General features: G+C 43.6%; 56 protein-coding genes, 1 pseudogene and 1 riboswitch (2 of these 58 running past the window's edge). Of the genes and pseudogenes, 28 read left to right on the forward strand and 29 right to left on the reverse strand.

Going from position 1 to position 57,671, the window contains the following annotated elements; translation table 11 throughout:
• A protein-coding gene (locus tag MAMP_RS12675) for a hypothetical protein (protein WP_007146468.1) crosses the window boundary here: on the forward strand, nt 1-1,426 show its 3' portion. Its footprint begins 53 nt before the window's first position; 1,426 of the gene's 1,479 nt are visible here — the last part of the coding sequence; its start codon lies beyond the left edge, outside the window; it ends in the stop codon at nt 1,424-1,426.
• A gap of 121 nt (nt 1,427-1,547) precedes the next feature.
• Here the strand turns inward: MAMP_RS12675 and MAMP_RS12680 are convergent, their stop codons facing one another.
• Nucleotides 1,548-2,930: a hypothetical protein gene (locus MAMP_RS12680; RefSeq protein WP_007146469.1), complete on the reverse strand. Its 1,383-nt coding sequence runs from the start codon at nt 2,928-2,930 to the stop codon at nt 1,548-1,550.
• Nucleotides 2,931-2,949: 19 nt separating this feature from the next.
• Nucleotides 2,950-3,029: riboswitch (cyclic di-GMP riboswitch) on the reverse strand.
• A gap of 169 nt (nt 3,030-3,198) precedes the next feature.
• On the opposite strand from MAMP_RS12680, the gene MAMP_RS12685 reads away from it, so the two are divergent.
• Nucleotides 3,199-4,035, forward strand: a complete 837-nt coding sequence (locus tag MAMP_RS12685; protein WP_007146470.1) for an alpha/beta hydrolase — start codon at nt 3,199-3,201, stop codon at nt 4,033-4,035.
• Here the strand turns inward: MAMP_RS12685 and MAMP_RS12690 are convergent.
• Entirely contained in the window at nt 4,032-5,006 is a 975-nt protein-coding gene (locus tag MAMP_RS12690) for a helix-turn-helix domain-containing protein (RefSeq protein WP_007146471.1), read from the reverse strand. The genes MAMP_RS12685 and MAMP_RS12690 overlap by 4 nt on opposite strands.
• Nucleotides 5,007-5,170: 164 nt before the next feature.
• On the reverse strand, nt 5,171-5,464 hold the full coding sequence (locus tag MAMP_RS12695; protein ID WP_007146472.1) for an autotransporter outer membrane beta-barrel domain-containing protein: 294 nt from the start codon (nt 5,462-5,464) through the stop codon (nt 5,171-5,173).
• 377 nt (nt 5,465-5,841) lie between these two features.
• Between MAMP_RS12695 and MAMP_RS12700 the strand changes: the two genes are divergently transcribed.
• From MAMP_RS12700 to MAMP_RS12730, 6 genes are all read left to right on the forward strand, one after another.
• Nucleotides 5,842-6,810 carry a bifunctional methionine sulfoxide reductase B/A protein gene (locus tag MAMP_RS12700; protein WP_007146474.1) on the forward strand — a complete coding sequence of 323 codons (969 nt, stop codon included), beginning with the start codon at nt 5,842-5,844 and terminating at the stop codon, nt 6,808-6,810.
• A 558-nt stretch (nt 6,811-7,368) separates the two neighbouring features.
• Nucleotides 7,369-7,683 carry a hypothetical protein gene (locus tag MAMP_RS12705; protein WP_007146477.1) on the forward strand — a complete coding sequence of 105 codons (315 nt, stop codon included), beginning with the start codon at nt 7,369-7,371 and terminating at the stop codon, nt 7,681-7,683.
• 242 nt (nt 7,684-7,925) lie between these two features.
• A complete protein-coding gene (locus MAMP_RS12715; RefSeq protein ID WP_202796143.1) occupies nt 7,926-8,423 on the forward strand; it encodes a phytanoyl-CoA dioxygenase family protein in 498 nt (165 codons plus the stop codon).
• Between the two features lie 44 nt (nt 8,424-8,467).
• Nucleotides 8,468-8,686 carry a hypothetical protein gene (locus MAMP_RS12720; protein ID WP_007146480.1) on the forward strand — a complete coding sequence of 73 codons (219 nt, stop codon included), beginning with the start codon at nt 8,468-8,470 and terminating at the stop codon, nt 8,684-8,686.
• Nucleotides 8,687-8,768: 82 nt separating this feature from the next.
• The gene (locus MAMP_RS12725; protein WP_040576600.1) at nt 8,769-8,975 is read left to right on the forward strand and encodes a hypothetical protein; all 207 of its coding nucleotides are present in this window, start codon (nt 8,769-8,771) and stop codon (nt 8,973-8,975) included.
• A gap of 56 nt (nt 8,976-9,031) precedes the next feature.
• Nucleotides 9,032-10,207: an AI-2E family transporter gene (locus MAMP_RS12730; RefSeq protein WP_007146482.1), complete on the forward strand. Its 1,176-nt coding sequence runs from the start codon at nt 9,032-9,034 to the stop codon at nt 10,205-10,207.
• A 555-nt stretch (nt 10,208-10,762) separates the two neighbouring features.
• Here the strand turns inward: MAMP_RS12730 and MAMP_RS12735 are convergent.
• The 3 genes from MAMP_RS12735 to htpG form a co-directional block, all read right to left on the reverse strand.
• On the reverse strand, nt 10,763-11,245 hold the full coding sequence (locus MAMP_RS12735; protein ID WP_007146483.1) for an Hsp20 family protein: 483 nt from the start codon (nt 11,243-11,245) through the stop codon (nt 10,763-10,765).
• Nucleotides 11,246-11,487: 242 nt separating this feature from the next.
• The gene (hslO, locus tag MAMP_RS12740) at nt 11,488-12,375 is read right to left on the reverse strand and encodes an Hsp33 family molecular chaperone HslO (protein ID WP_040576669.1); all 888 of its coding nucleotides are present in this window, start codon (nt 12,373-12,375) and stop codon (nt 11,488-11,490) included.
• A gap of 141 nt (nt 12,376-12,516) precedes the next feature.
• Nucleotides 12,517-14,424, reverse strand: coding sequence for a molecular chaperone HtpG (gene htpG, locus MAMP_RS12745; protein ID WP_007146485.1), 1,908 nt, complete (start codon nt 14,422-14,424; stop codon nt 12,517-12,519).
• Nucleotides 14,425-14,611: 187 nt separating this feature from the next.
• Between htpG and MAMP_RS12750 the strand changes: the two genes are divergently transcribed.
• The 6 genes from MAMP_RS12750 (at nt 14,612) to MAMP_RS12775 (ending at nt 20,454) form a co-directional block, all read left to right on the forward strand.
• On the forward strand, nt 14,612-15,367 hold the full coding sequence (locus MAMP_RS12750) for an endonuclease/exonuclease/phosphatase family protein (RefSeq protein ID WP_007146486.1): 756 nt from the start codon (nt 14,612-14,614) through the stop codon (nt 15,365-15,367).
• 16 nt (nt 15,368-15,383) lie between these two features.
• Nucleotides 15,384-15,779, forward strand: a complete 396-nt coding sequence (locus MAMP_RS12755) for a YkvA family protein (protein WP_007146488.1) — start codon at nt 15,384-15,386, stop codon at nt 15,777-15,779.
• Nucleotides 15,780-15,887: 108 nt separating this feature from the next.
• Nucleotides 15,888-16,166, forward strand: coding sequence for a YrhK family protein (locus tag MAMP_RS12760; protein ID WP_007146489.1), 279 nt, complete (start codon nt 15,888-15,890; stop codon nt 16,164-16,166).
• A 26-nt stretch (nt 16,167-16,192) separates the two neighbouring features.
• Nucleotides 16,193-17,095 carry a tRNA glutamyl-Q(34) synthetase GluQRS gene (gene gluQRS, locus MAMP_RS12765; RefSeq protein WP_007146490.1) on the forward strand — a complete coding sequence of 301 codons (903 nt, stop codon included), beginning with the start codon at nt 16,193-16,195 and terminating at the stop codon, nt 17,093-17,095.
• 80 nt (nt 17,096-17,175) lie between these two features.
• Nucleotides 17,176-19,050: a methyl-accepting chemotaxis protein gene (locus MAMP_RS12770; RefSeq protein ID WP_007146491.1), complete on the forward strand. Its 1,875-nt coding sequence runs from the start codon at nt 17,176-17,178 to the stop codon at nt 19,048-19,050.
• A 99-nt stretch (nt 19,051-19,149) separates the two neighbouring features.
• On the forward strand, nt 19,150-20,454 hold the full coding sequence (locus MAMP_RS12775; protein WP_007146492.1) for a YbaY family lipoprotein: 1,305 nt from the start codon (nt 19,150-19,152) through the stop codon (nt 20,452-20,454).
• Nucleotides 20,455-20,484: 30 nt separating this feature from the next.
• Here MAMP_RS12775 and MAMP_RS12780 read toward each other — a convergent pair whose 3' ends face one another.
• Both MAMP_RS12780 and MAMP_RS12785 read right to left on the reverse strand, forming a co-directional pair.
• A complete protein-coding gene (locus MAMP_RS12780; protein ID WP_007146493.1) occupies nt 20,485-23,649 on the reverse strand; it encodes an efflux RND transporter permease subunit in 3,165 nt (1,054 codons plus the stop codon).
• A gap of 46 nt (nt 23,650-23,695) precedes the next feature.
• Complete coding sequence (locus MAMP_RS12785) at nt 23,696-24,886, reverse strand: efflux RND transporter periplasmic adaptor subunit (protein WP_007146494.1); 1,191 nt, start codon at nt 24,884-24,886, stop codon at nt 23,696-23,698.
• 283 nt (nt 24,887-25,169) lie between these two features.
• Here MAMP_RS12785 and MAMP_RS12790 point away from each other — a divergent pair, with 283 nt between their 5' ends.
• A complete protein-coding gene (locus tag MAMP_RS12790) occupies nt 25,170-25,817 on the forward strand; it encodes a TetR/AcrR family transcriptional regulator (RefSeq protein WP_007146495.1) in 648 nt (215 codons plus the stop codon).
• Between the two features lie 6 nt (nt 25,818-25,823).
• Here the strand turns inward: MAMP_RS12790 and thpR are convergent, their stop codons facing one another.
• From thpR to MAMP_RS12810, 4 genes are read right to left on the reverse strand one after another with little or no spacing between them, the layout of a single operon-like run.
• Complete coding sequence (gene thpR, locus MAMP_RS12795; RefSeq protein WP_007146496.1) at nt 25,824-26,336, reverse strand: RNA 2',3'-cyclic phosphodiesterase; 513 nt, start codon at nt 26,334-26,336, stop codon at nt 25,824-25,826.
• Between the two features lie 9 nt (nt 26,337-26,345).
• Nucleotides 26,346-27,755: a diguanylate cyclase gene (locus MAMP_RS12800; RefSeq protein ID WP_040576601.1), complete on the reverse strand. Its 1,410-nt coding sequence runs from the start codon at nt 27,753-27,755 to the stop codon at nt 26,346-26,348.
• 36 nt (nt 27,756-27,791) lie between these two features.
• Nucleotides 27,792-28,562 (reverse strand): peroxide stress protein YaaA, encoded by a 771-nt coding sequence (gene yaaA, locus MAMP_RS12805; RefSeq protein ID WP_007146498.1) that lies wholly within the window; start codon nt 28,560-28,562, stop codon nt 27,792-27,794.
• A 43-nt stretch (nt 28,563-28,605) separates the two neighbouring features.
• The gene (locus MAMP_RS12810; protein WP_007146499.1) at nt 28,606-28,926 is read right to left on the reverse strand and encodes a DUF4389 domain-containing protein; all 321 of its coding nucleotides are present in this window, start codon (nt 28,924-28,926) and stop codon (nt 28,606-28,608) included.
• 147 nt (nt 28,927-29,073) lie between these two features.
• On the opposite strand from MAMP_RS12810, the gene MAMP_RS12815 reads away from it, so the two are divergent.
• The 3 genes from MAMP_RS12815 to MAMP_RS12825 all read left to right on the forward strand — a co-directional run bounded on the left by MAMP_RS12815 (nt 29,074) and on the right by MAMP_RS12825 (nt 33,212).
• Nucleotides 29,074-29,598, forward strand: coding sequence for a TRAP transporter small permease subunit (locus MAMP_RS12815; RefSeq protein ID WP_007146500.1), 525 nt, complete (start codon nt 29,074-29,076; stop codon nt 29,596-29,598).
• Complete coding sequence (locus MAMP_RS12820) at nt 29,598-30,905, forward strand: TRAP transporter large permease (protein ID WP_007146501.1); 1,308 nt, start codon at nt 29,598-29,600, stop codon at nt 30,903-30,905. Before MAMP_RS12815 ends, MAMP_RS12820 begins: the two co-directional genes overlap by 1 nt.
• A 165-nt stretch (nt 30,906-31,070) precedes the next feature.
• Nucleotides 31,071-33,212 (forward strand): TonB-dependent siderophore receptor, encoded by a 2,142-nt coding sequence (locus tag MAMP_RS12825; protein WP_139031937.1) that lies wholly within the window; start codon nt 31,071-31,073, stop codon nt 33,210-33,212.
• Between the two features lie 51 nt (nt 33,213-33,263).
• Here the strand turns inward: MAMP_RS12825 and MAMP_RS12830 are convergent, their stop codons facing one another.
• Genes MAMP_RS12830 through efp form a run of 3 tightly spaced genes read right to left on the reverse strand, consistent with a single transcriptional unit; the run spans nt 33,264 to nt 35,821 of the window.
• Nucleotides 33,264-34,202, reverse strand: coding sequence for a GGDEF domain-containing protein (locus tag MAMP_RS12830; RefSeq protein WP_007146503.1), 939 nt, complete (start codon nt 34,200-34,202; stop codon nt 33,264-33,266).
• 60 nt (nt 34,203-34,262) lie between these two features.
• A complete protein-coding gene (epmA, locus tag MAMP_RS12835) occupies nt 34,263-35,243 on the reverse strand; it encodes an EF-P lysine aminoacylase EpmA (RefSeq protein WP_007146504.1) in 981 nt (326 codons plus the stop codon).
• A gap of 8 nt (nt 35,244-35,251) precedes the next feature.
• A complete protein-coding gene (gene efp, locus MAMP_RS12840) occupies nt 35,252-35,821 on the reverse strand; it encodes an elongation factor P (protein WP_007146505.1) in 570 nt (189 codons plus the stop codon).
• Nucleotides 35,822-35,872: 51 nt separating this feature from the next.
• Here efp and epmB point away from each other — a divergent pair, with 51 nt between their 5' ends.
• On the forward strand, nt 35,873-36,880 hold the full coding sequence (gene epmB / locus MAMP_RS12845) for an EF-P beta-lysylation protein EpmB (RefSeq protein WP_007146506.1): 1,008 nt from the start codon (nt 35,873-35,875) through the stop codon (nt 36,878-36,880).
• Nucleotide 36,881: 1 nt separating this feature from the next.
• On the opposite strand, the gene MAMP_RS12850 is transcribed toward epmB, so the two are convergent.
• The 14 genes and pseudogenes from MAMP_RS12850 to MAMP_RS12915 all read right to left on the reverse strand — a co-directional run bounded on the left by MAMP_RS12850 (nt 36,882) and on the right by MAMP_RS12915 (nt 50,596).
• Nucleotides 36,882-38,039, reverse strand: a complete 1,158-nt coding sequence (locus tag MAMP_RS12850) for a citrate synthase (RefSeq protein WP_007146507.1) — start codon at nt 38,037-38,039, stop codon at nt 36,882-36,884.
• Between the two features lie 110 nt (nt 38,040-38,149).
• The gene (locus MAMP_RS12855) at nt 38,150-39,424 is read right to left on the reverse strand and encodes an NAD(P)/FAD-dependent oxidoreductase (RefSeq protein WP_007146509.1); all 1,275 of its coding nucleotides are present in this window, start codon (nt 39,422-39,424) and stop codon (nt 38,150-38,152) included.
• Nucleotides 39,425-39,442: 18 nt separating this feature from the next.
• Nucleotides 39,443-40,399 (reverse strand): lipoyl synthase, encoded by a 957-nt coding sequence (gene lipA, locus MAMP_RS12860; RefSeq protein WP_007146510.1) that lies wholly within the window; start codon nt 40,397-40,399, stop codon nt 39,443-39,445.
• A gap of 3 nt (nt 40,400-40,402) precedes the next feature.
• On the reverse strand, nt 40,403-41,008 hold the full coding sequence (gene lipB, locus MAMP_RS12865; RefSeq protein WP_007146511.1) for a lipoyl(octanoyl) transferase LipB: 606 nt from the start codon (nt 41,006-41,008) through the stop codon (nt 40,403-40,405).
• 5 nt (nt 41,009-41,013) lie between these two features.
• Nucleotides 41,014-41,289 carry an HP0495 family protein gene (locus MAMP_RS12870; RefSeq protein WP_007146512.1) on the reverse strand — a complete coding sequence of 92 codons (276 nt, stop codon included), beginning with the start codon at nt 41,287-41,289 and terminating at the stop codon, nt 41,014-41,016.
• Entirely contained in the window at nt 41,286-42,134 is an 849-nt protein-coding gene (dat, locus tag MAMP_RS12875; protein WP_007146513.1) for a D-amino-acid transaminase, read from the reverse strand. Before dat ends, MAMP_RS12870 begins: the two co-directional genes overlap by 4 nt.
• A 6-nt stretch (nt 42,135-42,140) precedes the next feature.
• On the reverse strand, nt 42,141-43,289 hold the full coding sequence (locus MAMP_RS12880; RefSeq protein ID WP_007146514.1) for a D-alanyl-D-alanine carboxypeptidase family protein: 1,149 nt from the start codon (nt 43,287-43,289) through the stop codon (nt 42,141-42,143).
• A 24-nt stretch (nt 43,290-43,313) separates the two neighbouring features.
• Nucleotides 43,314-44,153, reverse strand: a complete 840-nt coding sequence (locus MAMP_RS12885) for a septal ring lytic transglycosylase RlpA family protein (RefSeq protein ID WP_007146515.1) — start codon at nt 44,151-44,153, stop codon at nt 43,314-43,316.
• Nucleotides 44,150-45,127, reverse strand: coding sequence for a lytic murein transglycosylase B (mltB, locus tag MAMP_RS12890; protein WP_007146516.1), 978 nt, complete (start codon nt 45,125-45,127; stop codon nt 44,150-44,152). Before mltB ends, MAMP_RS12885 begins: the two co-directional genes overlap by 4 nt.
• Nucleotides 45,124-46,254, reverse strand: coding sequence for a rod shape-determining protein RodA (gene rodA, locus MAMP_RS12895; protein ID WP_007146517.1), 1,131 nt, complete (start codon nt 46,252-46,254; stop codon nt 45,124-45,126). The genes mltB and rodA overlap by 4 nt, the downstream gene beginning before the upstream one ends.
• On the reverse strand, nt 46,247-48,100 hold the full coding sequence (gene mrdA, locus MAMP_RS12900; RefSeq protein WP_007146518.1) for a penicillin-binding protein 2: 1,854 nt from the start codon (nt 48,098-48,100) through the stop codon (nt 46,247-46,249). Before mrdA ends, rodA begins: the two co-directional genes overlap by 8 nt.
• Nucleotides 48,101-48,107: 7 nt before the next feature.
• The gene (gene mreD / locus MAMP_RS12905; RefSeq protein WP_007146519.1) at nt 48,108-48,587 is read right to left on the reverse strand and encodes a rod shape-determining protein MreD; all 480 of its coding nucleotides are present in this window, start codon (nt 48,585-48,587) and stop codon (nt 48,108-48,110) included.
• Complete coding sequence (mreC, locus tag MAMP_RS12910) at nt 48,571-49,473, reverse strand: rod shape-determining protein MreC (protein ID WP_272941599.1); 903 nt, start codon at nt 49,471-49,473, stop codon at nt 48,571-48,573. Before mreC ends, mreD begins: the two co-directional genes overlap by 17 nt.
• A gap of 78 nt (nt 49,474-49,551) precedes the next feature.
• Nucleotides 49,552-50,596, reverse strand: a pseudogene (locus MAMP_RS12915) (rod shape-determining protein).
• 121 nt (nt 50,597-50,717) lie between these two features.
• On the opposite strand from MAMP_RS12915, the gene gatC reads away from it, so the two are divergent.
• The 9 genes from gatC to MAMP_RS12960 form a co-directional block, all read left to right on the forward strand.
• Nucleotides 50,718-51,005, forward strand: coding sequence for an Asp-tRNA(Asn)/Glu-tRNA(Gln) amidotransferase subunit GatC (gatC, locus tag MAMP_RS12920; RefSeq protein ID WP_007146523.1), 288 nt, complete (start codon nt 50,718-50,720; stop codon nt 51,003-51,005).
• Nucleotides 51,006-51,023: 18 nt separating this feature from the next.
• Entirely contained in the window at nt 51,024-52,478 is a 1,455-nt protein-coding gene (gatA, locus tag MAMP_RS12925) for an Asp-tRNA(Asn)/Glu-tRNA(Gln) amidotransferase subunit GatA (protein WP_007146524.1), read from the forward strand.
• A gap of 102 nt (nt 52,479-52,580) precedes the next feature.
• Nucleotides 52,581-54,212 (forward strand): acetolactate synthase large subunit, encoded by a 1,632-nt coding sequence (locus MAMP_RS12930; RefSeq protein ID WP_007146525.1) that lies wholly within the window; start codon nt 52,581-52,583, stop codon nt 54,210-54,212.
• Between the two features lie 6 nt (nt 54,213-54,218).
• On the forward strand, nt 54,219-54,716 hold the full coding sequence (locus MAMP_RS12935; protein WP_007146526.1) for a TlpA family protein disulfide reductase: 498 nt from the start codon (nt 54,219-54,221) through the stop codon (nt 54,714-54,716).
• A 125-nt stretch (nt 54,717-54,841) separates the two neighbouring features.
• Complete coding sequence (gene rpmB / locus MAMP_RS12940) at nt 54,842-55,078, forward strand: 50S ribosomal protein L28 (protein WP_007146527.1); 237 nt, start codon at nt 54,842-54,844, stop codon at nt 55,076-55,078.
• A 9-nt stretch (nt 55,079-55,087) separates the two neighbouring features.
• Complete coding sequence (gene rpmG / locus MAMP_RS12945; protein WP_007146528.1) at nt 55,088-55,243, forward strand: 50S ribosomal protein L33; 156 nt, start codon at nt 55,088-55,090, stop codon at nt 55,241-55,243.
• 100 nt (nt 55,244-55,343) lie between these two features.
• Nucleotides 55,344-56,570 carry an EAL and HDOD domain-containing protein gene (locus MAMP_RS12950; RefSeq protein ID WP_007146529.1) on the forward strand — a complete coding sequence of 409 codons (1,227 nt, stop codon included), beginning with the start codon at nt 55,344-55,346 and terminating at the stop codon, nt 56,568-56,570.
• 5 nt (nt 56,571-56,575) lie between these two features.
• Nucleotides 56,576-57,517 carry an ABC transporter ATP-binding protein gene (locus tag MAMP_RS12955; protein WP_007146530.1) on the forward strand — a complete coding sequence of 314 codons (942 nt, stop codon included), beginning with the start codon at nt 56,576-56,578 and terminating at the stop codon, nt 57,515-57,517.
• On the forward strand, nt 57,510-57,671 hold the 5' end (the start) of the coding sequence (locus MAMP_RS12960; RefSeq protein ID WP_007146531.1) for an ABC transporter permease subunit. 582 nt of this gene lie beyond the right edge of the window; only the first 162 of its 744 coding nucleotides appear in the window; it begins with the start codon at nt 57,510-57,512; the stop codon falls past the right edge of the window. The genes MAMP_RS12955 and MAMP_RS12960 overlap by 8 nt, the downstream gene beginning before the upstream one ends.

The raw sequence follows: 57,671 nt of genomic DNA on the forward strand, positions 1-57,671 counted from the left end.
CGCACCCGTGCTGGCAGAAGATTGTGTCGCCGGTGGCACAGCTGACTCCCCTACACTGCTTTGTAATGCAGCAGACAGTAATAACATTAATGACAGCCGTGATAATTTGTCTATCACTGTTGAAAGTGGTGCTCAACTTGTCGATGAAAACGATCGCCCTGTAAAGCTGGACGGTTCAAACCAATCAGTCATTAACTACGGTCTTATTGAAAGTGGCGATGATGATGCTATTCGCGCTAAAGGCACTGACCTGACTATCGATAACTCTGGCACCATTATTGGTGCTGATCGTGGTATACGCCTTCAAGATGATGCCAATAATTTCACCTTGATTAACCGAGAAACTGGAAAAATCTTTGCTGAAAATCAAGCCGTAAGATTAGATGACGACACCGAACTGAAAAATGCACACATTACCAACTATGGTCAGATCGAGAGTGAAAAAGGTCGTGCTATTCAGAGTCGTGGTGCAGGCACAACAGTCATTAACTACGGGACATTACGTGGTAATGAAGAAGTGATTGAAGCACGCGAAGACTTCACCCTGGAAAATCACGGCACCATCGCCCTGAATGGTTTGTCATGGAATGCAGCGACGAAAACCTGGACTAACACTGGTGCCACCGACGATGAAGACGGCGTGCAATTTGCCAGCGGTACCGCAGATAACTACGGTGTGATTTTGGGCACCGATGATGGTATCGATATCGACGAAGGCAAAGTACACAACCATGCTACCGGTGTGATTGTTTCAACAGGTACAGAAAGTGACCCTTTAAATGGGGGTAATGGTATTGATATTGATCCACTTTTCGAACCGAATGTAGGTGATGTTCGCACAGCCGGTCCACTAACCATCATCAACGAAGGTTATATCGAAGGCGTTCATGCGATTGGTTCGGATGACGCAAGTACTTCTGAAGTCACCGTCACCAACAGTGGTACATTGGTCGGTCGTTCAGGCACAGCTATCCATTTTGCGCCCAATCAAGGTAACAGCAGCCTGACACTGACAGGTAACAGTGAAATTATCGGTGATGTGATGTTCGGTAGCGGTGACGATATGGTGATCGTTGACGGACTCACTGCCACAGGTGAGCTGAGTTCAGGTATCTTCGATGGCAGCTTGGGTAATAACAGCATTATCTTCAAGGACTTTGATCTATCAGATATTTTGTCATTTGAAATATCAGATGCACTTGTCTACCTGTCATTAGGCGTCGATAGTGGCGAGCTGTTATCAGGCAAGTTCAAAAACTTCTCATCATGGGGTTTTGGTGATGGCATGTTCTCTACTGAGTATCTTGCCAGCCAGTTCTCTAACCCAAGTGCCGTACCATTACCTGCAGCACTGCCATTGTTTGCTTTTGGTCTGATTGGCATGTGGGCGGGTCGTTCACGTCTTACAGGTTCTAAAGCGGCCTAGTTCAGTTATGGTTAAACACTGACAGCAGCATAAGCAGTATTCAGGGCCAGTTTAAACATCTTTTTTCGTGTTTAAACTGGCCCTGAATTTTATCGGTTTTGCTTAACTTTATATGTGATGTTTATGCAACTAAACTCGCTTTACGACGCAAACCCAAAAAGCCGAATAAGACCGGTGCCAACAAGAAAAACGCGGCAGGAATAGGCACAGCACTCACAGCCTGACTTATCACAAGATTCGCAAAGGTATCGCCAAATACCACTTCAAAATTAAAACCACTTATCGCCGGTAAAATAATGCTGTCAAAACTACCGACAATGCTGGCGAAGGTCAGGAAGTTAAATGTACCTTCTTGCACATCATCACCAATAAACTCAAAGCTTAATAAACCAGCCAGCGAAGCGACATCCGAAATATCCAGCAGATCGGAGTGCGTTTCATCAAACTCCACAACCATCGAACCAAATTCACCTTGCGTGTAATTACCATTAATCGTCATCGTACCGATAGAGTTACCGGCGGTCAGACTGGCATAGTTGTCATACCCGGTACCATTTACCGTCACAAGGCTGTTAATGGTGCCGGTTCCTGACAAATTACCCCCATTAATATTGACGCTGGTTTGGCTCATGACACCATTGTTGATGGTTTGACCTGCGGTTTGAGTGTAATCACCAACCCAGGCACCACTACCGACCAATTTCGCTTTTTCATTATTAATAAACGTGCCAGTGTTAACGAAGGCGTTCTGGTTATATATCGATTTATTATTCGTCATCACACCATTGTTCACCACGGTGTCATTAATAGCATTGGTCAAGACATAGTTATTCGTCATTGAACCCTGATTAATTAAGCGACCTGCGTTAGTGAATGTGCCCTCATTATTCAGCGTGCCATTATTCACTAGGGTAGAAGCAATGTAGTTATTTAATTTACCGGCCCGGCTGTTGGTCAAAATGCCATTATTAGTAACGGTCCCACCTCTGTAACTCGATAAAGTACCGGTATTGGTGAGAATATCGTTATTGCTCAATTGTCCGTTATTGCTAAAGGTGCCCTGATTCAGAAATTCAGCCTGATTATCAATTTGGCCATCATTGATCCATCTGCCACCTTTATTCTCTATATAGCCTGTATTGGTAATCTGACCACTTGCTGCATTATTCAAATCACTGACATGCGTGGTCAGGCTTCCCGTGTTTAGCAAGATGCCAGAATTATTTAAATCACTGTATTTACCATAAAAAGTACCATTATTAATAAAGGTACCCTGATTAGCTAAAACAGGATATACAGAAAAAGGCCAGCCTATCACTGACAACTCACTATCATTTTGAAACTGTGTTCCGGACACAATGCTTGTCGTGGCATCATCATCAATCGTTAAAGGCGAAGTGTTTATTCCAGATAAAACACCATCAGCACTGGCGGCAGCGCTTAATAGGAGTGATGATGTAAATACCGTCGTGAATAAAGAACGTTTTATAAATTGAGTATGCATGTTCTGAGTCTCTCTCGGTCTATGTAACTCAGCCACCTTAAGAGCTTAAGGTCTGTAGCTTTCCGTCCTCAGCTCACGCTGAGTTTGGCAATAATGATATGGGCATCCAACCCAGCCAGGATTGATGATATAGAGACAGCTACAACGGCACTATCCGATTTTCGCAAACGTATAAATTAATGAGAGACGGGCATTAAGGATAATATTTTCTGACTCGTATATGATGTGCTTTCACATACCTAAGACGGAATAATAAGGGATAGCTATTTTGGTTTTTCGTTACTTTATTTGCCTGCTTTTTTTGATATTACAGGCCTGCTCATCCATACCCACCACACAAAACCGCACTGATACGGCAGTTCGTTTAGCTCAGCTCAATGGCTGGCAATCCCAGATCATCACTACAGCCTCATTTAACTTGCAAAGCTTTATCCCTGAAAAAATCTCACCGTCTAAAGAGTTAACCATTTACATAGAAGGTGATGGTTTAGCCTGGTTGAGTCGACGGAAAATGTCTTCAGATCCGACCCCTATCGATCCATTAACACTCAAGCTCGCACTCCTCGATAACCATGCCGTCTATCTGGCCCGCCCATGCCAATATGTGTGGTCTGGAGGCTGTGAACAGCGTCTGTGGACTTCAGCCCGCTTTTCTCCTGAGGTATTACAAGCGATGAATCAAGCCGTGGATAAGTTAAAAGCCCAATATCAGGCTTCTTCTTTACGGCTTATTGGTTACTCTGGGGGGGGTGCTGTCGCGACGTTATTAGCCGCTGAGCGAGACGATGTTTCTCAGTTAGTCACTGTGGCAGGTAATATTGATACTGATTACTGGACGACATTACAGCATATTTCACCGTTAACAGGCTCATTAAATCCAGCAGACCAGTGGCCTTCATTACAGGCCATTCCACAAATTCATTTTGTGGGGAGTGAAGATAAGATCATGCCCGTTGCTGTGGCTAATGCATACCAGCAACATTTTCCTCAATCAAAACGCCCCACTGTAAGAGTAATCACCGGTATGACTCATCATTGCTGCTGGGTTGAGCACTGGCCAGAGCTATTGCAGGAAATATCTGCCGCTAAGAAATCTGCCCCTTAATTAAATGTTCGTCGTAATGTCGCTGACGGTAGCTCGCCGAATAACTGTAGATAATCATTAGAAAACCGCCCTAAATGCCAGAAGTGCCAATCGCTGGCTATTTGCGTCACCGTCATATTAATATCTGTAGGCCTGAGTAATTGGGATCGCACTCGATTTAATCTCAAGCGATAAAGGTAGGCATTAGGGGTGATGCCCATTACTTTTTTAAAGTGATACTGCAAGTTACGCTGACTGATACAGACATCTTTACAAATATCGATAATGGTTGGGCAAATATGACTGTCCAGCTTAGCGTGAATATAGTCGATAGCTAATCTCACTGATTTAGCCGCTCTTCGCCGTGCCACGACATCAGTTTCTTGCCCATCAAAAAGTAAGGATGAATCTAAAGACAGCAGCACATGTTCCATCACAGAAGTATTTAAGTGTTTTTGCTGCTCTGGCTGACGGTCATCCGAAGACATCGCTGATAATTGATATAGGTAATCAGTAAACAGCTCTAACGGTTGTCGATTTACACCATCAAATACTAAAACACTGTCCACAGGCATTTCCCACTGCCGTGGATTCATCGCTCTGGCAGACTCAAGTAAGGCCGATTGTTCGAATCGAAAATAAACCGTTTCAGCATTTCCCTCAGCCTGGATATCGACTTCAACATTAGCTGGCAAGAAAAATAGTGAATTCTCAAACGCATTATATTCAGATACTCGTACCTGATTTTGTGTGGTACGTTCGAAGGAGATGGTACAAAAGTCTTTTTCGATGATGGCGCGTTTATGTACGACCTGATTTTGCTGCTCGAACACCACTCTGAACGCCTCATTACCCACTTCACGGTAGTGCCCATAAAACTGACCTGCGGATAACTGGGTAATCTCAATCGGTAACCAATCTTGCACAAGCTGCTGTTCATAAGCATCAAACAAAGGCTGATCACAATACACAAGCGCTTGTGTCGGTATCATATTAATGTGTTGGCACAGGTATATAAATTAAGCATTCGAAGAAAAAACCATAAAAGAAGATAGGCAATGAATATACCTTAATTCAATTACTTATGGCATATAAAACAAAAAAACGCCTCAACAGAGCACTGCTGAGGCGTTTCTTATTTCAGACAAAAATTAGCTTAGAACGACAAACGTAATTTCACTGATGCCGTTTGATTTAAAAAGTCTTCACGACCTTCGACATCATATTGAGCGGTGATATCGGTATAGTCGTTTATGTTAACGGTGGCACCAACACCGGCTCTGGCTAACCACGGTGAAGGGTCAATACCTTCTGTTGTGAAGGCAGTGCCACCACCGGTATAGGATGCCGTCATACTGGTATCGTCATTGATGAGGTCATAACCGATGCCCATATTCGCTAGTAAGGTGGTCTTATCATTTAACTGGTGGTCGATATCGGTTTGTGCCATAAGCTGACATCAATACCCTTAGGAAGCAGTAAAAAGAAAGAAGCAATGGCAGAAATAAACAATGTAATAACCAGAACAAGGATGATAGTACGAAGATCAGGTAACAAAACACACTCACTGTTTAAAACTGACATAGATGATATGTCAGCGAACTCAATCGATATACGATGGTAGAAGGATATAAAGCAAATACAAATTATGGCAAATCTTGACGCTGAAATGAAAAAAGCGATCAGAATCAAACCGCATTTCAAATAAAATCATAAGGGCCTGCCCAAAAAGATGACGCTTTATTCTTGGTTATTTCTGTTTATTTATGCCACTTTCACAGCCATTATGTGTCAATACACCTACAGCAAAATAATCAAAGGACGAATATGACGAAGATATATCATAAAAACGACGCGGCCATTTCTGAGCTTGATGAACTGCAATATCACGTCACTCAGCAATGTGGCACTGAACCTCCGTTTAACAATGCCTACTGGGATAATAAAGAACCGGGCCTCTATGTCGATGTGGTCTCTGGCGAGCCCTTATTTACCTCATTAGATAAATACGACTCGATGTCTGGCTGGCCCAGCTTTACACGTCCACTCGACGCCAATAATATCACTGAGCATAGTGATAACACACTAGGAATGGTCAGAACCGAAGTGCGTTCAAAATTCGGTGACTCGCACCTGGGTCATGTATTCCCTGATGGCCCTGAAGAACAGGGTGGTTTACGTTACTGTATTAACTCGGCCAGCTTACGTTTTATTCCAAAAGACCAGTTAGCCGCTGAAGGTTATGCTGACTACCTGCCCTTGTTTGATAATGACGAATCAACGGATACCGACACCATTGAAACCGCCATCTTAGCCGGTGGCTGCTTCTGGGGAATGGAAGAATTATTCCGTCATCAACCCGGCGTGATTAATACCCGCGTTGGCTACACCGGCGGCCATGTGCCTGATGTCACCTATAAAGATGTCAAACAAGGCGACACCGGACATGCTGAGGCGATTGAAGTGATGTTTGATTCTTCACAAACCAGCTATCGTGACATCCTCGAGTTTTTCTTTATGGTGCATGACTCCACCACCAAAAACCGCCAGGGGAATGATATCGGTGACAGCTATCGCTCGGCTATTTTTGTGGAAAATAGTGAACAAGCCAAAGTCGCCGATGAATTAATAAAAGAACTCGATGCCAGCGGCATTCTTCCCGGCCCAATCACCACCGAAGTCACCAAAGCCGGTCCATTTTACGAAGCCGAACCCGAACACCAGGACTATTTACAACATTATCCGAATGGCTATACCTGCCATTGGATTCGTAAAGACTGGAAATTGAAAAAGTAATGCTTAGATAAATCACACACTCGGGCATCCAACTGGATGCCCTTTTGTATGCCTATCTATTTTCCAGACCTTAAGCATCACAACTAAGAGCTAGTCCGCTAGCATTTGACCAAAAAATAAATTTGCTTAAAAACGTAGGTTGGGTTGAACCTGTGAAACCCAACATATCCTATACCTGAATACATGTTGGGTTTCGTACCTCAACCCAACCTACAGTGCTAGATGCCCTTTTTTTACCCAACAATAAAGCACCTCGCTTACCTTTGTTTGGCTTCACAAAAAACGCTAGTGAGTTTGTATTTAAGCTATTGCCAGAAAACACAAAATAAGTCAGAGTTAAACTTAATTCAGAAAATATGGAAGGTTTCATGAATACTAAAAAGTTGGCTTTATTTTTCCAGCCAGGCTCACCATTCCGGCTCTATTTCCCCAAAAAATTAATCGCGTTTTTATTAATAAACAGATACTTAAGAAATCTAAACCAGTATTACAGAGCGACTTCTTTAATATTTATTGTGAAGCCAGAGGCTTCATAAAAGATACTGTTAGGCTTCACTAATGAAAACAGAGCGAGCTAGTATTAAAAACCAATTTAAAGGGCTTTATTCAGAAGTAGAAAGAATTCTATTTAGGCTTGATCCTATGGGGATTAATTTCGAAGACAATACTGACGAATATGATCCAGAAGTAGACATCATTCTACCGAGATTGAAAACGGCAAATACAGAACTTGAGGTATTGGATATCATTCATGAAGAGTTTTGTCGTTGGTTCGATTCGGAGTTGGTTGGCAATAAAAACAATCCAATTTATAGAGAAATAGCAAAAGAGGTTTGGTCGGCATGGATAAAATTCTCTCGGCCATTAGCCTAACAACCACAGGCAGTCGACGCAAAAAGACCACGCAACTGCTGCAAGCGTTAAAGGCTTTGAGAGTGGAGTTAAATTTGGGCATCGAAGAAAATGGATTTGAGATTCACTCTGGCTTTCTAGATAACGATTCTATCAGTGAAATAATTACTTAGATTGAAACGTTAGATTCAGACTTCCCGACACATGGAATTCGTAACGCTGAGAAGAAACTCAGCTCTGTTAAAAATCTCGTCGAGTCAGACTTGCTTCTAGAAAAGGCCAGGATTTATATCACAGGAAAACCTGAAGTAGTGCGAGTTATTGTCTTTGATAAAACGGCCGATAAGAACTGGCTTGTTGCTTGGCATCAAGATAAGACAATTTCAGTTAGTGACAAGAAAGAGATTGATGGTTGGGGGCCTTGGACTTTGAAAGATGGGGTTCACCATGTTCAACCTAAGCTAAATGTCTTGGAGGAAATGGTAACTTTCCGCATCCATCTAGATGATGCAAATGAGAGCAATGGCTGCTTAAAAGTCATACCAAAAAGTCATAGATTGGGCATTCTCAGCAAAAATGAACAAGATCGTGTTGTTGCTGAATCAGAAGCATATATCTGCTCAGCTAAATCGGGAGACTTATTAGTAATGCGGCCACATTTACTGCATTCATCAAGCAAAGGCACAGAGCCAAATCACCGTCGTATTGTTCATATAGAGTACAGTAGCTTTCAGTTACCAATCGGGCTAGCATGGGCTTAACACTGGCATGCTCCAAAATGGACACAGTCCTGATAAGGAATTAGATGAAATCATTAGAAAAGCTCAAATTTTGGTCCACTGTCGTTGCGATTATCTCAATCATTTTGGTGGCAGTTTCTGTAATCGGTGCGGTTTGGACAGCTATGCCACTATCTGATGTATTCGTCAGGGTTGGGGCATCATTTTTTGTTATTTTTCTACTTTCTCTATCCATACAAAATTTAGCTAAAGGACTTTGTTCTGAAAATCAAAGTGACGATTAATTTTGAGTCTGAAAAAAGTTATAGGCATAAACAAGTGCCGTATTGATGAAGGAAGTGAACATAATGCATAACAAGGAATCAAATGAAATCTGCACAAAAATTTAGATTTTGGTCTGCTATATCTGCGATTGTTTCTATCGTATTGGTGGCAGTTTGCGTCATTGGAGCAATTTGGGCATCTCCACCCGTGTTTGTCATCTTGAGCAAAATGGGAGCAACCTTTTTTGTAATTTTTCTTCTGTCTTTATTTATTCAGAATGTAGCAAAAGGTTATTGTTCTGATGATTAATAATCAAACATTCAAACACTATAAACCAATTGATTTCGACCCGAGGCAAGGCTGACATGTCAGACGATATACAAAATAACCACGCCATGCCAGCAGATGCCAACCCCGAGTTAGTGTCAAACGATATGCCTGCCAACACCATATTTAAGTCAAGTTCGCACTGGGCAGTAGTCGGTATATTTTTACTGCTCTTACTGGCCAGTATTGCTCACGCTCGTGATTTTCTCGTGCCGGTAGCGCTTGGCGTGTTATTGGCACTGGTATTTAGTCCGGTGCGACGCTTCCTTGAGCGCCGTCGGCTACCACCAGCTATCTCCGCGTTTATTATTGTCAGTGGACTGATGACGCTAATAGGCTTGGGCTTAAGCACGCTCGCCGATCCCGTACAGCGTTGGATTAAAGAAGCCCCCACCATCGGCTATAAAATAGAACAGAAATTGCGTGGTGCCAACCAGTCAGCAAAAGAGGTCATTGATGCCGGTAAGCAGATTGAGCAGATCGCCTCGCTGGAAAACGAGACAGAGCAAGTACAGAAGGTCTCACCACGCGAACCTGGCGTACTTGTGAAACTGGCCACTTCGGTGCCTGAAATTCTGGCACAAGTGGTATTTACCTTAGTATTGCTGTTCTTTCTGCTGGCCTCAGGTGATATGTTTTACGAGAAGCTAGTTCACATCATGCCGACGTTTAAAGATAAGCGTAATGCGATCAAAATTAGCTATGACATTGAGCGTAAGTTGTCGAATTACTTATTCACTATCACCCTTATTAATGCTGTGCTTGGTATAGCGGTTGGAGTATCAATGTGGCTACTGGGCATGCCAAATGCCATCTTATTCGGAGTGTTAGCGTTCGCCTTTAATTTTGTACCTTACCTTGGTGCTATTGTCGGCGTTGTGATCGCGGCTCTCGTGGGATTGCTTACCTTTGACCATACCGGTACCGCACTGCTTCCGGCCCTCACTTATTTGATCTTAACTATTTTTGAAGGACAGATTGCCACACCATATTTCGTTGGTCGGCGTTTAGAAATGAACCCCGTCGTGATTTTCCTCTCGGTCGCATTATGGGCCTGGCTGTGGTCGATTGTGGGTATGTTAGTAGCAGTGCCATTATTGGTTGCTGTTCGCACCTTTTGCGAACATATCCCCAGCTTGCAAGCATTTGGTACTTTTCTCTCGGCACGCGGTAGTGAAAACTTTCATCCAGAAAATACCGACATAGAAACCTGATGTGATACTAGAGGAAAAATAGAGATGGCGCTGGGGAAATAGAAAGGCGAAATCAAGAAACAAAATACTTCTGACGCTAAAAAAAAGCATTAGCATTAAGTTGAGAACTTATCAGCACAAATCGGAAATTTGAAAAGCTCCTAACCCCCCGTCTATTGCCGCCAAAAATTAGGGTTGATTGATGGACTAAGTGGTCGAGTGTCTGACCGAAGGGAGTTATCGACCACGCCATCAAGCAAAGTTAATTTTTGGATGAAAGGCAATATCGGGTGCCCTTTTGTTTGGTTCGTTTATTTTGGGCATGCACAAATTCGTCTGGAACGAATTTGGACGCCAGAGGCGCCCGTAGGGTGAGTGACATGGATGTCACGAATCAAATTAAATGAACGCCTTGCGGCAGCGTGTGATTTAACAAAAGAAACTATCCGTTGGGTTTCGTTCCTCTACCCAACCTACATACCCCATAGTTTTTATTATAAAAATCAAACCATTATACAGATTAACATATTCTCTTATAGTTTAAAGAAGGGTGCGCTTGCGCGCACCCCGGTTGAGTTAGGCTGCTTTAAAAGTGTCAGCGTTTTGATCTTCCATATCATGTTCCAAAGCTTTGTTAACCGTTTGATTAATCGGAATCGATTTAGGCTTCATCGCTTCAGGAATTTCTTTCACAAGGCTGATAGTCAGTAAGCCATTGGAAAGATCGGCGCCAGTCACTTCGACGTAGTCCGCAAGGTTGAACTTACGTTCAAATGAACGATAAGCAATGCCTTGATGGAGGTATTTACGCTCTTCTTTAGTCGCTTTTTCACTTCGTACTGTCAGCACACCATTTTCAACCTGAATATCAAGCTCCTCTTGAGTAAAACCGGCAACGGCTAGTGTGATGGCATAGCGGTTGTCCTCGATGAGCTCGATATTGTAAGGAGGGTATCCACTGGAAGTGGAGTCTGCAGTGAGTGCATGGTTAATCAGTGATCCCAAACGATCAAAGCCAACACTACTACGATAAAGAGGGGTTAGGTCAATTGCATTCATGGTATATCCTCCGTTAGAAGCAATATAAAACAAAAACAATCAATGGTGAGTGCCCCTTAATGGCAGCCTCTCACGCTATGTTTAATAAGGTTTGACTCAGCAGATTTCAAGTCGTTTTATGAAATTTTTTATCTAACCATAATGCATAACGACGGTACATTTTTGATCAATCTTGGCTCAATACCAAAGGGAATCAGCACCAGCTAACTCCCCCTCTTTCATACTCAGATATTTGTTTTGGATTAATGCAATGTATTTGGATCACTTGCTGAAGCGACGGTGTTATTAAATAACTTGGCGACATCGACTTTATCAAAGGTGTAATGCTGATTACAGAATTCACAGGCGACTTCGATCTCACCTTCGGTGGCGATAATATCATCAGCCTCTTCCTGCCCTAACATGGCAATGGTTTCTTCTACGCGCTGACGTGAGCAGGTGCAGGAGAAACGTAAATCAGTTGGTTCGAACAGTCTGACTTGTTCCTCATGGAATAAACGATGTAACAAAGTTTCTGATTCTAATGTCAGCAATTCTTCATCGGTAATCGTGCTTGCCAGTTGGCTGATACGGAACCAGTCTTCCTGAGCATCTTCACGTTGATTTTCTTCGCTGGGTAGTTGCTGTAAGAATAAGCCAGCGACATTATGTTCATTAGCTGACAGCCAGATTTTAGTGGCTAATTGCTCAGAGTTTTCAAAGTAGTTTTCCAGAGTTTCAGCTAAGTTAACTCCTTGCAGACTGACTACGCCCTGATAAGGTTGTTTGGCCCCTTCCTGCTCAATGGTAATTGCTAAGGTACCACCGCCCATCATATCAGTCAGGCTGGCATCGTCGGCGATCTCCCCATCCCACTGAGCCAGAGCACGTAAGGTATCTTTACTGGTACATTCCACCATCATCAATGAAACCGGACCTTCAGAACGCACTTGTAATACCAGTCGGCCAGTGATTTTGACTGTGGCGGCTAACAGTGCTGCTGCCCCCATCATTTCACCTAAGACATTGCGTAAGGCTTGAGGGTAGTCACGGCGATTTAACACTTCCTGCCAACTTTCCTGCAAGTTGACCCACTCACCGCGAATCGCTGCATTGTCAAAAATAAAACGTTGTAAACAATCTGATTTCACTGCTGTGATACCTATTTCTTTAAGTTTGGGAATGGGTGTCATACGACAAATGGCTAAAACGAAATAATGACATTTCGCTCATCCAATAAAAAAGCCGGACAAATGTTTGCCCGGCTATTCTATCGCATCTGCGGTGTTTAACTAAGCAATCTTCAACAAAATCTCGTTGATACGTTTGACATAGGTGGCTGGATCTTCCAGTTGCCCACCTTCTGCCAATAATGCCTGGTCAAACAGAATCGATGTCCAGTCGGTAAAGCGACTTTCATCTGATTCATCTTTCAGTTTCACGACCATCGGATGCTCAGGGTTCAGTTCCATAATCGGTTTTGTGCCTGCCACATCCTGACCGGCTGCTTTTAACATACGCTCGAGATTCATACTCATATCGTAGTTATCAGCGACTAAACAGGCTGGAGAGTCTGTTAAACGATGCGTGATACGTACATCTTTGACTTTGTCTTCCAGTGATTTTTTCACTCTTTCCACTAAGTCTTCGAAGTTTTTATCGGTTTCTTCGTGCGCTTTTTTCTCTTCTTCGTCTTCCAGCTCACCTAAGTCCAGGTCACCTTTAGCGACTGATTGCAGGTGTTTATCATCAAACTCCGTCAGCGAATTCACTAACCATTCATCCACACGATCTGTCAGCAATAAGACTTCAATACCTTTCTTACGGAAAACTTCCAGATGCGGGCTGTTTTTCGCTGCCGCGTAGCTTTCTGCAGTGATGTAGTAAATCTTCTCTTGCTTGTCTTTCATCCGGCTGACGTAGTCTTCCAGAGAAACCGTTTGGTCTGACGAGCCAGATTCGGTAGTGGCAAAGCGGAACAATTTCGCCAATGTTTCTTTATTAGCAAAGTCTTCGCCCGGACCTTCTTTTAACACCTGACCAAATTCTTTCCAGAACTCAGCATATTGCTCCGGTTCGTTTTTCGCCAGTTTGCTCAATTCGCTCAGGACTTTTTTCACTGACGCAGCACGGATGGTATCGATGGTTTTACTGCTTTGCAGAATTTCACGTGACACATTCAATGGCAAGTCGTTAGTATCCACCACACCACGAATAAAGCGCAGGTAACGTGGCATCAATTGTTCGCTGTCTTCCATGATAAAGACGCGTTTTACATACAGCTTGATGCCGTGCATGCGGTCACGGTCCCACAAATCAAATGGGGCTTTTGACGGAATGTAGAGCAGTGAGGTGTATTCGATATTGCCTTCGACTTTGTTATGACTCCACAGCATGGGGTCCTGATAGTCGTGAGCGATTTGTTTATAGAATTCTTTGTACTGATCGTCGGTGATGTCATTTTTCGACAGAGACCATAAGGCTGTCGCTTTGTTGATGGTTTCATCACCTTTATCGGCTTCATCAATTTCGCCATCTTCGTTCGGTAATGGCTCTTTTGCCATCACAATCGGCAGGTTGATGTGGTCTGAGTACTTGGTGATGATATTACGCAGACGCCAGCCGTTAGCGAACTCTTCTTCACCTTCACGAAGATGTAGCACGATTTCTGTACCGCGTTGTGGTTTTTCGATGGTTTCAATGGTGAACTCACCTTCACCGGCAGATTCCCATTGCACACCATGCTCAGCCGTCAGACCAGCACGGCGTGTTCGTAATGTCACTTTGTCAGCCACGATAAAGGCAGAATAGAAACCGACACCGAACTGACCAATTAATTGTGAATCTTTACTTTGATCGCCTGTGAGCTTTTCAAAAAACTTACGAGTACCACTGCGAGCAATGGTGCCGATATTTTCAATCACTTCTTCACGCGTCATACCAATACCGTTATCACTGATAGTGACGGTATTTTTATCTTTATCAAACTCGACACGAATTTTTAATTCCGCATCATCTTCATAAAGTGCATCGTCTGATAACGCTTCAAAACGCAATTTATCAGCTGCATCGGCCGCGTTTGAAACTAATTCACGTAAAAAGATCTCTTTATTGGAGTACAAAGAGTGAATCATCAGATTCAATAGTTGTTTGACTTCAGTTTGAAAACCTAGCGTTTCCTTATGTGCATCAACACTCATTGAAAAAATGCCTCCGTATGGCTATTTGTTTGGACATGGGAAGCAGATGGGGTCGGCTTTTTTAAAATCAAGAGCAAATGATGAATATCTGTCACTTGGATTTTTCTTCCCAGCCAACCATAATAGTGAATAATTTTCTAAAGCCGGATAGTGCTCGGTTGACACAAGTACATTGGATTCTACATACATGTCGAAAAACCAGCTCCGCATTCTGACCTACAATTTGCATAAAGGCTTTAACACCAGTAACCGCCAATTCACGTTGCATCCGATCCGAGATGCCTTGGTGGAAACCAATGCCGATATCATGCTGCTGCAGGAGATTCAGGGCGAGCACAGTAAACATGGTTTAACTCATGACGCTTGGCCGGAAGGTTTACACTCTGAGTTTTTGGCAAAAGATGTTTGGCCTCATCATGCTTACGGCAAGAATGCCATTTATGAAGTCGGTCATCATGGCAATGCTATTCTCAGCAAATACCCACTTGTCAGCTGGGAAAATATCAATGTCTCCCCTTTCAGTTGGGCCAGCCGTAGTCTGTTACATGGCGAAATTCAATTGCCCTGGTCAGATGAGATTTTGCATATCATTTGTATTCACCTGGGTTTAACCGGTATAGAACGTCGCAAGCAATTTGGCTTGTTATGTGATCGTATACAGGCGCATGTACCGGATAGCGCACCACTCATTGTCGCCGGTGATTTTAATGACTGGACTGGTCAGGCTGAAAAGCGTCTGGCACAGCGTCTGGATTTAAAAGAAGCTTACCGTACCCTGCATAATCGCTATGCGCGAACCTGGCCCTCATGGATGCCAATGTTGAAAATGGATCGTATTTATTATCGGGGTATGGAGCCGACATTATGTGGCAGACCACCGCATTCGGCATGGAACCAATTATCCGATCACGCGCCACTTATCGCCGCTTTTGACTTACCCTGAGTCGATAGCTTTAAGGATGAAAATCATCGAACAGCTCAGAAAATGGGCAACTGCATTAAAAACCCAAATTACCGCATTGTATATCGCCTATCAGCGTCCAGATGTACCGTTGCTGAGTAAAATCATTATTAGTCTTGTCATCGCTTATGCCGTCAGCCCGATTGATCTGATTCCCGATTTTATTCCCATCTTGGGCTGGTTGGATGAACTTCTGCTGTTACCTCTCGGCTGTTGGCTGGCTATTCGATTAATGCCTTCCGCCATCTGGCTCGATTGTCAGGAAAAAGCACAACATCGTTCTATCCAACTGCCGCTTAACCGATGGATCGTGTGGGGTATTATCATCATTTGGTGTTTGCTGGCTGTTTGGCTACTCTCTTTAGCCTGGCCCTACTTTGAACAGTATTTTTAAGGCAGCATGAACTTGCAGAGATAAGGTAATTTTCATTTAATGATTCGGTTTATAACTCTATCAACGATTACTTTTCTTTGAAAAAAACCGTCTTTATCTGAGGTGCCAATGTCTGAGTCAACAAAACTCGATAATCCGATTACCTTCACTATAGGCCACGAACAATTACAGATTCGTCGACGCTATGAAGTGGTTAGTATTCTCAATGATTTTCTGATTGCTATCTGGTTTTTGATCGGCAGTATTCTCTTTCTGTATCCCGAGTACGAAAATACCGCAGTATGGCTTTTCATTATTGGTAGTTTTCAGTTTTTATTACGGCCCACTTTACGTTTAGCTTCTCATATTCACCTGCAGCGTATTCCTGAGTCTGAGTGGCAAAAATAGTGGTTAACGAACAATAAGATTCTACGATGACCGATTATATCGGGCGATATGCCCCCTCTCCCACTGGACCACTACACTTTGGTTCACTGGTCACTGCTGTTGCCAGCTATCTTGAGGCTAAAACCCAGTCAGGCAAATGGCTATTGCGAATGGAGGATCTGGATAAACCCAGAGAAATGCCTGGCGCCGCAGATGAGATATTACGTACGCTGGAAAGTTATGGCTTTGAATGGGATGGAGAGGTTGTTTATCAAAGCCAACGTAGTGACTTATATCAATCTTATCTTGACCAACTCATTGATAAACAACGTGTCTATCCCTGTAATTGTAGCCGCCGCGAAATTGCCGACATTGCCCATGCAGGAATAGAAGGTCCTATCTACCCAGGCTCATGTAGACATGGTCTGTCATCACACCGGCAACAGATAGCCTGGCGACTTCGAGTAGATAGCGACAGACTGGTTTTTAGTGATCGGGTCTATGGTAACTTCCAGCATCATCTAAAGAATGATTTTGGTGACTTTATATTAAAACGCGCTGACGGGCTCTTTGCCTATCAGTTAGCTGTGGTAGTGGATGATGCCGAGCAAGGTATCACTCATGTTGTTCGAGGTGCAGATTTATTAAATTCGACCAGTCGCCAGATTTATCTACAGCAGCAATTAGGTGTTTCGACACCAAGCTATACCCATATTCCTCTAGTAAAAAATGCTCAAGGTGAAAAGCTGAGTAAACAAACCGCTGCACCAGCAATCAAAGACAAGGAGGCAGCTGCACAGTTAATTAACGCCCTCTGTTTTTTGGGGCTTGATGTAACAGCTCTGTCTTCAGCGATGCCGGTTTCAACTTTATGGCAGTGGGCATTGCCCCATTGGCAACTCTCAGGAGTTCAGAAAAAAATCATCCAAAAAAACAGTGAAAAAAGCTAAGGAAAGTAAGCGCCTGTCCGCTAAGGTGAATAGTATTATCAATCAACATGACAACTTCATGTTTTTTTAAGGAAAACCGCATGCTTAATCAACTCACTGTGAAAAAGAAACTCTTCATTTTGTCAGTATTGGTCGGTGTGACAATATTAGTGATGATTATTCTCGGGCAGATATTCCTATCCAAAATTATTCACTTAGAAAATGCCGCTCATCAAGCTGTTAAGTTAGAAACGAATATGTTGATGTTACGTCGACATGAAAAAGACTTTCTCAAACGACTTGATTTGAAATATCAAGATGAGTTTCATCAAACACAACAGATTTTTCTCAGTAATCTTGAACAACTTTCTCAGTCACTGGATCAGCTGGGTCAGTCACACGAGTCACTCAATGCACTTCATGATGTGCTGATTGAATACGGCACAAAATTTGATGAAATTGCAGCCGTTGAACAAACCATAGGATTAACCCCTACCGATGGTTTATATGGCAACCTTCGAAAAGCAGTGCATCAGGTTGAGGAGACCATCAACACATTTAATGACGATACTTTACTTGCCGCCATGCTGATGCTGAGACGTCATGAAAAAGACTTTATGCTGCGTTCAGACATCAAATATGTCAGTAAATTTGAAGAATCCTATACTGATTTTAATCGCCGCCTGGATGACAGCTATATTTCCACGGATATGAAAAAACAGATTGGCAATGAAATAGAAAAGTATCGTGCTGATTTTTTATCTTTAGTGAAAGGTTATGAAACACGTGGGATGAATTCTGAATCAGGATTGCTGGGAGAATTACGTAGCACGATCCATCGAAGTGAAGGTGAACTTGATACGCTTGAACAACATATCAGTAATGAAATCCCAAAAGCGATACAAAATGCAAAGATCACTGTTTTTGTTATCGCATTGACACTGGCAGCACTGATTTTATGGCTTATCAGGCTATTAAGCCAAAGTATTATCATTCCACTTCATAAGCTGTCTGAAACCATGCAAGAAGTCGAAAAAAATCGCGATTTAAGCTTGCGTGTTGATGATAGTGGTAAAGATGAAATTGCCGAAATGGCACACTCCTTTAACCTAATGACGGCCTCATTTCAAAAGCTGATTCAACAGGTCATGACCTCTGCTCTCACCGTCAGTGCCGCAGCTGAGGAACTCTCTGTAGTGGCTGAACAAACCAAAAAAGGTGTTATCAACCAACAAAGCAGTAGTGAGCAAGTTGCTACAGCCATGAATGAAATGACCGCGACTGTGCAGGAAGTCGCACGTTATGCGGCTGAAGCAGCGAGTTTATCTAAAAGTTCTGATAGCGAGACCAGTCAGGGACAATTATTGGTCAAAGACACCATTGATTCCATCAAACAATTGGCTGTTCAGAGTTCAAGTAACGCAGATGCCATTAAAAACCTGCAGTCAGAAAGTGAAAACATTGGCACCGTATTAACCGTCATCCAAAGTATTGCCGAACAAACCAACTTACTAGCATTAAATGCAGCGATTGAAGCGGCACGTGCTGGCGAGTCTGGTCGAGGTTTTGCTGTTGTCGCAGATGAAGTCAGAACATTGGCACAACGCAGCAAAGAGTCAACAGAAGAAATTAAAACGATTATCGAGCGTTTGCAAAATGAAGCCAATCAATGTGTGACAGCTACAATGAAAGGCAAAGAATATGTAGAAGCCACCGTGACTAAAGTTGGCGCAGCTGGCGAAAGTCTCAGTATGATTTCAGAACGTGTCAGATCGATTATGGATATGAACACACATATTGCAAGTGCCGCCGAAGAACAGAGTGCCGTGGCTGAAGACATTAACCGTAATGTAAATCACATTGCACAAGTAGCCGAAGAAAATGCTGAAAGCACATCACAAACAACGGAAACCAGTCAGGGCCTTGCTGGACTAGCCGCAGACTTGCAAAAACTGATTACTCAGTTCAAAGTCTGACATAACAGAGCGTCATGGATGACGACTATCAGTGGTGGCAAGACAGTGCTGATTCACATTATGATGCATACTCAGGACTTATATTCAGGATGACATGTTATGCCTTTGTACCGTTTCTTCATATTTGTGTTAATCAGTCTGACGGTGGCTGTATGTGATTCTGACTCGGCGCAACGAACTCTTAAGCAACAACAACTGAATATCAGTGGTCAAATCAGTTATCGCGAACGTATTGCACTTCCCAAAAAATCCCAACTCATCATTAAACTGGAAAATATCACCAGCGCACAAAAAAATGGCGAAATCATCGCCGAAAAAACGATATCACTCGGCAACCGCCAAGTGCCCATCGATTTTCAGCTACAGGTGTTTAAAGATCAGCTGAACAAAGATGAAAATTATGCACTGCGTGCCTCTATTCAGGATAAAAGTGGGGAATTACTCTGGACCACCGATGAACTGAATCTGGTTCCTACAGATACCGATAAGGTTTCGCTCGGCCTACTTAATCTGGTGAAATTTCAACAGCCTGAGAATGATAATAGTCACACGGTACTGTTTCAATGTGGTGAACAACAGATCATAACCGTCATCAAAAATGAGTCTATGCAGCTCAAGATGAACGATGATTTGTATATGCTATTTCAGGTGCCAACCGCTTCCGGTGCCAAATATCAGTCTAAAGATAAATTAGTCAGTTTCTGGAGTAAAGGTCATCAGGGGATTCTGACCATTGCTGATATGAGTTGGAGTCATTGTACTGCTGTTAATCAGGATCAACTGGAACAACTGCCTTTCCGAGCTCAAGGCCACGAGCCAGAATGGTCGCTTTCTGCAACGTATGACCAGGTGATTATGACGTGGGATAAAGGACAGAAACAGAGCGTGCTGGCTGAGACAGAACTGAATATTTACCACACCGGTTTTGAACTCAAAGCCTACTCTGACACCCGCTATATCAAAGTAGAAACCTTAGCTACTTTATGCCGTGATGATATGTCGGGATTACCCTACCCTTATCAGGTTAGCGTGCGATTGGACAATCTCGATTTTCAGGGCTGCGGGGGCCATAGTCGTGATTTACTCGTAGGTCAGGAATGGATAGTTCAGGACTTAAATCAACAAGGTGTGATTGATTTTTCGCGTCTGACGATGACCTTTGATGATCAGGGGCGTTTATCAGGATTTACTTCATGTAACCAGTACAGTACGGCTTATGAATTTAATGAACGACTGGATATCGCTTCAGCGATTACCACACAAAAAGTGTGTCCGGTGGCTATTATGAATCAGGAAAAATTATTTTTGTCGATACTGACGGATGTGGAATCGCTGGATATCAGCATCAACGGCGCTTTGATTTTGAAAACAGCAGACGGGCGGACGATTACCGCCCGTCGCTGATAAAGCCGGGCTTTATTTCAAAGCCGGGCTTTATTTCATTACCACATGATTGTGACTATGGTAACGGCGATTACCTTCCAGCTTCCGTAACATCACATAGAAAACTGGGGTAAAGAACAAGCCGAAGAATGTGACCCCGAGCATGCCTGAGAAAACGGTGACACCAATATCATTACGCATTTCTGAACCTGCACCGGTCGATAGCACCATCGGTACAACCCCCATAATAAACGCAAAGGATGTCATCAAAATCGGTCTTAAACGCATACGACTGGCTTTGATTGCCGCTTTTACTGTTTCCATGCCATCAATCTCAAGCTCGCGAGCGAACTCAACAATCAAAATGGCATTTTTACTGGCCAGTCCCGCCAGCACAAAGAAACTTATCTGCGTGAAGATATTGCTATCGCCATCGGTTAACCATACACCCGTCACTGCTGCCAGAATCGATAGCGGCACAATGGTAATCACCACCAGCGGCAAGATAAGACTTTCATATTGTGCAGCTAACACTAAGAAAACCAATAACAAACATAAAGGGAAAATGAATAACGCAGTATTCCCGCTAATCACTTGTTGATAGGTTAAATCAGTCCATTCAAATTCCATTCCCGAAGGCAAGGTTTTTTCCAGGATCTCACTAATCGCATCTTGGGCCTGGCCACTTGAGTAACCCGGTGCGGCATTACCATTCAAGTCAGCTGCCAGATACCCGTTGTAGTGAGCCGCACTTTCCGGACCATAGCTTTCTTGCATTTGTAATACGCTGCCTAATGGCACCATATCGCCATTGCTATTCCGTACTTTTAGATTCAACGCATCATCCGGTGCATTACGATAATCAGAGTCAGCCTGAGCAATCACCTGATAGGTACGACCAAACTGATTGAAATCATTGATGTAGAGTGAACCGAGATAAATCTGCATGGTGTCAAAAATATCTTTGATGTTCAGTCCAAGCTGTTTGGCTTTTGTCCGATCTAAATCAGCATAAAGCTGAGGCACATTAATTTTATAGTTCGAGTAAACGCTGGTAAGTGCTGGACTCTGCCATGCCTGACCTTGCACCTGAGAGACTACTTCAGCAAGTTTTTCATAACCCAGATCTGCGCGGTCCTCAATCTGCAATTTAAAACCACCTGTCGTTCCCAAACCACGCACGGGTGGTGGCGGAAAAATGGCGATGAAGGCTTCTTCTACCTGAGCAAATTTCGCTTGCAAACGACCTGCAATAGCCGCAGCAGACAGGTCAGGTGACTTACGTTTATCAAATGAATCCAAAGTAACAAACACAATACCGGCGCTTGGGCTATTTGTGAAACCGTTGACGGATAATCCCGGGAACTGCACAGCACTCTGAACACCTGGTTCATTCAGTGCAATACGCCCCATTTCTTTGATAACGTCCTGTGTCCGCGCCAGCGATGCACCATCTGGTAATTGGGCAAAACTGATCAGGTATTGTTTATCCTGTGCTGGTACAAAGCCCTTTGGCAATATATTCAAACCATAGACCGTCATCCCTAATAAGATGATGTACACAAAAGACATGATGACTTTGTGTTTTAACAAACCACCGACTGAACCAGAATAACCATTTGATGCTTTCTTAAACGTCTTGTTGAAGATGTTAAAGAACCAGCCAAACAGAAAATCAATGATTCTGGTGAGTCTGTCTTTAGGCGCATCATGCCCTTTCAACAACAGCGCCGATAATGCTGGACTCAAGGTCAAGGAGTTAACGGCTGAAATCACTGTAGAGATAGCAATCGTCAACGCAAATTGTTGGTAGAACTGCCCGGTTAAACCACTCACAAAAGCGATAGGTACAAACACGGCAACCAGCGTTAACGAAATCGCGACGATAGGCCCACTGACCTCTCGCATGGCTTGGTAACTTGCTTCAAGCGGAGATAAACCATTCTCAATATTACGTTCGACGTTTTCCACGACCACAATCGCATCATCCACCACGATGCCAATGGCCAGCACCAAACCGAATAAGGACAAGGTATTGATGGAAAAGCCAAACACATGCATCAACGCAAAGGTACCGATAATTGAAACCGGCACGGCTAATAATGGAATTAATGAGGCACGCCATGTTTGCAAGAACACGACCACGACGATAACGACTAAGACAAGCGCTTCCAGTAAGGTTTTAATGACCGCATGAATGGAGTCACGAACGAATACGGTCGGGTCATACACCACGCTGTAATCGACGCCCTCAGGGAAATTCTTTTTCAGCTTGGCCATGGTGCTGCGAATATTGTCGGAAATCTCGATGGCATTCGCACCCGGTGACTGGAAGATAGGAATCGCTACCGCAGGCTGATTATTTAACATTGAGTTCAAGCTGAACTCAGCCGCTTGTAATTCAACTCTGGCAACATCTTTCAGACGTGTCACCTGACCATCACTACCAGCTCTGATAATGATGTTTTCAAACTCTTCCGGTGATTCCAGACGACCTTTTGCATTGATCGGTAATTGCACATCAACCGGTTCGGTCATCGGCGCGCCGCCGATAATACCGGCAGCTACCTGAACATTTTGCTCTCTGATCGCGTTGACCACATCCATCGCCGTCAATTGTCGTTCGGCTACTTTTTCAGGGTTGAGCCAAATACGCATGGCATAGTCACCTGAACCAAATAAACGAACTTGGCCCACGCCTTCAACTTTGGCTAACTCATCTTTAACATGCAAAACAGCATAGTTACGCAGATATAACTCATCATAACGTTTATCAGGAGAGGTTAAATGCACAACCATGGTCAGATCAGGGGAGCTTTTCACCACTGTTACGCCCAGTTGGCGAGTCACTTCTGGCAGTCTAGGGGTTGCCTGAGTGACACGGTTTTGCACCATCTGTTGAGCTAAATCCGGATCGGTGCCTATTTTAAAAGTCACAGTCAGTGTCATGCGACCATCTGAGGTAGCTTGTGAAAACATATAGATCATGTTTTCTACACCACTCAGCTGCTCTTCCAGTGGTCTGGCTACCGTCTCAGCAATGACTTTAGGGTTGGCACCCGGAAACTGAGCGTTGACGACAACTGAGGGTGGCGATACCTCAGGATATTCCGATATCGGCAGCTGAAACATCGACAGTAAGCCGGCAATAAAAATAAGAATGGATAAAACACCCGCAAATATGGGTCTGTCCACAAAAAACTTGGAAATATTCATTGCGTTCCTTCGTTACGCTATTTAGCGACTTAACTTATTGTCAAAGCTATTTTTCTGACACCGGAGCATCTGTTTCAGCCACAGCTTTCGGTGAAACAACCATATTTGGTCTAATGTGAGACAGGCCATTTACAACGACTTTATCACCGGCTTTTAAGCCCGATAACACGATACGCTTGTCTTGGTGATGTCCACCTAACACAACTTCCTGATAAACCGCCTGATTCTCATCATTGATCACAAACACAAACTTCTTGTTTTGATTGGTGCCAATCGCTCTGCTAGGGATGAGCAATGCATCTTGTTTATCAGGTGAACCGACTTTTACATTGGCATACATACCCGGCGTCAACGCACCATCTTTATTATCAAAAATAGCGCGGGCACGTATGGTGCCGCTGGCAATATCCAAACGATTATCTAAAGAATAAATATCACCGTGATACACAACGCTTTCATCTGCCGCCAGAGTCATATCAACAGGCATTGTGTGTTCTTTTTCCGTATTTCTCATCATCTTTATATATGTTTGCTCATCGACATCAAACTCAGCATAAAAACGATCATTGGCCACAATGGTGGTTAATACGGGCGCACTCGGTGTCGTTTCGATGATATTGCCTACCGTCAATTCAGCGCGGCTGAGACGACCAGCAAATGGCGCACGGATATAGCAATAATTCAGATTCAGTTTTGCTTGTGAGACAGCACTTTCTGCTTCGCGAATAGCCGCAATGGCAACCTGATTTTCATTTTTAGCGGCATCAAACACACTATCAGACACCAATTTATCTCTGACCAGTTTTTCTGTACGAGCGAGCTCATCTTTGGCCAGAGTCGCTTTCGATTTAGCAGATGCCAATTGCGCTTCGGCACTGGCTAAAGCCGCTTTGTAAGGACGTGGGTCGATAACAAAAAGTAGCTCATTTTTCTCCACTAACTGGCCATCAGTGAACAATACCTGTTGAAGTTCGCCGCCAACGAGCGGTTTGATATCCGCTCTATCAACTGCACTCAATCGACCAGAAAAGCTTGTCCAGATGCGAACTTTCTCTGGTTGTATGGTAATCACCTCAGCGACAGGTGGCGGCGGCGTATTTGGCGCTGCGGCTTGTGCAGATTTCTCACCCTGCTTTGCAAACATCACATAGGCAACTCCCGCTGCGATGCACACAAGAATAAAAATAAGTAGCTTTAATCCACCGCGATTTTGACGGTTTGATGATACTTCAGACATGGAAATCTCCGTGAGCCAGATAAGCCTAGCAGGTCCTTGATAAAACTATCCTGTTCAGGATAAACTGCAATAGAAGACATACCGACCGGTATGTTAGTCAATATGACCGAGAAAATAGTCAACTTTTCTACAAGATTCATATAAAACAACGATCTAATTCACCATCACGGTAACTCATCTTATTTAAAGTATGCTTTCATTTTGGATAGTTTCTTGTAAGAAACTTGTCACACAAACCGAGCGGTATCTATACTGTATTATTAGAATGAATGGTTTATAAAATATGTCTGTCACAGAAACTCGTGAAAAGCTATTGTCAACAGCACTGGAGCTGATCTGGCAAAGCAACTACAACTGCGTTGGCGTCAATGATATTTGTCGGCAGGCTGGCGTGACCAAAGGCGCGTTTTATCATCACTTTGATTCTAAAGCATCATTATTTTGTGAAGCCGCAAGCTATTACTGGCAAGTTATAAAAACCGACCTAGATGCTGTTTTTTCACCTATCAACTCGCCTCTGCAACAACTTGAGAATCTCATCGAGTTTGTTTTTAAATCGAAAATAAGTACACGTAATAAACCGATACCAGGCTGTCCCTTCTTTAACGCCGGAGCACAAATTGGTACGGATGATGAACAGGTATTGGAAGCCTTACGATCGCTGTCACAAACAGCCATTAATTATGATATTGCTCTGGTTAAAGCGCTGGCATCAGCTGGCTATCTCAATTACAAGGCCGATCCAGAAAGTTTAGGCCGAATGATGTACACCTATATTCACGGTGTAATGAGCTTTGCTCACCTTCAGACTGATATTTCAACCGTAAGAAAAGATCTGCCTGAAGGCTTATACCGGCTTCTGGGTATCAAAGAAGAATATTGGTTTACGGAATCAGCTACCTGGAATAAGCAACCACTGCTAGCAAAATAGTGATGCTTATGCTTGTAGCTCCCAACTTTCTATTAGCCTGTATTCCACCCCTGATGCTAAAGAAACTGACTCAACCAAAGCAAATTTTTTTGCCCGCATTGAAATCGCGTTAAAGCAGATCTGAGGTCGATATTTTGCTTTTCTGGCCAACGTCATATGAGCACGAAATGGACGGCTTTCTTTATGGACAGGTAAATCCCGTATCAGCTGGTTTAAAGCATTGACCAATTGATATAAGGATAATGGCTGTTTCTGACAGGTTAAGCAGACTATTCGAGGTCTTGACCAGTAATCAATTTCATCAAATTGAAGTGTGACTGAAGATGACCTCAGTGTTCTTGCCCTCTGTCTTAATGTCAGAATAACGTCCTCTTCAACATTCCCTAAAAAAGCTAATGTAACGTGTAAATTGGTCGACTTTAATTTTCTTAAACCCGGTTGTTCGAGACGCTCAGATAACTGACTCACCTCAGTGCGTATCGTATCATCAGGCCAAAGTGCAAAAAACACACGTCGCATATTAGATCGCTAAAACACAATCGTTGTATTGCGACCAAGTTCTTTGGCTCGGTATAGCGCCATATCGGCCCTTTTTATGCAGTCATCAACTGCTTCATCTTCATTGTACTCAGTCACACCAAAGCTTGCCGTCACTTGCAGATCATCTAAGCCAAAATCAGTGTCCTCGATCAATCGTCTCATATGCTCGGCCACAGCCTTAGCTCCATGATTGTTGGTCTCAGGACAGACGATTAAAAATTCTTCGCCACCCCAACGGCCAACGATGTCTGTGTCTCTCAAATTCTCAGACAACATATCAGCAATTTTTTTTATAACCTTGTCACCAATGACATGACCATAGGTATCATTCACTTTCTTAAAATGGTCAATGTCCATAATGATGACCGAAAATTGATGTTGATATCGATGGTAAGTCTGCAATGCTTCCTGAAATGCCTCATGCAGATAGTAACGGTTGGGTAATCCGGTTAACTGGTCATTTTGTGACATATACACCAGTTTTTTATTAACCGCTTTCAACTCCCTATTATGTCGATGAACAACGCGATAACGATAAAGAGACAAGAGGAGAATGATGAATAAACCAGCAAGTAATTTCCATAACAAACTATAGTCAGCATCATATTCCAATTTGACCGATAGCCAATTATTCAAAATCTGTTGGCGTTGGGCTTCACTAGTTGCATTGATTGCTTTGTTATAAATCGACAATAACAAAGGAAGGTCTTTACGAATACCAACAGACATATTGTATTGTTCATTAAGCACACCACTGATTTTCAGATGAGAAATACCGTGTGCCAGCATTTGATAATTGATACTCGGCACGGTATCAATAAATGCGAACGCCATCCCGCGTTCTACCAGTTTCAGGCCCTCAACAGCACTACCGGCTTCAATAATATTCAATCCAGGATAATTGTCCCTGATAAGTTTTATGGCAGCGTAGTCTCTAACCATGACAAATTTTTTATCTTTCACTTGAGACAAGTTAATAATAAATGGAATATCAGGGTGAGTCGCCAACGCAAGTGAATAGGTTATATAGGGTTTAGTAACGGTCAGATAATCGCGTCTTTCAGGGATATCCTGGGCACTGGATAACACATCACATTTTTTTTGTTGAATAAATTCGAGTGATTGATCCCAGCTGACCGTTTCCACCAGCACTACCGGCTTACCAATCATGCTTGACCATAATTGGTGAAAACTCGACATGATGCCAGTGTAATGGCCGCTTTTATCAATCCCTTCGTATGGCATCCAATCTGGATCGGTACAAAGATGAATCTCGTCGATTTTATCAAGGAAAGCTTGTTCTGATACTGTCAGATTAAGTGTTTGTTGAGCAAACGAGGGAGCTTGAACCGAGATATAAACACAAAGTAACAGTAAAAACCGTAAGCTCAACTTCATCTTCCTTGATAGCCTCATATCACTTATAGCATCGAATCATTCATGGTCACGAATAAAAACCCACTCATCTTTTTTCGACATTTCGGCGCTGTAACGATAACCATCCGTGTCAAAATTCTTAATTCTATCAGGATCTTGTATCTGATGTTCAATGATATATCGGCTCATCATGCCCCGTGCTTTTTTGGCATAAAAACTGATCATTTTGTATTGGCCATTTTTCCAATCTTTAAATACGGGGGTAATAATTCGAGCAGTCAGCTTTTTTGCTTCAACAGCTTTGAAATATTCATTTGAGGCCAGGTTAATCAGCACTTCATCCTGCAGCGACTCTTCGGCCTGTAGTGATTCACGAATATCACTGCCCCAGAAGGAATAAAGATCTTTACCTTGTGCATTCTCCAGCTTGGTGCCCATTTCAAGACGATATGGCTGAATCAGATCTAACGGTTTTAATACGCCATAAAGACCAGACAGAATTCTGAGATGCTTTTGAGCAAATGCCAGTTGTTTTTCGTCAAGTGTCTCAGCCTCTAAACCTATGTAAACATCACCTTTGAACGCTAAAACGGCTTGTTTAGCATTATCCAAATCAAAAGGGGTATGCCACGACTCGTATCTCGCTACATTCAGTCCGGCTAATTTATCACTGAGTTTCATCAGACTGGCAATATCCGCCACATTTAACTTGCGCAATGTATCAATGAGTTGTTTTGACTGCGTCAAAAATCGCGGTTGAGAGTAAGTTTGTGTGATTGGCGGCGTATCAAAATCAAGAGTTTTCGCCGGTGAAATAACAATCAGCATAAATTTTCCTGCATAAATTCAAAGAATAAAAACGTTAAAGGCTTCAATTAACATCGCTATCATTGCGTGTCACATCTCTTAAAAAGCCATCACTCTTCCAGTCACTAAAGGGAAAGGGACGATACTCACTGGTATAAGTTAAAAACGCCACAATCCGATAGACATATTGACTCAAATCCGCTGCAAAATCAGCAATATCATGATGTGGTTTACCTGTTATTAGTGCAAACAGTAATTGAACCAATACCACCAGCCAGACCACCATCATGCTCAAATAAAGAATGATCGCAAACAGAACCATATACAGGATCCGTGTCCATTGATTTTTATCACTCATATTTTGTTTAATTTGCTCGTTATCCATGCTCCCTCTCCTGAAATTATTCCAGAGACAACTTTATCACTTCCCTCTTTATATGAGTAAGAACATTGAAGGTCTATGACAGAAACTAGAGCTTAACTGTGATTTATGGGAAACTTGTTCGATTGTAGAGCACATAGACATATCGACATGAAAACACGCTTTGAGCCATTCATTTCCGTCATTGAAAATTTTATCGACCTGACTGGTCGAGCAGTATCATGGCTGATACTGGCCATGGTGTTACTCATTTGTTATGACGTAGCTATGCGCTATTTATTCAACTATGGTTCTGTCGCCTTGCAGGAACTGGAATGGCATTTATTTGCGCTGGTTTTTCTGCTCGGTGGAGCTTATACCCTTCGGCATGACGCACATGTCCGAGTTGATATTTTCTATCAAAGCCGGTTCGTTTCTGATTTAGGACGCGCCTGGATCTCTCTGTTAGGCACGCTCTTCTTTTTATTCCCGTTTTGCATGATGATTGTATTAACTGCCTGGCCATTTGCTGAAAATGCATTTTATTACAATGAAGGCTCACCTGACCCCGGCGGTCTGCCTTATCGCTTCATTCTCAAAGGAGCGATTTTAGTCGCCTTTGCACTTATTATGCTGCAAGGTATAGCTGACATACTTAAGAATCTGAAAATTATCTGCAATAAGGAGTCCAAATAATGGAGTATTTGGCTCTGGCCATGTTTCTGGTGTTGTTTTTACTGCTGTTAATCGGTTATCCCGTCGCCTTTACATTAGGTGCTATCGCGCTTGGTTTTGGCAGTATATTTTTAGGTTTCGAGTTTTTTAGTCTGTTACCGCTGCGTATTTGGGGGGTGATGACAAACTTCACTTTGCTTGCCGTGCCGCTTTTTGTGTTTATGGGAGTAATTCTCGAAAAGTCTGGGATAGCAGAAGAACTGCTTGATACCATGGGTCGCTTGTTTGGCAATCTGCGAGGCGGGCTGGCTATTTCAGTGGTTGTTGTGGGTGCGCTTCTCGCTGCAACAACCGGTGTGGTTGGTGCTTCTGTAGTCACAATGACGGTGATTGCCTTACCGTCTATGCTAAAACGTGGCTATTCACCTGCTTTAGCCAGTGGCACCATTGCCGCTTCTGGCACATTAGGCCAAATCATTCCACCTAGTATTATTCTGATTTTATTAGGTGATGTAGTCGGTGTACCTGAAGGCGAATTGTTTATGGCAGCCGCGGTACCAGGCACCTTATTAATTCTTGCCTATATTCTTTATGTCATCTGGACCGCCTGGCGACATCCGGAAGCCGCACCAGCAATCACTAATTCGGCCGATGATTCTACGCATTTAGTTTTTAGTGTCATTAAAAGTCTCGTACCACCGATGTTATTAATTCTCGCGGTATTAGGTTCTATTTTCTTTGGTATCGCGTCTCCAACAGAGTCAGCTGCTGTTGGCGCTCTGGGTGCGATTCTACTTGCTGCTATTCACCGACGGATGAACCTAGCGAATTTACGTGAAGCACTTCAACGTACAACCCGATTAACCAGTATGGTATTTATTATCTTTATCGGCGCCACCGCATTCGGCCTGGTTTTTGTTGGTATGGGTGGTGATAAACTGATTCTGGATTTATTTACAGGCTTACCGGGAGGAAAGTGGACATTTCTGGTACTCAGTATGTTACTGATTTTCTTCTTAGGCTTTTTCCTGGATTTCATCGAAATTTGTTTCATTGTTGTACCAGTGATTGCTCCGGTAGCCATTCATATGGGTATCGATCCATTATGGTTTGCTTTATTGATAGCCTTAAACCTGCAAACCTCATTTTTAACGCCACCTTTTGGCTTTTCACTATTTTATCTAAAAGCCAGTGCGCCTCCTTCCTTAAAACTGGAGTCAATCTACCGAGGCATTGTGCCTTTTGTAGCAATACAAATTGTGGTTTTGGGTTTAATCATCGCTTTTCCACAAATTAGCCTCTGGTTGCCCGAGCTCATGTCCAAATAAGAGGCCTGTTGCAGAGCTGGAGTTTTCATCTCCATCTCTGCACCGGCTTACGTTAACGGACTAAATCTTACTCAACAGCCACTGGATATCGTGATTTAAATTGTAAAGTTTCATTAAAAAACCTATTCTATATCGTTAATGATAACCATTAACATTTAGATTAAAATGAAACCAATTACTCCCTTTCTTTGCTTGAGCTGTAGCTTATTATCTTTTCAATCGGTGATGGCCGAAGATAATTCAGCCTCTTTATCCACCCTCGTCGTCACCGGTCAACAAACACCCTATATCCGACTCTCCGAAACAGCGACCAAAACCGATCAGGATTTATTAGACACACCGTTTAGCGTAAATATTGTTAACCAGAACTTTATTCAGGATTTGCAAGCTGAAACGCTAGCTGATGTCTATCCCTATATTGTCGGACTAAGTCAATCAGGCACCAATGCCAATAGTTTTACCTTACGAGGTTTATCTTCGAGCTTACAGAATGTGCAGATTGATGGCTTACCGGGCCTTGCCTCACGCTTCGGTTCTCCCTCTACAGCCAATATTGAACGCGTCGAAGTACTTAAGGGACCGGCTTCTGTACTTTATGGTTTGATGGAACCGGGTGGCCTTGTCAATATCGTCACTAAAAAACCACAGGCAGAGGCACAAACCAGCCTTAGCTTTAGTGGTCGCAGTTATGCATCAAGTGACTCAGGGTTTGGTTCTGATGTCGGCGGCACGTTTACCTATGACTCTACTGGTGCACTCACTGAGGATAAAGATTTACTCTACCGTTTTATTGGCAGTGTCGAAAATATAGATTCCTTCCGTGATGGCGTCAATGATAATAATCTCTATCTCTACCCCACTCTTTCTTATCAGATTAATCCGGATATGAATGCCACTATTGGCATGGAATATATTCGTGAACGTCGTGATGCCGATGATGGCCTGGTCGCCGTCAATAACGATATTACTCAAACGGCTTCATTGTCGACTCGCTATCAAAGAGACGGTGATTCGGATAATGATGACGGATTAACGTTATTTGGTCGACTGGAAAACCAGATTAATGACAGCACCGTATTCCGCCTGAATCTGAGAAGTGTTTATCACGAAGATGAGCGCGAACTCTATGAAAATAATGCCGTGATAGATGCCACGAACATTGTGGACTCAACCTTGAGAAGACGTGACCGTTATCAGGTTAATAAACGCCAATATCATTTCTTTGATGCCAACTTATCTCATAAGTTTGAAACTGGTGAGTTATTCCATAACACCCTTATTGGTATCAATGGCGGTTTTGAACGTGCTGATTTTGACAGAAAACGTTTTGGTCCAACAAACCGTATTACACCTAACTTGAATGTGTTTAATCCCACATCAGACAGTGGAACCCCTCTCGCACAAGATTCCGGCAATCACCGGATTACCGATAATTACAATCTGGGTTTGTACGCTCAGGATACGGTAGATCTGAATGATTATATCTCTGTGATGCTTGGTGGACGCTTTGATACACAGCGAACACGTTTTGTGGAGAAAAATGTCGGTAAGGACGATGAATTTCAGAAACAAAATACCAAAAAATTCTTGCCTCAAGCTGCCCTTGTTTTCAGAGCAACAGATGAAATCTCGCTCTACTTAAGTCATTCTGAATCATTTAATCCCAACAGCATTGAAAGTAGAAATGCCGATGGTAAAAGCTTTGATCCAGAGTTAGGTAAACAAAATGAGTTTGGTATTAAAGCGGCTTTATTCGATGACAAACTCAACTTCACCGCATCCAGTTTTAAAATCATCAAAACCAATATTACGGAAAAAGATAGCGTTACTGATGAAAACCGATTAGTAGGTGAACTGGAAAGCAAAGGCACAGAATTTGAAATACAAGCACTGCCCATCGAAAACTGGCAGATTCGTGTCGGTTACGCCAATGTTGACTCGTTCATCTCTCATAGCCTTGATAGCGAGACAGTAGGTAACAGAAATGCGTTTGCTCCCAAACATAATGGCTTTATCTGGACGCGCTATAACGTCCCGCAACCTGTCTGGGGTGGAAAAGTCGGCACCTCATTGGGACTAAACTATCAATCCTCGCAGTACACCAGCTCGGATAAAGAAAAACGCGTTGAACTGCCAAGCCATACACGCGTCGATCTCGGCTTTTATTACGATATCAAACAGTATCGTTTTGCACTGAATATCGAAAACCTGTTTGATGAAACCTATTACACGGGTGGCTCTAACGATAGTAAAATTTATCCAGGTGATCCGCGCTTAATCACCATGTCATTTAAAACTACTTTATAAAGATAATCCTGAACGGCCTAAACAGGTTTGAGTTAAAGACTCCAAATCTGTTTAGGCTGCCTTGATACAATTACGGCCTGACTCTTTCGCACGATATAAGGCCTGGTCCACTTGTTCGACAAAATCGACAAGCTGATCGTGAGGACCTGGAACAATCGTACCGATGCCGATACTGATGGTCAGCAGCTGTGAAACCTCAGATTGCTGATGGCTAATTTGTAATTTCATCATTAATTGCTGGCAGCGCTCAGCGATTTTTACTGCAGCAGGATTATCAGTCTCCGGCAATAACATCACAAATTCCTCACCACCAAATCGGGCAAAAAAATCTCTGGATCGCGTAGCAGCTGAAGTGAGCGTCTGGGCAACCTGTTTTAAACAATCATCGCCCTGAATATGGCCATAACAATCGTTATATTGTTTGAAAAAATCAATATCCATTACCAGCAGAGACAGGGGTTGCTGGTGACGTTTAGCCGTCATCCATTCTTCTTCTAACACTTTGTCCAACATTCGTCGGTTAGGTATACCGGTCAGACCATCTTTAAAGGACAGTTCTTCCAGCTCTTTTTGCAAATCCAGCAATTTTTGTTCGGTTTCTTTTCGTTCAGTAATATCAAACATAAAACCAATCAAAGCTTCGACTTCACCCTGCTCATCTCTGACCACATGAACAACATCACGAATCCACACATAATGCCCATCTTTGGTCATTGCCCGATAATCGGCTTCATGATCAACACCGGCTTTTGACTGTGCAACACAGAAATCGACCACCCATTGTTGATCTTCAGGATGCATTCTTTCAGCCCACTCATTGACCGTTTGCCAGCTTTCTGGCGACCAGCCTAATAACTTCTCTATTTGTGGTCCGATGTAGGAAAAACGCATAGTTTTCCAGTCAATACGCCAGGGAATAGCTTTTGTAGATTCCAATAATGTTTTATAAACATCATTATTCTGGGTAATAGAAGTATCCATATCGCCCATAGGTATGATCCTTTTATCAAAACTCACTAATAAACTCATCACCCAAGAAAATGTCGGGCATTAACTCTGCTCAAACCTAAAGCTGCTGACGGCATTTATATCATTTACACCGAGATTTAACATCAATAGTCTATCGACACCGATAGCCACACCAGTACAAGCAGGTAACCCTGCATTGACGGCCGCAATTAAATGCTGATCCATTGGCATCATAGCTTTACCTTGTCGCTGACGGATAAGATTATCTTTGGCAAACCGCTGACTCAGTTCGTTAGCATCCAGGCATTCGTCATAGCCATTCGCCAGTTCAAGTCCTCGCGCATAGACTTCAAATCTGGCGGCCACTACTGCTCCATCATCTGACCGATGTAACTTTGCTAATTGTGCCTGTGAGGCAGGAAAATCATAAATAATATAGGGCTGACCCGACAAGGCTAATTGTGGTTCGATCAGTTCACTCATCAACAGTTCCAGCCAACCATCTTTGTCAGCTTGCCAGTCATCAGGCAGACTCGTTATTTTGCATATAGCAAACTGTTTGAGTTGCTGTTCACTCACATCACTCACGTCAATAGCGAGATACTGAGAAAACACCTGTTGGTAGCTCAATTTAACCGCAGCCGGTAAGCCCACGACACTTTGTAATAAATCATCGACTTCAGCCATCAGCTGGTGATAATTCAGACTAGGACGATACCATTCCAGCATCGTAAATTCTGGAGAGTGGTGTCGGCCCTGTTCACCATTACGGAACACTTTTGCTATTTGATAGATATCCCCCAAACCAGCAGCTAACAGCCGTTTCATCGCAAATTCAGGTGAAGTATGTAAATAACATGAGGTTTTCTGTCCACCAGCGGCAATATATTCCGTAGTGAAACTATCAAGGTACGGTGCGGTAGGCGCCGCATGAGACAGAATGGGCGTATCGACTTCCAGCACATCTCGCTGATAAAAAAAACGACGGATCTCAGTCAGAAACTGAGCCCGTCGCTTTAAATGATCCAGACTTGCAGAAGGTTGCCAGTCTTTATCGTACATATGAGGATTTAGTCTTTTGCGCGTTCAACATAGGATGAAGAGCGAGTATCGACTCTGAGGACTTCACCAATTTCAATAAATAATGGCACACGAACAACCGCACCTGTTTCCAGTGTAGCGGGTTTACCACCACCGCCTGAAGTATCGCCACGTACACCTGGATCGGTTTCAACCACAGCGAGATTAACGAAGTTAGGCGGTGTCACTAACAAAGGCGTGCCGTTCCATAATGTCACGGTGTAAACATATTGTTCTTTCAGCCAGTCTTTACTTTCACTGATGGCGTTGGCGTCGGCACCATATTGTTCAAATGAGGTTGGATCCATGAAATACCAAAACTCACCATCGGTGTATGAATATTCCAAATCGACTTCAATAACGTCAGCGCTTTCTACTGTATCGCCAGACTTGAACGTCCGCTCATTCACTCGGCCAGTTTTCAAGTTACGGAACTTAACACGATTAAATGCTTGGCCTTTACCCGGTTTAACAAATTCGTTTTCAATGATGCTGCATGGATCACCATCAAGCATAAACTTCAGGCCGGATTTGAATTCATTTGTACTATAACTTGCCATCTTAACCTCTTTTAGGGGACGATCTTCGCTTGCTTCAAAATAAAAGCCACTATGATACCGCAAACCACCACCGTAAAGACAAAACAAAACTGGCAGCACTCACTTGCTAACGCCGTAAACAATGCCGACCAGTTATTAGCGCTATTAGGGCTTAGCGGCCAACTATCGGCGATTGATAAAGATAAAATACGCCAGTTTCCTATTCGCGTTCCGCTCAGTTACATTAAAAAGATGCGCTACGGTGATGTGAACGATCCCCTACTTCGTCAGGTATTTCCTTTGCTTGATGAAGCTTATGAAATCGATGGATTTTATAGCGATCCGGTGGGTGATCATTTGGCGGTTAAGTCCCCTGGTATTTTGCAAAAATATCAGGGACGCGCTTTATTATTGATGACAGGTGCTTGTGCCATCCATTGTCGGTATTGTTTTCGTCGTCACTTTCCCTATTCAGAAAGCAATCCGCTGGCTGGTCAATGGCAGCAATCGCTGGATGTATTAAAAGCCGATACGTCAATTACTGAAGTTATCCTCAGTGGTGGCGATCCGCTCTCACTGAATGATGAAAAACTAAATAAGGCGATAAGCGATCTGAATAAAATCCCGCATTTAAAACGGCTTCGAATTCATACCCGGCTACCCGTAGTATTGCCAGAACGTATCACAGACTCGCTGTTGGACTGTCTGCAAAATACCCATCTGAAAGTGGTGATGGTGATTCATGCGAATCACGCCAATGAAATTGATGAGGAAGCGGCACAGGTGCTGTATGCCCTAAGGCAAGCTGATGTGCAATTACTGAATCAAACAGTGTTATTAAAAGGGATTAACGATTCTGTAGAGGCACTTGGAGACTTGAGTGAACGTTTAAATGAAGTCGATGTGCAGCCTTATTACCTGCATTTGCTGGATAAAGTAGCCGGTGCCCATCATTTTGATGTGGAAGAAGAAATAGCGGTTAATTTGATTGAGGCTTTGAGAAAACAATTGCCTGGCTACCTTGTGCCCCGTCTGGTACGTGAGCAACAAGGTGAAGCCAGTAAAACCGTGATTAGCTAGACTAACGCTTGTCTATTGGTGTGTAATCACGCATATCACTACCCACATAAATTTGTGTCGGTCTGTAAATGCGATTATCACAGATTTGTTCACGCCAGTGAGCCAACCAACCTGCAGAGCGAGCGACAGCAAATAAAGCGGTGAATTCGTCTTCAGGAATGCCCATTTCGCTATAAAGAATGCCTGAATAGAAATCGACATTAGGGTAAACACCTTTATGCCCTAAACGATCAGCACAGACTTCTTCCAGTTTTAATGCGGTATCAAACATATCGTCCAGATGACCACCACGTTCAGCCACTAACTGCTCAACCAGTTTATGCAAAATGGTGGCACGCGGGTCTTTGACCTTGTACTCACGGTGGCCCATTCCCCAGATAACTTCTTTGTTTTTCAGCTTCTGATCAACCCAGCTTTCGACATTCTTCGGTGAGCCTATCTCCTGCAACATGCCAACGACACGTTGATTGGCACCGCCATGTAATGGTCCAGATAAGGTACCAATAGCAGCTGAAATAACACTATATGGTGTAGCAAGTGTCGAACCTGCGACTAATGCCGCAAAAGTGGAAGCATTCAAGGTATGTTCTGCATGCAAAATCAAACACACATCCATAATTTTTGCCATTAATGGATCCGGTTCTTCACCGTTAAACATATATAACAAGTTTTCTGCGACGGAGAGATCGTGCTTTGGATTAACCGGGTCCCAGCCATTACGGATGTGTTCCCACATCGCCACCAGTGGTGCCATTTGAGCGATGATATTCACCGTCATATTACGTACGTAATCCAGATCTTCACAGCTGTTAGCATCTGTCAGACATTCCGTGCCTGGATAGAACATTCCCAGACTGGATACAGCCGTTTGCAACATATCCATGGGATGACCGGTATGGGGAAAATGCCGCATCATCTGACGAATGTGATATTTGATGCGGTAATTATCTTTTAACTGTTGGGAAAAATCGTTTAATGCTTTTTTAGTAGGTAACTCGCCATCTAATAAAAGCAGGGTGGTCTCTTCAAATGTACTGTTTTCAGCAAGAGTTTCGAGTGGATAACCACGATAACTCAGTATGCCTTTTTCACCATCAATAAATGAAATGGCTGACTTTGTTGCGGGTACACCTTCCAGGCCTGGTAAAAAATCACTCATCTACAACCTCATAATTATCTTGATGGTGGAGATTATCGGAAAAGCTGGCATTATACTGCATTGCAGATACAGCAGCATCACCGATGTTCTTAACTACTGATTTTACGGGGTTATCTAAGAATATCTGACCAGATATTATGTGCCCACGCATCGGCAAACTCGCCTTCTAACAACGTAGGTGTTGGTGTTATCCCCCCACCTGGCATCACCGCCATTTTTTCCGTCTTTGGATCATATCTGAACACAGCCGCGACATGGCCTGCTTTTTCTCCGTCAGTAAAACTATAGCAGGTATTACCAAATACCGGTTCAGGTTCAACATCCTGCTCATCCAATAATGCAATGACCGCCGCTGCACATACCTTTGCCTGCACATTCGCAATATGACCAGATTTGGGTAAGGTAGATGCTACTGCATCTCCTATCACATGAACATCCTTAACAGCGGTTGACTCATATGTTCTGAAATCAACCTCGCACCAGCGTTTATCCACATTAATCACGCCTGCCAGCTCAGCGACCTTACCCGCCCTTTGTGGGGGTATCACATTCAAAACATCCGCCTGAACACTATCAAAAACGCTTTCAACCCTCAGTGAATCAACATCGATATTTTCAACTGCATTGCTGGGCTGATACTCAATGATATCAGCATATAAATCATCCCATACCCCTTTGAATAAGGCTTTTTTTGAGATGATGTCACCATTAGCATCCAGAATAATTAATTTTGCCGTAGGATTGTGATGTTTCAAAAATAAAGCTATTTGGCAGGCACGTTCATAGGGGCCGGGAGGGCAGCGAAATGGCGCTTGTGGAATGGTCATCACCACTTTTCCACCTTTAGGCATCGCTTTTAATTGTTCATGCAATAACTGGGTTTGTGGTCCGGCTTTCCAGGCATGAGGGATTTTGGTCTCAACAATCTCCGGCGTCAGCATACTCAGTTGGTCATAGATAAAATCAACGCCAGGCGCAACAATCAGACGATCATAGTCAACGACTGAACCATCGCTGAGCCGAACATTTTTCTTATCGACATCAACCGCATTTACTGTGGCCTGAATCATTTTAACGCCATAGTGAGAAGTCAGCGTGTGATAATCAAAGGTTAATTGTTGTAGGGTTCGGTGACCGCTTAGCACTAAATTACTCTGCGGGCAGGAGACAAAAGCGCTTTTCTTTTCGATCAGAATCACTTCCAGATCCGGTGACCACATGCGTAAATATTTGGCGGCAGTGGCACCCGCAAACCCGCCACCAATGATCACAACACGTTGAGGCTTTCTAGACGGAGTCATCATGGCTGAGCTTATATTCGGAAATGCGGCTAACGCAGATACCGTTATAGCTCTTTTCATCACTTGCCGGCGATTAATGGCCATAATAACTCCCCTACTTAATCAAGAAACGTGCTCACCCTGTGCCTGTAAATCGGCATGATAAGAAGAACGCACCATCGGACCACTGGCAACATGCTCAAAGCCCATTTGTTTACCTGTCACGGCAAGTTCATCAAACTCGGCTGGCGTAATAAAGCGCTCAACGGCTAAATGATGTCTGCTGGGTTGCAGGTATTGTCCCAAAGTCAGCATGCGACAACCATGGTCACGTAAGTCCTGCATGACCTGTTTAACTTCATCGATGGTTTCACCCAAGCCCAGCATCAAACCAGATTTGGTCGGCACATCGGGATGCATTTCCTGGAAACGTTTGATTAAATCCAAGGACCACTGATAGTCAGAACCTGGTCTGACGGCCTTATACAATCGTGGAATACTTTCCAGATTATGATTAAAGATATCCGGCGGACTTTGTTTCAGAATATCGAGCGCCACATCCATACGACCGCGAAAGTCTGGCACCAGTACTTCAATATTGGTTTGCGGTGACTGTTGACGAATTTCATCGATACAACGAACAAAATGGGCCGCTCCACCATCACGTAGATCATCACGATCGACTGAGGTCACCACAACATGCTTCAGTTGCATAGCAGCAATGGTTTTTGCCAGATGTGCTGGTTCGTTCTCATCTAATGGATCAGGACGACCATGCGCCACATCACAAAACGGGCAGCGTCGGGTACAGATATTGCCCATAATCAGAAACGTCGCTGTGCCATGCGAAAAACATTCCCCTAAATTAGGACATGCAGCCTCTTCGCAGACGGTATGCAGCTTGTGCTCACGTAACATATCTTTGATATGTTTTACTTTCGGATCACCGTGCGATTTGGCCCGAATCCACTCTGGTTTTCGTTTTGGCTCGCTCGGTTCAATTTTTATGGGAATACGGGAAACCTTTGATTCGCCCTTCAGAGCGCGAACATCTCGTCTTCCGTCAAGTATTTCAGTCATGTTTTATCCTAATTGCGTCTGCTGCTGAAAAGCAGACACAAATTGTTGTTTCGCTTCTGTCATTGTTATATCAATGCCCAGCGATCTAATATCAATTACTTCCATGCCAGCATAACCGCATGGATTAATGTAGCTAAAGGGTGTCAAATCCATATCAATATTCAGACTGACGCCGTGATAGCAGGCCCCTCGTTTCACTCGTAAACCCAGCGAAGCGATTTTTCGCTCATCAACATAGACACCAGGCGCATCCTGTCTAGCATAGGCATCAACACCGTATTGCGCGAGCAGATTCACGACTGTCTGCTCAATATTCGTCACCATTTGTCTTACGCCAATCCCAGCTCGGCGCAAGTCAATTAAGGTATACACAACCAGTTGTCCGGGACCATGATAGGTCACCTGGCCACCACGATCTGTGGATACAACGGGAATCGCAGAATCCATCAAAATATGGGCAGCATCACCATTTGCCCCTTGGGTAAATACGGGACTGTGTTCCAGTAACCATAACTGATCTTCTGTGTCAGCCTGTCGTTTGAGCGTAAAAGACTGCATGGCATCAACTGTTGGCAGATAATCAACCAGCCCCAGATCTTTAATCTGCATGAACGTTAAAGTACGTACTTAATCGCGTCGTGATCACTCAAATCCTGATAAATGGCATCGAGCTGAGGTTTACTTGTCGCTCTTATTGTTACTGTGACCGAGGTAAACTTGCCACCAGAGCTTTGTTTCTGGCTGACAGCTCCTTCAGCAATATCATCAACATGACGCCTGACAATTTCCACCACGATGCTATCAAGTTCTTCACTCGACTCCCCCATGGCTTTAATAGCAAAGTCACAAGGAAACTCTAATAATGTGTCTTGTTGTTCTTGTTCACTCATTGATTCGCCTCCAACTTATCACGTTGGTATAGTGCATCCAGTTTCTGCCAGAGGGGTCCAGGAATTCCATGCCCTACGGGCTTATCATCCAACGTCGTCACCGCTAATAACTCCCGCGTTGAGCTACTAATCCAAATCTCATCAGCTTGGGTAAGCCTGTCTGCTGTCACCGATTCTTCCTTGTATGGAATATTGGCTTTAGCAGCCAGCTCTAACACGAAGTCACGGGTGATACCGGGTAAAACCGTATTATCTTTTGCTGCCGTATAGATCACACCATCAAAAACAGCATAGCTATTACTGGCTGAGCCTTCAGTCATCACACCATCGCGAATCAAAATGGCTTCTCCAGCTCCTTTCTCGTGCGCCTGCTGTCTTAGCATCGTGTTTGGTAACAAAGTAATAGCTTTGATATCGCAGCGCTGCCAACGAATATCGTCGACAGTGATCGCTTTGATCCCCTGTTCTTTGTATGACTCAGGTACCGAATTAAGCGGATTACTCATCATAAAGACAGTCGGCTTAACCCCTTCCGGAAAGACATGTTCACGTGGAGCCACGCCCCGTGTTACCTGCAAATAAACCGCCTGATTATCACTGTCATTCTGCTCAATCAGCTGCGTGATTAATTGTGTCCAACGCTCATCATCAAACGGATTTGTTAGATGGATGCCATCCAGACTGCTTTGTAGTCGGGATAAATGTGCCTTTAAACGAAAAGGTTGGCGACCATAGACAGGGATCACTTCGTAGACACCATCCCCAAATAAAAACCCCCGGTCATAAACAGATACCTTTGCCTGCTCAGCAGGCAAAAAGGTATCGTTTAAGAAAACCGTTGCCATGGACTGTTAACCCCAGATCCACAGCATGATTTCATCAATCAGGCGACGCCACCAACTACCTTGCTCAACATCATTTAATGCAACTAATGGTTGTTTTGCTACCACTTCATCACCAAGACGAATATCGACTTCACCTAATACTGTACCGGCTTTAACAGGCGCAATAACCGGTTGCTGAATATTTGTCGTCGCTTGAAGCTGATCATACTGACCACGAGGTACGGTGACCGATAATGGCTTAGCCAGGCCCAGTGATAATTGATCCGTCGCGCCTTTCCATACTTTGGTATCGATAATGCCGGTGTTGGCTTTGTATAACTGATGTGTTTCAAAGAAACGGAAACCGTAGTTCAGTAATTTTTGTGTTTCCTGTGCACGCGCGTTTTCACTGCGAGTGCCAAGTACCACAGAAATTAAACGCATATCACCACGCTTTGCAGAGGCAGCGAGACAAAAACCGGCTTCTTCTGTATGACCTGTTTTTAAGCCATCCACACTATTATCACGCCATAACAGTTTGTTACGGTTATGCTGAGTAATGCCATTGTAGGTATATTCTTTTTCTGAATACCATTCGTAATGTTCGGGGAAATCACGAATCAAAGCGGCTGATAAAATCGCAATATCATGAGCTGTTGTGTAGTGATCAGGGTCAGGCAAACCCGTGGCATTCATATAGTTGGTGTTGTACATGCCGAGTTGCTGAGCATACTGATTCATCATCTGAGCAAAGGTTTCTTCACTACCGGCAATATGCTCAGCTAAAGCGACAGCGGCATCATTACCTGACTGCACAATCATACCGCGCATTAAAGATTCCAGACTGACCTTAGTATTAACCTCCATAAAGCTGCGTGAACCTTGCATACGCCAGGCTTTTTCACTAATCAACACTTCATCATCCAGATGAATATTGCCTGCATGCAGTTCATGAGACACGACATAAGAAGTCATCAGTTTGGTGATACTTGCCGGTGGTAATTTTTCATCGGCATTTTCTTCAGCAAGAATTCGACCGCTATCGTAATCCATCAAAATATAGGATTTTGCCGCGACACTCGGCGCAGACGGCTGAGGTGTGATTGCACCTGCAAAAACCTGGGTAAATGCAAATAAAAAGGACAGAAATAAAACAACTTTCGTGGTTTTCAGCATATTGAACTCTCTGAATCTAAATGTTTAATCGATAACGATGTGCGAATTGGGAAAGCCAAGACCAGCGACTTTCGTTGCAAGGCTATCACCTTGTTCAACGCTGCTTAATGGCCCTATACGCACACGATATAGGGTTCCCTGCGAACTTTTAAAAGGCGTGATCGTAATCACACCTGTAATTTCATGCTGTAATTTCCGTTTAACTTGCTCAGCACGGCTAAGGCTACTGAAGGCCCCCACTTGCAGGAACATTTCTGCTGAGCTTATTGACTTTACCGAAGCAGTCACCTCAGATGCTGGCTCCTTTACTACTGGAGTCACCGTATTGGCTTTGCCCGGTGTTGTCAGTGCACGGATTTCCACAAGTCCAGTACCTTTCGCAATGATACCGAGTTTGGTCGCTGCACTATATGATAAATCAATCAGACGGTTTTCGTGAAATGGACCGCGATCGTTGACCTTCACAATCGCTTTTTTACCATTTTCCAGATTAGTCACTTCGACATAAGTTGGCAGCGGCAAAGTCTTGTGCGCAGCCGTCATTTTGTACATATCGTAAATTTCACCACTCGATGTTCTGCGTCCATGGAATTTGGTGCCATACCATGAAGCAATACCTTTCTCATGGTACCCCTCTGCACTACTTAGGGTGTAATAATTTTTACCTAATACTTTGTACTGACGTGGATTGCCATATTTACTTAAGGGTTCATTTTTAGGAACGGCATCAGGCACATTACTGAGATCCGGAACACGAGTCGGTGCACTATCCTGATCCTGTTTGACAACACCAACACCTCCACCGCAAGAAGTTAAAAAGCCGATCAGCAATAATATTGCTGACCGGTGTACCACTAACCTCATTTTGTATTATCCATTTTTTCTCGAATAGCTTGTGCTAATTGATACACAGCCATGGCATACATTCGGCTGTGATTGTAGCGGGTAATCGCATAAAAATTTTGACGTCCTAACCAATACTCTTCACCGTCTTGTTGAGTTAAACCAACGACGGATAAAACATCTTGGCCAGCTGGCAATTGTGACAGTGAGAAGCCTGCTTCCTGCAGCTGTTGTCGTGTGAACGCTGGCTTAAGATCATTCGCTAACATCGCTTGTGGAAGCGATTTACTGGCCTGAGTGCGATGTACAATCGACTGACCGGGCACCCAACCATGTAACTTCAAATAATTGGCAATACTGCCAATGGCATCTGTTGGGTTCGTCCAGATATCACGATGTCCATCACCATCAAAATCAACAGCATAGGCAAGATAACTACTTGGCATAAACTGTCCAAGCCCCATGGCACCGGCATATGAACCTACAGGTTCAAGCTCTGATATTTTCTCTTCATGCGTCAAAACCAGAAACTTTTCCAGCTCACTACGGAAGAAAGGACTGCGTGGAGGATAACGGAAAGCCAAGGTCGATAAGGCATCAATTACTCTGTATCCCCCCATATGCTGACCATAGCGGGTTTCAACACCTAATATCGCGATAATGATTTCTGCAGGCACGCCATATTGTTTTTCAGCCGCTTCCAGGGCTTCTTTATGCTGTTGCCAGAATTCATACCCGCCATTAATACGCGAGTCAGTGATAAAAATATTCCGGTACTCATACCAGGGTTTACTTTTTTCTGCCGGTCTGGAAATAGCTTTAAGAATGGCATCCTTCACTTCGACCTGATCAAAGACATTTTCTAACTCAGCACGATCAAGACCGTGTTTGACGACCATTTCATCGATAAATTGCTCGACATCTGGCAATTGGTCATTGGCTTGCAAATTAAGACTGGCAAGCAGCAGCAAAGAACTGAATAGCTTTTTTTTCACGGTGACATCATCCTTCGGTGAGTATGAATAGACATCAGGATACCGAAGCCTGCCAGCAGGGTCACCATAGACGTTCCCCCATAACTGATTAAGGGCAACGGCACCCCTACAACGGGTAACAATCCTGTTACCATCCCAACATTAACGAACACATAGACAAGGAAAGTAATAGAAATACTTCCTGCTAATAATCTGGCAAAGCTGCTTTGAGCCTGGCTGGCAATATACAGCCCTCTGCTGGCAACCAATAAATAAATGAATAGTAAAATGGCCACCCCTACCAGGCCGAACTCTTCAGAGATGACCGCAAAGATGAAGTCGGTGGATCGTTCAGGCAAAAATTCCAGATGCGATTGTGTTCCCTGCAACCAGCCCTGACCAAATAAACCACCTGAACCAATCGCAATTTTAGACTGAATGATATGGTAGCCGGCACCCAGAGGATCATTTTCCGGATTTAAAAAAGTCAGAACACGACGCCGCTGATAATCGTGCATGAAATACCATAAAACCGGCGCAGCTGATGCACATGCCACTAAAAAACTAATGATAATCTTCCAGCTGATTCCAGCTAGAAACAACACAATCAGTCCCGAACTGGCAATCAGAATGGCTGTCCCCAAATCAGGCTGCTTGGCAATTAAGAATGATGGTAAACCGATCAGTATCAAGCCAGAAAGAATGCGCCAGGCTGATGGCGGCAAAGGCCGTTCAGCAATATAGGCTGCTATTAAAATAGGTACCGCTAACTTGATAATTTCAGAAGGCTGAAAACGGAAGAATCCCAGATTAAGCCAACGTTGAGCACCTTTACCTTCATGACCGAATAGTAAAACCGCAATCAACAAAATCAAACCAAACCCATACAACCAATAAGCATTATCGCGCAGCCGATCCGGATCAATCTGTGCAATCACTATCATTACTGTTAAGGCCATACCTATCCTGACCAGCTGCCGCAGAATGATGCCAAAGTCCTGGCCTCCGGCACTAAACAACATCATCAAACCAGCCCCTATCAGAACCAGCAAGCCAAGCGATAATAACGGGTCGATATGAAAACGTCTCAGCATCGAAGACAGTTGCCACTGTTGTGATTTTCTACTGTCTGTTAGCAGGCTACTCATCGACTTTAAGTCCAAAATATTGTTGAATTAATTTTCTGGCAATCGGTGCGGCCACTTTACTACCACTACCACCATTTTCGACTACAACAGCGACCGCAAACTCGGGTTTATCTGCAGGTGCGAAGGCAATAAATAAGGCATGATCATGCAGTTTTCGCTCCAACGTTTCAGCGTCGTATTCTTCATCCTGAGCAATACCGAAGACTTGAGCGGTGCCCGTTTTACCAGCCACTTTGAACGGCATATCTTTTCCTACCGATCTGGCTGTGCCCCGCGCGCCATGAATCACTTCTACCATCGCCTGCACCACATTTTCCCAGTTCTGACTATTTTGCATCGGCAAATTGTTCATGATCTCGCTATTTCTGAGATTCATATCGGTTTGCCCGGCAGGACGGGTTGCCCTGACTACCTGTGGCTGCATCGAAATCCCACGCATAGCCAGCGTCGCAGTGGCATGAGCCAATTGTACGGGTGTGGTTTGATTAAAGCCTTGTCCAATTCCTGAAATCAAGGTTTCGCCAGGGAACCAGGCTTGATTACGACTGGCTCGTTTCCACTCACTGGAAGGTGACAAGCCTTCACTTTCATTAGGTAAATCAATCCCACTGCGATGCCCGAAGCCAAAATAGTCTAAAAAGTTGTGTAAGCGATCAATGCCTAATGTATGCGCCAGATCATAAAAATAGACATCACAGGACTGAGCAACAGCGTCTTTCATATCCACCATGCCATGGCCATAACTTTTCCAACAGCGATAGCGATGGCTACTGCCAGGCAAACTATACCAGCCGGGACAATAGGTTTTGGAATGCTCATCCACAACGCCAAGTTCCAAGCCAGCAAGTGCAACAAATGGTTTCAGTGTTGAACCAGGGGGGTAATGCCCACGAAGTGCCCTGTCAAATAAAGGACGGTCAGGCGAATCTCTCAATTCACCATATTCCTTGCTACTGATACCTGAAACAAACGAATTTGGATTGTAGTCAGGCTTGCTGACCAAGGCTAAAACCCCACCATTTCGCGGATCAATAGCGACAATGGAGCCGTTGTAATCCCCCAGAGAATCAGCAGCCACTCGCTGCAAATTAATATCCAGATTCAGAAATAAATCATCACCCGATTGCGAAGGTACCGACATTAATTCTCGAACAATACGGCCCTGCACATTCGTTTCAACTTGACGATAACCAACGCTGCCATGCAAGGTATCTTCGTATTGTTTCTCAATACCTGTCTTACCTATTTGAGAAGTACCTTTGTAATCTTTCTGATCAATGAGTTCCATATCACGTTCATTGATACGGCCCACATAACCAACAGCATGGGCAAACAGATTATTTTGCGGATAGTGACGAATCAACCGGCCTTCGATGTCCACACCGGGAAATCGATAACGGTTAGCAGAAAATCTAGCGACTTCCTCTTCTGTCAATCGCTGCCGAATAACCACGTGATGAAAACGGCGTTGACGTTTCATCCGGTCTTTAAAGGCATCAATATCCTCTTCAGATAAAGCTAAAAGCTGACTTAACTCTTTCAGTGTCTGGTCAATATCTGGGACTTTTTCCGGCACCATTTCCAGGCTGAACGTTGGAATATTCTCGGCAAGCAGTACACCGTTACGATCATAAATCAGTCCGCGCTGTGGTGGCAGCGGTTCGATATCAACACGATTGCGGTTTGATAAAGAATCAAAGTGTTCATATTCAAACACTTGCAGATAAACCAAACGAAAGATAACGATGCCAAAAATAATGACCGAGAGTAGGCCGGAAAATAATAAACGTCCGTTTACCAGGCGACTTTCACGAAAATGATCTTTGAGGGTGAACTTTGATGCCATATCAAGTTCACGTCACCTGAAATGTGCGACGAATTTTACGTAACACCGCATACATTAATGGCCACAGAAGTGTACTGGTTAACACTGGCATCCAGCTTTCCCAATGTAATGTTGCCCGCGCTACCGCCACATCAATAAATTCAACCAAAAATACAACAGATAGAATGGTCAAAGCCTGTTGCCATAGCGGATATTGACGTAATTGAAGATGGAAACGGGCTATTAAATAGATGGCCAATGCATAACTAAAAGCCATCACACCCAATATGCCGCCCATGGTCACATCCATTATAAATCCAGTACACCAGGCAACACCGATACTGACACGATGAGGTAAAGCCATTGCCCAGTAAATTAATGTCATGACGACCCATTCCGGACGAAAAAAACGGGCATAATCCGGTAGAGGTACCAGCATCATCAAAATAGCGATAATGAGTGTAATGACGATCACAAACCCGTTACGCGTTTTAATTGTCGTCGCCATGCTCTATCTCCGCTTTTGACGACTCAACATCCGCTTGTTTAGCTGGTAAACGCTCTGTTTGAATTTTTTCTCCTGGGAGCACCAACATCACCTCACGACTGGTAGACAGCTTCGCCGCAGGTTCAACTTTAATATCCGCAAAAGGTTTACCTTGGGGAAATTCGACTGACACCACTTTACCCACTGGATAACCGACCGGAAAGCGTCCACCCAGGCCAGATGTCACTAATAAATCACCTTCACGGACATCCGCATTGTGAGGCAAAAAGTCCATCTGCAGATATTCACCTAATCCACGCCCCGTTACGACAGCTCGTAAACCATTACGGTTAATCTGTACAGGTATGCTGTGGCTGGGATCAGTTAACAGCACCACTCGACTCGACACTTCTGATGTTTCCGTCACCTGTCCCATCACGCCCGTGGCATCTAATACCGGTTGACCAACATAGACACCATAATTCCTACCCTTATCAATCACCACCTGTTGAGAAAAGGGATCAAGGTCAATCGTCAACAATTCAGCAACCTGAACTCTCTCTTGGAGACGAAATGAAGAGCCTAACAACTCTTTCAATCGCATATTTTCTCGTTCTAAGGACTGTAGTTTCTGTAAACGAATACTCTGCAACATGTTATTCGCTTCCATCACGGTAATTTTTTCACGCAGTTGCTTACGATCCAGAAAAAAGTCATTAACCCAATCCGTTAAATCTGTGGGTAAAGAGGCAGCCGCCTGCATTGGATAAACAGCCGTCGACAAAGCCGAACGAACTGGCTTGAAATAATCCAGACGTGTGTCGAGAAAAAACACCAGAATTGATGCGATAACAGCCAGCATCATCCGGGTATTTAAAGAAGGTGTATGGGCGAATAAAGGTTTAATAACTCAAAGTCCAAAAACTAAAAGACCTTCGCAAATGAATAACACTTGCAAAGGTCTTGCTACTCAATCTAGTCACAATTACTCAAAGGTAAATACGTCAGTACCTTTTTCATCAATCATCTCAAGTGCACGACCACCGCCACGAGCGACACAAGTAAGTGGATCTTCTGCAATTATTGCTGGTAAACCAGTTTCTTCGATAAGCAGTCTGTCTAAGTCGCGCAATAATGCACCACCACCGGTTAACACGATACCACGCTCAGCGACATCAGCACCTAATTCTGGTGGCGTTTGTTCAAGCGCTGTCTTAACTGCTGCGACAATACCTGAAAGCGGATCTTGCAACGCTTCCAGAATTTCATTGCTATTCAATGTGAAGCTTCTCGGCACACCTTCAGCCAAGTTACGTCCACGCACTTCCATTTCACGAACTTCGTTACCTGGATAGGCTGAACCAATTTCTTTTTAATTTTTCTGCGGTGGATTCACCAATCAGCGTGCCGTAATTACGACGAACGTAATTAACAATGGCTTCGTCAAATAAATCACCACCAATGCGTACAGAGGCTGAATAAACGATACCGTTTAATGAGATAACAGCGACTTCTGTAGTACCACCACCAATGTCTAATACCATTGAACCACTGGCTTCATCTACCGGCATGCCCGCACCAATCGCTGCGGCCATCGGTTCTTCAATCAAAAAGACATCTCGTGCCCCTGCACCTGCGGCAGATTCACGAATTGCGCGACGCTCAACCTGAGTTGAACCACAGGTTACACAAACTAAAACGCGCGGACTTGGTTTTAAGAAACGCCCTTCATGCACTTTACGGATAAAATGCTGCAACATTTTTTCCGTTACCGTGAAATCAGCGATAACACCATCTTTTAATGGCCTGATTGCGGTGATATTACCCGGCGTTCGTCCCAGCATGCGTTTGGCTTCGACACCGACCGCAGCTATAGAACGAGGGCCTCCCGGACCTTTATCCTGACGAATAGCAACAACAGAAGGTTCGTCTAGTACGATACCTTTGCCGCGCACATAAATCAGCGTATTCGCTGTTCCAAGATCGATCGACAGATCGTTGGAGAAAATTCCACGTAAACGTTCAAACATTGAAGAAACCACACCTGAAAGGGGTAAAATAGATACTTTAGCAATGCTCTGGGCTGTTGGGCAAGCAACTAATCATTTAAACTTACTGCTTTGTTGAAGCAATTAACCTTTGGAACTGTCGATGAGTTTAGATAAACACGATGTAGAAAAAATCGCGCACCTCGCACGCCTGTCGATACAGGAAGATGACATCCCTCATTATGCACGGGATTTAAATAATATTCTCAATTTAGTTAACCAGTTGAGCGCAGCTGACACAAACGACATACTTCCTATGGCCCATCCTCTTGATGCACATCAACGTTTACGACCTGATGCGGTTACTGAAGTCAATCAGCGTGAAGCATTTCAGGCGATTGCTCCCAAAACTGAAGCCGGTGTCTATCTGGTTCCTAAAGTCATCGAATAAAGCAACACAGGCAAACACATGCATAACAAATCACTTTCAGAATTATCGGCAGCCCTGCACAACAGTGAAATAAGCAGTGTTGAACTCACACAGCATTATCTGAACCGTATCAATCAACACAACGGTACCTTAAATGCTTTCATCACGGTCACCGAAGAACGCGCACTAGAACAAGCAAAAGCGGCAGATAAATTACTGGCAGAAAAAAAAGCCGGCGCGCTAACCGGGATTCCTCTCGCCCATAAAGATATTTTCTGCACAAAAGGTATCCGCACCAGCTGTGGTTCCAAAATGCTGGATAAATTTATTGCGCCTTATGATGCCACCGTCGTTGAAAAAATCGATCAGGCAGGTATGGTCACTCTGGGTAAAACCAATATGGACGAATTTGCTATGGGTTCGTCTAACGAAACAAGTTGGTACGGCCCAGTAAAAAACCCATGGGATACTGACCGTGTGCCGGGTGGTTCATCAGGCGGCTCAGCAGCAGCTATGGCAGCGCGTTTAGCGCCTATCGCCACTGGTACTGATACCGGTGGTTCCATCCGCCAGCCGTCTTCTTTATGTAATCTTACTGGTCTGAAACCCACCTATGGTCGTATTTCTCGCTACGGCATGATTGCCTTTGCTTCCAGTTTGGATCAAGCAGGGCCGATGGCTAACAGTGCTGAAGATGCGGCTTGGTTAATGAACGTTATGTCAGGCTTTGATGAGAAAGATTCGACCAGTGTGGATCGTGATGTGCCTGATTACACGGCCAGTTTGAATGATTCACTGGAAGGCCTGACCATTGGCCTGCCTAAAGAATATTTTGGCGAAGGTCTTGATCCTCGTGTAGCAGCAACTGTTGAAGCCGCTATCAAAACGTATGAAAAAATGGGCGCGACATTAAAAGAAATTACCTTACCGAATACCGGTTTGGCTGTGCCGACATACTATGTGGTTGCCCCTGCAGAGTGTTCATCAAATCTGTCCAGAATGGATGGTGTACGATTTGGTCACCGTGCCGAAGATCCGAAAGACTTAATGGATCTTTACACCCGTTCACGTGGCGAAGGCTTTGGTGAAGAAGTCAAACGTCGCATTATGATTGGTACTTATGCCCTATCAGCGGGTTACTATGATGCTTATTACCTAAAAGCTCAGCAATGTCGTCGTCTTATCAGTAATGACTTCCAGGAAGCATTTAAAGAAGTCGATGTGATTATGGGGCCGACAGCCACCAACCCCGCTTTCCGTTTTGGTGAAAAAGCCGATGATCCGGTTGCCATGTATCTGGAAGATATCTACACCATCAATACCAATCTGGCGGGCTTACCCGGCATGTCAATTCCTGCTGGTTTTGTTGATAATTTACCCGTCGGTTTACAAATTATTGGTAACTATTTTGATGAGGCGAGATTATTAAATATTGGTCATCGTTACCAACAAGAAACAGATTGGCATCAACGTATACCGGATGCATTTAAATAAGAAATTAAAGGGGCTCATCGCCCCTTTTTTTCTACGCCTAAGCCAGGTCTATTTCTGTTATTCTTGCTTGAATAATCAATCTGGGTATGAGGAAACCGCTCGATGAAGGCAGCAGAGCTATTTGTCAAAGCACTTGAAAATGAAGGTGTTGAATATATTTTTGGTATTCCGGGAGAAGAAAACCTGGATGTGATGGATGCCTTGCTGGATTCACATATCCAATTTATTACGACTCGTCATGAGCAAGGTGCTGCTTTTATGGCGGATGTTTATGGTCGTCTTACCGGTCGTGCTGGCGTCTGTATTGCTACTTTGGGTCCAGGAGCGACCAACCTGATCACCGGAGTTGCGGATGCGAATATGGATCACGCACCATTAATTGCTATAGCTGGTCAGGCATCCACTCACCGCCTGCACAAAGAATCTCATCAAGTATTAGATCTGGAAGCGATGTTTCGGCCGATTACTAAATACGCCTCGCGTATTGTTAGTCCTGAAGTCATTCCAGAAGTGGTTCGAAAAGCATTTAAAGTCGCTCAAACAGAAAAAACCGGAGCCTGCTTTATTGAGTTTCCTGAGAATATTGCTGAGATGGAGATTGATGATGTCCCATTACGGGTCAAAAATGCCTCCGCTCCGGAACCTGCTGCAGAAGAAATTGAACGTGCGGCAGAAGTGATTTCCAATGCAAAAAGCCCGATCATTCTCGCTGGTAATGGTGTGATCCGTGCCGATGCCTGTAATGAACTGGCCGAGTTTTCAGAGAAATTGGGCATTCCTATCGCCAATACCTTTATGGCGAAAGGGGTTGTTCCTTTTCGTCACCCAATGGCATTAGGTAGTGTTGGTCTGCAATCTAATGATTATGCTAACTGTGGTTTTGCTAATGCTGATGTCATTATCTGTATTGGTTACGATATTGTGGAATACCACCCTTATCTATGGCATCCATCACGTGACAGAACCATCATCCATATCGACACAACACATGCAGAAGTCGATGCACACTACAGTATCAGTTTGGCGGTTGTTGGTAATATTCGCCACAGTCTCAACCGAGTGGCTGCACTAACGACACCGCATCAGGGCAAGGCTATGCGTACCCTGCGTGACAGCCTGATCACTGAGATGAATATTCACCGTGACGATATTGAGTTTCCGGTTAAACCACAAAAAATTATCTGGGATCTACGTACCGCGATGGATTTGCAGGATATTGTGATCTGTGATGTCGGTGCCCATAAAATGTGGATGTCTCGGATGTTCCGCTGTGAATACCCCAACACCTGCATCATATCCAATGGATTTGCCAGCATGGGTATTGCCGTACCGGGGGCGATTGCTGCTAAGTTAGCCAATCCACAACGCAAAGTTGTAGCCGTCACTGGTGACGCTGGCTTTTTGATGAACTCACAAGAAATCGAAACAGCCATGCGACTGAATATCGCCATTGTTATTCTGGTATGGAACGATGCCAGTTATGGCCTGATTGAGTGGAAACAACAAAATCAATTTGGCCGGACCAGTCATGTACAATTCACCAACCCAGATTTTGTTCAATACGCGCAATCTTTTGGTGCGTTTGGTGTCAGAGTTGAGAAGACAGAGCAATTAATGCCCATTCTAAAAGAAGCCTTAGACAGAAATACCGTGACGGTTATTGATTGCCCGGTTGATTATCGAGAGAACCTCAAACTAACAGAAGCATTAGGCCAACTAACGTTAACGATTTAATTTCACATGACACAGTTTATAAAACCCGCCATTGGCGTCATCGCTCTTGCGATCCTCGCAGTACTTATTTTTAATGTCGTCCAAACAAAACAAGGACTACCTGATCAAACCTTTACGGATTTGGATGGAAAGACACATTCATTTGAGGATTTTAAAGGGAAACCATTATTAGTTATTTTCTGGGCGACGGATTGTCCTGCCTGTGTCCAAGAGCTACCCGAACTCAAAGCGGTTTATAAAGAGTACGCGCCTAAAGGCTTAGGTGTTGTTAGTATTGCTTTAGCACATGATAAACCTGAACATTTACTGGCAATGCGGCTTGAAAAACAGATCCCTTATCTGATTAGCTGGGATAAAACTGGTAAATTGGCGGATGCTTTTAATAATGTGCGTGTTACCCCCACTCACTTTTTATACTCCGCTGATGGTGATGTTGTTATGCGCAAAATCGGTAGTGTGTCAAAAGAAATGCTCAGCGAGAAACTCAGCAGTATGGGGCTGTAGCAAATTCTAATACATTTACACTACACTTCTATAGTCTTATATGGTATAAAGTACGGCTTTGTAAATGCAGGCAGGGACCAAAATCGGCGCCCTGTGGTAAAAGTGTATCAGGAGCAGGTTTTAAAATGGCCAGAGTATGTCAGGTAACGGGCAAGCGCCCTATGAGCGGTAACAATGTTTCACACGCTCATAACAAAACAAAACGTCGTTTCTTACCCAACCTTCACTCACACCGTTTTTGGGTTGAGTCTGAAAATCGCTGGGTTAAGCTGCGTGTCAGCAACCATGGTCTGCGCATCATCGATAAGAGAGGGATTGATTCCGTTCTTACTGACATCCGCGCCCGTGGCGAAAAAATTTAGGAGTAAGACATGCGCGATAAAATTAAATTAGTCTCATCTGCGGGTACTGGTCACTACTACACCACAGACAAAAACAAACGTACTATGCCTGAAAAACTAGAGATCAAAAAGTTTGATCCAGTTGTGCGTAAACACGTTATGTACAAAGAAGCTAAAATCAAATAATGTTGTTCACAATATTATTTTAGAAAAACCCGCCTTCGCGGGTTTTTTTATGTCTGAAATCACACTATTATGGTTATTTCTTTATTATAAGTTCTGATACATGAGTGACGACGCTGATTTATCTTCTATCATTATCGCTAGGCAGCCTATATTTGATCGTCACTATAATACTTATGCTTATGAACTGTTATTCCGTAATAACCAAACATCACAATCAGCTGATTTAGATTATTACTCTGGCGATATCGCCACCACACGTGTTATCAATTACAGCTTTCTTGAACTGGGTATAGAGCGCGTTATCGGCAATCACCTGGCTTTCGTCAACTTGACCCGGAATTTTATACTAAGTGATGACCCAATACCTTTTGGTGGTGAGCGTGTTGTCCTGGAAGTGTTGGAGAATATTGAGGTTGATGAAGAACTGATTAATGCGGTTAAAAAACTAGCATTGAGTGGTTATCACATCGCACTTGATGATTTTATTTTCCATGAATCATTACGGCCACTTATTGAGCTAGCCTCCATCATCAAAGTCGATATACTTTCTTTATCAGAGTCGGAATTAAGGCATCATGTCGAGCGGCTTCGAGCGTTTCCAGTCAAGCTACTGGCAGAAAAAGTTGAAACCAAGGCTGAATTTGAACTGTGCATGGAATTGGGTTTTGACTATTTTCAGGGTTATTTTTTCTGTCGGCCTGAAATCATTAAAGATAATCCCATCCCTGATAATAAGATTAAACTGCTCGAGTTATTAGGTAAACTACAAGATCCGGATATTGAATTTAAAACGATAGAAGCAATCATTCGTCAGGATCCTGGTCTCAGTTTAAAGCTGTTACGTTTACTCAACTCAGCTGCGATAGGGTTTCCAAGACAGATAAACTCATTGCGTGAAGGCCTCGTTATTTTAGGTTTAAAAGCAATAAAAACCTGGACAACTTTGATTGTGATGAGTGAAATGAGTTCTGGACCGGCAGAACTAATTCATATGACATTGGTCAGAGCAAAAATGGCAGAAAAGATAGCAGCTCAATTTGGCTGCTCACCGGATAGTGGCTTTTTATTAGGCTTGTTTTCAACCATTGACACCATATTGTCAAAACCGATGGACGAAATTATTAAATCAATCCCACTCAGTAATGAATCGAGCCTTGCACTGATTAGTCGTGGTGGTATAAAAGGTCAACTATTAAACTGTGTTACTGATTATTGTGAAGGACATTGGAATAAGGTAGCCGATAGTACCGGACCATCACTGGAAGTGATGAGCAATGCCTATATTGAAGCCTGTCACTGGGCCACAATTACTCTCGATACGATTTAGTGTAAATGATTGATCCCATACTCTTACTCGAAGCGAAAGAACTATCCCGTTTTTTCGGCGATACTGCAGCTGTTAACAACGTCAGTTTTAATATCAAACAAGGTGAGGTACTTGGTTTTTTGGGACCAAACGGCGCCGGAAAAAGTACCACCATGCGTATGCTGACCGGCAACCTTGCTCCTGATAATGGACAGATAATCATTAACGGCATTGATTTACTGGATAATCCTAAACAGGCCAAAGCCTGCATTGGCTATCTGCCCGAAACACCACCACTATACAAAGAGCATACTGTCAGCGAATTTTTACAGTTCTGCGCCCGCCTGAATGGCATAGCTAAAAAGCAGCAAAAAACCGCTGTCGACAATGTGATTGAACGTTGTGGCCTGGCTGATGTCAGTAAGCGCTTGATTGCTAATCTATCAAAAGGGTTTCAACAACGTGTTGGTATTGCTCAAGCGATTATTCACTCACCAGCCGTAGTGATACTGGACGAACCGACATCGGGACTGGACCCTATACAAATTCGTGAAATACGTCAGCTTATCCGCGATATTGCCAATGAACACAGCGTTATCCTGTCTACCCATATTCTGCCTGAGGTGCAGATGTTATGTGACCGGGTGCAGATCATTTCAAAAGGCCAGTTATTATTTAATGACAGTCTGCAAAAGCTTACTGAGCAAATGCAATCTACCGCTATTGTTGTTGGTTTTTCGCAAAGTATTGGGCAACAATCTCTGACTTCACTTCCTGGTGTGATCGATGTAGAAAAAATGGATAGTCATCGCTACAGAGTGACGTATCTTCCTGAGCAAAACCCAACACAAGCCCTATTAAAAAGTGCTGTTGAAAATAACTGGCCGTTAAGGTCATTAATACCAGAGCAGCATTCTTTAGAAGATGTCTTTATGAAAATTATTCGTGAAGAAGATGCCCATGCTTAACATTGCTCGTAATGAATTACATCGCTTGTTTTTATCACCACTTGCCTGGGTGATGTTAGCGTTGAGTCAGTTATTGCTGGCTTACCTGTTTTTAACGCATATGGATTATTTCAACAGCATCCAGAGTCGAATTTCTGCTATTCCAGGTGCTCCC

The organism is Methylophaga thalassica MP (assembly GCF_000214595.1).
Taxonomy (GTDB): Bacteria; Pseudomonadota; Gammaproteobacteria; order Nitrosococcales; family Methylophagaceae; genus Methylophaga; species Methylophaga thalassica.

Bases quoted from the DNA above. Each gene is read 5' to 3' on its own strand.
- MAMP_RS12785 (WP_007146494.1), bottom strand. From the start codon at position 24,886: ATGTCTGAAGTATCATCAAACCGTCAAAATCGCGGTGGATTAAAGCTA.
- MAMP_RS12935 (WP_007146526.1), top strand. From the start codon at position 54,219: ATGACACAGTTTATAAAACCCGCCATTGGCGTCATCGCTCTTGCGATC.
- rpmG (WP_007146528.1), top strand. From the start codon at position 55,088: ATGCGCGATAAAATTAAATTAGTCTCATCTGCGGGTACTGGTCACTAC.
- rpmB (WP_007146527.1), top strand. From the start codon at position 54,842: ATGGCCAGAGTATGTCAGGTAACGGGCAAGCGCCCTATGAGCGGTAAC.
- MAMP_RS12810 (WP_007146499.1), bottom strand. From the start codon at position 28,926: ATGGATAACGAGCAAATTAAACAAAATATGAGTGATAAAAATCAATGG.
- mreD (WP_007146519.1), bottom strand. From the start codon at position 48,587: ATGGCGACGACAATTAAAACGCGTAACGGGTTTGTGATCGTCATTACA.
- MAMP_RS12680 (WP_007146469.1), bottom strand. From the start codon at position 2,930: ATGCATACTCAATTTATAAAACGTTCTTTATTCACGACGGTATTTACA.
- thpR (WP_007146496.1), bottom strand. From the start codon at position 26,336: ATGCGACGTGTGTTTTTTGCACTTTGGCCTGATGATACGATACGCACT.
- efp (WP_007146505.1), bottom strand. From the start codon at position 35,821: ATGGCAAGTTATAGTACAAATGAATTCAAATCCGGCCTGAAGTTTATG.
- MAMP_RS12850 (WP_007146507.1), bottom strand. From the start codon at position 38,039: ATGAGTGATTTTTTACCAGGCCTGGAAGGTGTACCCGCAACAAAGTCA.
- MAMP_RS12755 (WP_007146488.1), top strand. From the start codon at position 15,384: ATGAAAATCATCGAACAGCTCAGAAAATGGGCAACTGCATTAAAAACC.
- lipB (WP_007146511.1), bottom strand. From the start codon at position 41,008: ATGCAGATTAAAGATCTGGGGCTGGTTGATTATCTGCCAACAGTTGAT.
- MAMP_RS12815 (WP_007146500.1), top strand. From the start codon at position 29,074: ATGAAAACACGCTTTGAGCCATTCATTTCCGTCATTGAAAATTTTATC.
- lipA (WP_007146510.1), bottom strand. From the start codon at position 40,399: ATGACTGAAATACTTGACGGAAGACGAGATGTTCGCGCTCTGAAGGGC.
- dat (WP_007146513.1), bottom strand. From the start codon at position 42,134: ATGGCAACGGTTTTCTTAAACGATACCTTTTTGCCTGCTGAGCAGGCA.
- MAMP_RS12720 (WP_007146480.1), top strand. From the start codon at position 8,468: ATGAAATCATTAGAAAAGCTCAAATTTTGGTCCACTGTCGTTGCGATT.
- MAMP_RS12760 (WP_007146489.1), top strand. From the start codon at position 15,888: ATGTCTGAGTCAACAAAACTCGATAATCCGATTACCTTCACTATAGGC.
- gatA (WP_007146524.1), top strand. From the start codon at position 51,024: ATGCATAACAAATCACTTTCAGAATTATCGGCAGCCCTGCACAACAGT.
- MAMP_RS12750 (WP_007146486.1), top strand. From the start codon at position 14,612: ATGTCGAAAAACCAGCTCCGCATTCTGACCTACAATTTGCATAAAGGC.
- MAMP_RS12855 (WP_007146509.1), bottom strand. From the start codon at position 39,424: ATGGCCATTAATCGCCGGCAAGTGATGAAAAGAGCTATAACGGTATCT.
- rodA (WP_007146517.1), bottom strand. From the start codon at position 46,254: ATGAGTAGCCTGCTAACAGACAGTAGAAAATCACAACAGTGGCAACTG.
- MAMP_RS12955 (WP_007146530.1), top strand. From the start codon at position 56,576: ATGATTGATCCCATACTCTTACTCGAAGCGAAAGAACTATCCCGTTTT.
- MAMP_RS12800 (WP_040576601.1), bottom strand. From the start codon at position 27,755: ATGAAGTTGAGCTTACGGTTTTTACTGTTACTTTGTGTTTATATCTCG.
- gatC (WP_007146523.1), top strand. From the start codon at position 50,718: ATGAGTTTAGATAAACACGATGTAGAAAAAATCGCGCACCTCGCACGC.
- MAMP_RS12825 (WP_139031937.1), top strand. From the start codon at position 31,071: ATGAAACCAATTACTCCCTTTCTTTGCTTGAGCTGTAGCTTATTATCT.
- MAMP_RS12690 (WP_007146471.1), bottom strand. From the start codon at position 5,006: ATGATACCGACACAAGCGCTTGTGTATTGTGATCAGCCTTTGTTTGAT.
- MAMP_RS12705 (WP_007146477.1), top strand. From the start codon at position 7,369: ATGAAAACAGAGCGAGCTAGTATTAAAAACCAATTTAAAGGGCTTTAT.
- MAMP_RS12780 (WP_007146493.1), bottom strand. From the start codon at position 23,649: ATGAATATTTCCAAGTTTTTTGTGGACAGACCCATATTTGCGGGTGTT.
- MAMP_RS12700 (WP_007146474.1), top strand. From the start codon at position 5,842: ATGACGAAGATATATCATAAAAACGACGCGGCCATTTCTGAGCTTGAT.
- MAMP_RS12730 (WP_007146482.1), top strand. From the start codon at position 9,032: ATGTCAGACGATATACAAAATAACCACGCCATGCCAGCAGATGCCAAC.
- MAMP_RS12725 (WP_040576600.1), top strand. From the start codon at position 8,769: ATGAAATCTGCACAAAAATTTAGATTTTGGTCTGCTATATCTGCGATT.
- mrdA (WP_007146518.1), bottom strand. From the start codon at position 48,100: ATGGCATCAAAGTTCACCCTCAAAGATCATTTTCGTGAAAGTCGCCTG.
- MAMP_RS12770 (WP_007146491.1), top strand. From the start codon at position 17,176: ATGCTTAATCAACTCACTGTGAAAAAGAAACTCTTCATTTTGTCAGTA.
- MAMP_RS12930 (WP_007146525.1), top strand. From the start codon at position 52,581: ATGAAGGCAGCAGAGCTATTTGTCAAAGCACTTGAAAATGAAGGTGTT.
- MAMP_RS12735 (WP_007146483.1), bottom strand. From the start codon at position 11,245: ATGAATGCAATTGACCTAACCCCTCTTTATCGTAGTAGTGTTGGCTTT.
- MAMP_RS12950 (WP_007146529.1), top strand. From the start codon at position 55,344: ATGAGTGACGACGCTGATTTATCTTCTATCATTATCGCTAGGCAGCCT.
- MAMP_RS12775 (WP_007146492.1), top strand. From the start codon at position 19,150: ATGCCTTTGTACCGTTTCTTCATATTTGTGTTAATCAGTCTGACGGTG.
- MAMP_RS12790 (WP_007146495.1), top strand. From the start codon at position 25,170: ATGTCTGTCACAGAAACTCGTGAAAAGCTATTGTCAACAGCACTGGAG.
- MAMP_RS12695 (WP_007146472.1), bottom strand. From the start codon at position 5,464: ATGGCACAAACCGATATCGACCACCAGTTAAATGATAAGACCACCTTA.
- MAMP_RS12830 (WP_007146503.1), bottom strand. From the start codon at position 34,202: ATGGGCGATATGGATACTTCTATTACCCAGAATAATGATGTTTATAAA.
- htpG (WP_007146485.1), bottom strand. From the start codon at position 14,424: ATGAGTGTTGATGCACATAAGGAAACGCTAGGTTTTCAAACTGAAGTC.
- MAMP_RS12880 (WP_007146514.1), bottom strand. From the start codon at position 43,289: ATGCTGAAAACCACGAAAGTTGTTTTATTTCTGTCCTTTTTATTTGCA.
- MAMP_RS12885 (WP_007146515.1), bottom strand. From the start codon at position 44,153: ATGAGGTTAGTGGTACACCGGTCAGCAATATTATTGCTGATCGGCTTT.
- epmB (WP_007146506.1), top strand. From the start codon at position 35,873: ATGATACCGCAAACCACCACCGTAAAGACAAAACAAAACTGGCAGCAC.
- gluQRS (WP_007146490.1), top strand. From the start codon at position 16,193: ATGACCGATTATATCGGGCGATATGCCCCCTCTCCCACTGGACCACTA.
- MAMP_RS12820 (WP_007146501.1), top strand. From the start codon at position 29,598: ATGGAGTATTTGGCTCTGGCCATGTTTCTGGTGTTGTTTTTACTGCTG.
- yaaA (WP_007146498.1), bottom strand. From the start codon at position 28,562: ATGCTGATTGTTATTTCACCGGCGAAAACTCTTGATTTTGATACGCCG.
- epmA (WP_007146504.1), bottom strand. From the start codon at position 35,243: ATGTACGATAAAGACTGGCAACCTTCTGCAAGTCTGGATCATTTAAAG.
- MAMP_RS12870 (WP_007146512.1), bottom strand. From the start codon at position 41,289: ATGAGTGAACAAGAACAACAAGACACATTATTAGAGTTTCCTTGTGAC.